The organism is Pseudomonas cichorii, assembly GCF_015471405.1.
Lineage (GTDB): Bacteria > Pseudomonadota > Gammaproteobacteria > Pseudomonadales > Pseudomonadaceae > Aquipseudomonas > Aquipseudomonas serbiensis.
In genome coordinates, this window is record NZ_BLVZ01000005.1 from 345,664 (window position 1) to 403,334 (window position 57,671).

Consider the following 57,671-nt stretch of genomic DNA (forward strand, 5'->3'; position numbering starts at 1 on the left):
CCAGCCGCCTGAAGCACCGGTGCTACTCGATGCCGGTTGCGGGCAAGGCAAGTCATTCCAGTACCTGCGTCAGGTATTCGCACCTTCACGCTTGCTGGGCGTGGACGCCGACCCTCACAGTCTGGACATGAGCCATGCAGAGGCTCGCCGCCAGGGCATCGATATCGAGTTGATCGGCAGTGATTGCGCCGCTCTGCAACTGCCGGATGCCAGCGTCGACATGCTGTTCTGCCACCAGACCTTTCATCATCTGGTCGAGCAGGAAAAATCCATTGCCGAGTTCTATCGCGTGCTGAAGCCGGGCGGTTATCTACTGTTCGCCGAGTCCACCGAGGCCTATATCGATACCTGGGTGATCCGCTGGCTGTTTCGCCACCCGATGCATGTGCAGAAAAGCGCTGAGCAGTATCTGGAGATGATTCGCGGCCAGGGTTTCGAGTTTGAAGCGAAAAATGTCTCGTATCCCTATCTGTGGTGGAGCCGCTCCAGGGATTTCGGCTTGCTGGAGCGCTTGAAGCTGCGCAAACCCAAACCGTTCGGGCAGCGCGAAGAAACCCTGGTCAATGTCGTGGCCCGCAAGCCGCTGAACGGCGAGACGTCATGATCCGCGTATGGTTTTTCGTGCTTCTGCTGCTCGGCGGCTGCGCCAGCCAGGCACCGCTGCCCGCAGTCATGCCGGAGTTGCAGTTGCCGATGCAACTGCACATTCAGCGTGAACAGGCCGATCAGCGCCAGGACTGGCTGCTGATCATCCAGCGTGAACAGGCAGGGCTGCGCTGGTCCCTGATGGACCCGCTGGGCATTCCACAAGCGCGCCAGCTGTTGATTGAGGGCAAGTGGCAGGCCGATGGTCTGCTGCCCCCGAACCCTGAGGCGCGTGAGCTGTTCGCGGCACTGCTCTTTGCCATGACGCCGCACGAAAATCTGCCCATCAGTTATCCTGCTGCGCAAAGCCAACAGATGCAGCGCCGCCTCGATGACCGCTGGCGGGTCGACTATCGCTCTGCCAATGTCTTTACGCTGAAGCTCAAGGAAGGGCTGAGTTATGAAATCACCCCCTTGAATGTCGAGACGCCACAATGACTGCCTACCTCAATGCCATGGGGCTGATCTGTGCCTTGGGCAATGGTCCTGAAGAGGTATCGCGCAAGCTGTTTGCCGCCGACAGCTGCGGGATGGTTGCAGAAAGCGGTTGGGTGCCTGATCGGGTATTGCCCGTCGGTGCGATCAAAGATGCACTGGCTCCCATCCCGGCGTCATTAAGCTCACAGGGCAGCCGCAACAATCAGTTGCTGCTGACTGCCGCGCTGCAGATCGAAGACGATATTCGCCAGGCCATCGAACGCTATGGTGCCGAGCGTATCGGGGTAATTCTGGGCACCAGCACTTCAGGCATCGACGAAGCCAGTAGCAGCATGGCAACCTGGTTACGCGACCAGAGCTTTCCCGAGCATTACGACTATCAGCAGCAGGAACTGGGGGCGCCAGCGACCTTTCTGGCGTCCTGGTTACAATTGCGCGGCCCGGCCTACGTGATTTCCACCGCCTGTACATCCAGCGCACGCGCCTTGCTCAGCGCACGGCGGGCTTTGGACATGGGTCTGTGCGATGCCGTTCTGTGTGGTGGCGTGGACAGCCTCTGCAAGCTGACGCTCAACGGCTTTTCGGCACTGGAAGCCGTATCACAACGACGCTGCAATCCCTTTTCCATCAACCGCGACGGCATCAATATCGGCGAAGCGGCAGTCCTGTTTCTCATGACCCGTGAAGCCAGCGGCACACACTCGATTGCCCTGCTTGGTGCCGGCGCCAGTTGCGACGCTCACCACATCTCCGCGCCCGAACCCAGCGGTCGTGGGGCCCGGGAAGCCATGCAACAGGCACTGGACAATGCACAACTCGTTGCGCAGCAAATCGGTTATCTGAACCTGCACGGCACAGCGACCCAGCACAATGACGCCATGGAAAGCCTGGCCGTGCATGCGGTATTCCCCGACGGCGTTCCCTGCTCCTCGACCAAACCGCTCAGCGGCCATACCCTCGGTGCCGCCGGAGCCCTGGAAATAGCGTTCTGCTGGCTCACACTGGCACCGCAGAACAGCGAACACGCCTTGCCTCCGCATCTGTGGGACGGCCAGGCCGATCCATTGTTGCCTGCGTTGCAATGGACATTGCCCGGAGCGCATCTGTCGCCCACTGACTCTCGCTACCTGATGAGCAATTCCTTTGCCTTCGGCGGTAACAACATCAGCCTGATTATCGGAGATGCCCCATGATCGATTGGCCGCTCGCCGAGTTGATCCCCCATGCTGCCGACATGATCCTTATCGATCAGGTCTTGAGCTTTGACGAAGAACAGATCCAGACACGAGTAACCGTGCGCCCCGATGGCTTGTTCAGCCAGCCGGACGGCAGCCTTCCTGCCTGGGTCGGCGTAGAGCTGATGGCCCAGAGTGTTGCGGCCTATGCCGGTTGTCAGGCCCGTCTGCAGGGCGAACCCGTCCAGTTGGGCTTCCTGCTCGGCAGCCGGAAGTTCGAATGCAATGTCGGGCATTTCCCGGCAGGCAGCGAACTGGAGATCCATGCAACACGCTCATTGCAGGACGAAAGCGGCATGGGTGTCTTTGAATGCAACCTGACCGGCCCGGACATCCAGGCCTTTGCCCGCCTTAGCGTCTATTGCCCACCCAATGCTGCCCAATACCTGACCGAAGGAGCCCTGGCATGACTGAATCGATACTGGTCACCGGCTCCAGCCGTGGAATAGGCCGCGCCATTGCATTGCGTCTGGCCCAGGCCGGATATGACCTGGTCCTGCATTGCCGCAGCGGTCGCAGTGAAGCCGAAGCCGTACAGGCAGAAATCATCGCGCTGGGTCGTCAGGCCCGCGTTCTGCAATTCGATGTTTCCGATCGTGCCGCCTGCAAGGCAATTCTCGAACAGGATGTTGAAACCCATGGCGCCTATTATGGCGTGGTGCTCAACGCTGGCCTGACTCGCGATGGCGCCTTTCCGGCTCTCAGCGAAGAAGACTGGGATCAGGTACTGCGCACCAACCTCGACGGTTTCTACAACGTGCTGCACCCGGTCATGATGCCGATGATTCGCCGTCGTGCCGCAGGCCGGATTGTGTGCATCACTTCGGTTTCCGGCCTGATCGGCAATCGCGGACAAGTCAATTACAGCGCATCCAAGGCAGGCCTGATCGGCGCAGCCAAGGCTCTGGCCATCGAGCTTGGCAAACGCAAGATCACCGTCAACTGCGTCGCGCCGGGCCTGATCGATACAGCCATGCTGGACGAAAACGTTCCGGTGGACGAACTGATGAAAATGATCCCGGCCCAGCGCATGGGCACGCCTGAAGAGGTTGCAGGCGCGGTGAACTTCCTGATGTCCGCAGAGGCCGCTTACATCACTCGCCAGGTCCTGGCCGTCAACGGAGGCTTGTGCTGATGAAGCGCGTTGTCGTTACCGGCATGTCCGGCATTACTTCACTGGGCAGCGACTGGGCCAGCATCGAAGCCAACTTTACTGCCAATCGCAGTGGCATCCGGCGCATGGGCGAGTGGGATCGTTTCCCCGAACTCAATACCCGACTGGCCGGGCCTGTCGATGACTTCGCGGTCCCCGAACACTGGACACGCAAGCAGTTGCGCAGCATGGGGCGGGTATCGCGTCTGGCGGTGAGCGCATCGGAAAAAGCCCTGATCGATGCAGGATTACTGAACGACCCGATCATTCGCGACGGGCGCATGGGCACCGCATGTGGCTCATCCACGGGCAGCACCGACGATATAAAAGCGTTCGGCAACATGCTGCTCAACTCCGTGGCAGAGGGGCTGAACGCCAACTCCTATGTGCGGATGATGCCCCACACCACAGCCGCCAATATAAGCATCTTCTTCGGCCTGACCGGACGTTTGATCCCGACATCCAGTGCCTGCACCAGCGGCAGCCAGGGCATCGGCTATGCCTATGAGGCGATCAAGTTCGGGCGCTTGCCGCTGATGCTGGCGGGTGGCGCGGAGGAACTGTGCCCCACCGAAGCTATGGTCTTTGATGCGCTGTACGCCACCAGCCTGAAAAACGACGCACCACACACCAGTCCAAGGCCTTACGACAGCGGCCGCGACGGGCTGGTGATTGGTGAAGGCGCCGGCATGATGGTGCTCGAAGAGCTTGAGCATGCGCTGGCCCGAGGCGCACATATCCATGCCGAAATCGTCGGTTTCGGCAGCAATGCCGATGGTGCCCACAGCACACGCCCGGAGCAGATCACCATGCGTCGCGCCATGGAGTTGGCTCTGGAGGACGCCAACCTGCCACCCGAGGCTGTCGGCTACGTCAACGGCCATGGCACTGCGACCGAACAGGGCGATATCGCCGAAACCCTGGCGACCAGCAGCCTCTTTGGCCCGCGCATGCCGATCAGCTCGCAGAAGAGCTTTTTCGGTCACACGCTCGGAGCCTGTGGGGCTCTGGAATCATGGTTCAGCATCGAAATGCTCAAACGCGACCGTTACATCCACACGCTCAACCTCGACAGCATCGACCCTCAATGTGGCGAACTGGATTACCTGATCGGCGAACCCCGGCAGATGAGCAACGAGTATGTGATGAACAACAACTTTGCGTTTGGCGGGGTCAATACTTCGCTGATCTTCCGCCGCTGGCACTAAACCGATCTACCTACGGAGTAAAGGGAATGAATCTGATCCACCGCATCGTCGCCTTGATGGCCTTGGCCTTGCTGCTCGGGGGCTGTACCAGCAAGCCGGTGTACAACGCCAAGGAAAACTTCGCCAGCGAGATGGGTTTCAGCAACGAGCAGATGAGCCGTGCAATCGTTACTGCACTCAATGACCGCCAATGGGTCGTGCAATCGGTCAAACCGGGGATGATCAAGGCCGCTATCACCGTGCGGGGCCGTCATCATGCCGAAGTCGATATTCCGTACACCCCGACCTCGTTTGAAATCGACTACCGCAGCAGTACCGGCCTGGATTACAAGGACGGCCAGATCCACCGTAACTACAACCGCTGGATCAACCTGCTGCGTGAAAGAATCCTCAAGGAGCTGTCGATCAATCCAGGCATCCAGGACTTCAATGCGGGGCATCGTCAATGACGACGTGATGATCTGGCGCAGGATGAACGCAAATCCTTGTGGGAGGGGGCTTGCCCGCGACGGGGCAAGACGGTATCTACCGGCCAGTCACCAGCTCAAAGAACGCCTTGGCCATTGGTGACTGTTCATCCTTTCTCTGTACCAGCCACACCGCGCTGGTTGCCGCCGGGTCCAGCAAGGTTCTATAGACCACGCCTTCGATGCGCATTCGCTGATAGGGAGCGGGCAGAACCGTCACGCCAAGGCCTGCCGCCACCAGCCCGATGATGGTCATTACCTCTCCAGCCTCCTGGGTAATCAAGGGGCTGAAACCGGCTTCTCGCGCCAACTCCAGTATCTGAGCGTACAAACCGCTGCCGTAAGTACGAGGGAAAAACACGAACGGCTCGGCAGCCAGCTCCGACATATAAAGCCCCTGCTCGCTGCCCGCGGCCAAAGGATGGTCAGAACGCATGATCGCTACCAGCGGTTCACGCAGCAGCTCGAAAGACACCAATGAATCCGGCAAGGCAAGCGGACGCATGATGCCGACCTGTATCGACTTGTCCTCCAGTTGCTCGGACACATCCTTGCTGGTCATTTCCTTCAAGGCCAGGTGTACAGCCGGGTAGGTCTGGCGAAAGGCGAAGATCGCCTGCGGGATGCTGGACGTAAAAGGTGCAGAGGCCGTGAAACCGATTTTCAACTCCCCAAGCTCACCCAGTTGCGCCCGGCGCGCCACATCGGCGGCCTTGTCGACCTGCGCCAGTACGCCACGAGCCTCTTCGAGAAACAGCCGCCCGGCCTCGCTCAGTTGCACCCGTCGGTTGGTGCGATCGAACAAGCGCGCGCCAAGCTCCTGCTCCAGCGTCTGAATCTGCTGGCTCAGCGGTGGCTGGGAAATACCCAGCACTTGAGCGGCACGTCCGAAATGCAGCTCTTCGGCAACCGCGATGAAGTAACGCAAATGGCGCAATTCCATGCGGCCTCCGATCAAGTCGTTTTACATATCAAACAGGTCGAACAATATATTGGATTGAATGATTTCAGCGCTATATGCTTTTTTCATTACATGCCTGCCGCACCCCCGAGGTCCATCGTGAACCCTGCCGCTGCCCCGCTCTCCACTGAACAACAGCCCACAGCTGCCGCAGGCGACAGCTATATCGAAAAGAACACACCGGCGTTCACAAGAACGGTGCTGGCACTGTTCGCTGGTGGATTCGCAACCTTCGCCCTGTTGTATTGCGTGCAACCGATGATGCCGCTGTTGTCCCAGGAGTTCTCGATCAATGCAGCGCAAAGCAGCCTGATCCTGTCGGTTGCGACGGCGATGCTCGCCATTGGCCTGTTGATCACCGGACCGATTTCCGACCGGCTGGGACGCAAGCCAGTGATGGTGCTGGCGCTGTTCTGCGCAGCCATCTCGACCATTGCCAGCGCCCTGATGCCCAGTTGGGAAGGCGTACTCATCACCCGCGCTCTGGTCGGCCTGTCGCTCAGCGGGCTGGCGGCGGTGGCCATGACTTACCTCAGCGAGGAAATCCATCCGATGCACCTTGGCCTGGCCATGGGGCTTTATATCGGCGGTAGCGCCGTCGGCGGCATGAGCGGACGGCTGATTACCGGGGTGATGATCGATTACGTAAGCTGGCATACCGCGATGCTGGTGGTCGGCGGTATGGCACTGATTGCAGCAGCTGTGTTCTGGAGAATCCTGCCCGAGTCCCGCAACTTCCAGCCCCGCTCGCTGCATCCGCGCAGCCTGCTGGACGGCTTCGTCGTACAATTTCGCGATGCCGGGCTGCCGTTGCTGTTTCTGCTCGCCTTTCTGCTGATGGGCGCGTTCGTCACCCTCTTCAACTACATCGGCTATCGCCTGCTGACCGAACCCTACAACCTGAGCCAGGCGGTGGTGGGCGTGTTCTCGGTGGTTTACCTGTCGGGTATCTACAGCTCCGCACAGATCGGCGCACTGGGCGACAGACTGGGGCGGCGCAAAGTGCTGTGGGCAGTGATCGTCATGATGCTGATCGGCCTGGCCCTGACCCTGTTCACCCCGCTGGCAGTCATCATTGTCGGTGTCTTGATCTTCACCTTCGGCTTCTTCGGCGCTCATTCGCTCGCCAGCAGTTGGGTCGGGCGCAGAGCCGTCAAAGCCAGAGGCCAGGCCACTTCGCTGTATCTGTTCTGCTATTACGCCGGCTCAAGCGTGGCCGGAACCGGCGGTGGCGTGTTCTGGCATTACGCAGGCTGGAATGGCATCGGGCTGTTTATTGGCACACTGCTGCTGATCGCACTGGGCGTAGCCTTGCGGCTGTCGAGGTTGCAGCCGCTGGCGGCAAAGGTCTAGACACAGACTGAACGCTGGCAGACACGGCAAGCCAAGGTACACTGGCGCATCTGCCAGACTTGGTAAAGGAAACCAGCATGCGCCTCGACCATCTCCACCTACAGAATTTTCGTTGTTACGAAGATGCCCGCTTTGACTTCCAGCCGGGGTTCAACCTCGTGGTTGGGGTCAATGGGAGTGGGAAGACGTCGTTGTTGCAAGGGGTGGCGGTGTCTCTTGTGCCGTTTGGCAACTCGATGGGATGTGACGAAAATAACTTACCTGCCGAAGATGTTCGCTTCGCTATTGATAAATACGAAGGGCGAAGCCGGTTTGAACGCAAACTTCCTGTTTTCATAAAAGCCGAGGGTGATATTTTTGGCCTTCCGGACTGGGGAGCGATAAAGCTGGCTGATATCTGGGAAGCAGGTATCAACCCATCATTCCTCAAGCATATGGAAGAAGTACATTCCAAGTGGAATGCGGGTGAGCGTATCGATCTACCGGTACTGGCTTTTTATCGCGCCAATCGCCGGTGGAAAAGCGCCAACGTATCGGCAGAGTTTTCGGCACAACAGAAAATATCCCGTTTCGATGGCTACCTGAACTGGTTCGACGCCGTAGCCGATCTACGCGACTTTGAAAGCTGGTTGATTGCCAGAACCCTAGAACGTCTTCAGGACCGCTTGGACTCGCACTCTAACAGCGAGCCCGATGATGAACTCAAGTGGGTGAACAAGGCGATACGGCTTGCACTTCCAGATGCGCTCGACCTCAGATATGACTTGAGGCTGCAAAGTCTGGTAGTAGATATGGGGCCAGGCAAGACCGTCCCGTTCCAAGATCTGAGTGATGGGCAGCGCAGTTTGATTGCTCTGATAGCCGATATTGCGCGCCGGATGTGCATCCTTAATCCACAGATGGGTAAAGATGTTCTGGAGAACACCAATGGCATCGTGATTATCGATGAGTTGGACATACACCTTCACCCAGCCTGGCAACGCAATATTGCCCCTACGCTCAAAAAAGCGTTCCCGAAAGTACAATTCATTGCCACCAGCCATTCCCCCCAAGTCATCGGCAGCCTGCAACCAGAAGAAGTCATTCTGCTGCATAACGGCGACAGCTCTCATCCAAGAGTGACCTATGGGCTGGACTCCAGCAGCATCCTGGCGGAGGTCATGGGCGTAGAGCAGCGCCTGCCTGAGATCGAAGAGCTACTCAACGAGATGTTTACCTCTCTGGAAAACAACGAACTCGAAAAGGCCAGGCAACAACTCAAGGCACTAAAGAAAAAAGCACCCGACCTACCCGAGTATGCGGGTGCTGAAGCGTTGCTCAGGCGCAAGGAGATCATTGGTCGATGAAGCGTGTAGTCAAAGGAACTGAACCTGCTTCGTTTACCCAATGGAAGGCCAGCGCAAACGAGGATTGGACACCCACTTACCCAATCCTGCAAAACCCGCAAAAACGGGATTTGCATAACAGCTTGCTGGAAGAGCAAAACTTCTTTTGCTGTTACTGCGGCACAGAGATAGGCCTCGATAGCAGCCACATCGAACATTTCAGGCCACAAGAGGATTACGGCCCTCTGGCCCTGGAATATAAAAATCTCCATGCATCCTGCCTGCGAGAAACCAAGCCGGGAAACCCGCTGCACTGCGGCCATCACAAGAGCAACTGGTTCGATGAAAACCTGCACATCGCACCAACAGATAAAAACTGTGAGCAACGTTTCCGCTACCTGCTGACGGGCGTAATTCAGGAAGCACACGTCACAGACCTGGCAGCGGCAAAAATGATCGAGAAACTTGCCCTTGATATCGCTTACCTGAACCAACGACGGCAGGCAGCCATAAGAAAAGTCTTCGATGACCAGTTCCTGGATGATGTCAGCGATATGGAGCTACAGAAAATCGTTAGCGCACTACGCTCGGCAACCAATGACAAACAGATAGCCTTCGATCATGTGATTGCACGTTATGCAGAGCAATTGCTGCCGTAATAACGAACCGCATGCCTGCACATGAAAACGCCCGGCAAAAACCGGGCGTTTTCATGACCGCAATAACGAATTACTGGTGATACTGCGCCGAAAGCTCATGTACGGCTTCAATAAAGGCGCCCGCATTGGCCGGGTCGACTTCAGGGGTGATGCCGTGGCCGAGGTTGAAGACGTGGCCGGTGCCGCTGCCGTAACTAGCCAGAATGCGGGCCACTTCCTGACGGATGGCTTCAGGGCGTGCATAGAGGACGGTCGGGTCCATGTTGCCTTGCAGCGCAACCTTGTTACCGACGCGCTGACGGGCTTCGCCAAGGTCGCAGGTCCAGTCCAGGCCCAGTGCATCGGCGCCGGCATAGGCGATACTTTCCAGCCACAGACCGCCACCCTTGGTGAACAGAATGACCGGAACCTTGCGGCCGTCGTGCTCGCGAATCAGGCCACTGACGATCTTGCGCATATAGGCCAGCGAGAACTCCTGATAAGCCGCTGCGGACAGACTGCCACCCCAGCTATCGAAGATCTGCACTGCCTGAGCGCCCGCCAGGATCTGGCCATTGAGGTACGAAGTCACCGACTGCGCCAGCTTGTCGAGCAGCAGGTGCATGGCCTGCGGGTTCTCATAAAGCATGGCCTTGGATTTGCGGAAGTCTTTCGAGGAGCCGCCTTCGACCATATAAGTGGCCAGCGTCCATGGGCTGCCAGAGAAACCGATCAGCGGGACGCGACCATTAAGCTCGCGACGGATGGTGCTGACCGCATTCATCACATAACCCAGGTCTTGCTGTGCATCGGGAATCGGCAGGGCTTCGATGTCGGCCAGAGTGCTGACAGTTTTCTTGAAGCGTGGGCCTTCGCCCGTCTCGAAATACAGGCCCAGGCCCATTGCATCGGGAACGGTGAGGATATCGGAGAACAGGATCGCAGCATCCAGCGGGTAACGATCCAGAGGCTGCAACGTGACCTCACAAGCGAATTCGGCGTTCTTGCACAGGCTCATGAAATCCCCCGCCCTGGCGCGGCTGGCGCGGTATTCAGGCAAGTAGCGACCGGCCTGACGCATCATCCAGACAGGCGTGACGTCTACGGGTTGCTTGAGCAGGGCACGAAGGAAACGGTCGTTCTTCAGGGCAGTCATGTCGGCATCCGCAAAAAAAGTGCGGGCATTTTCTCAGAGCTCGACACAAAAGGCACGGCAAGAGCCGTTTCTTTTCTCTATTGGGGTGATCAGCTTTAAGCTGCAAGCTTTAAGCGGCAAGCTAGAAGCAGAAAAGCCTGCCTTTGCTTACCGCTTGTAGCTTGTAGCTTGTAGCTTGTAGCTTGTAGCTTGTAGCTTGTAGCTTGTAGCTTACAACTTGAAGCTGCCGCCATCAGACGCCCAGATAATCCAGAATCCCTTCAGCCGCATTACGGCCTTCAAAGATTGCGGTGACCACGAGGTCGGAGCCGCGCACCATGTCGCCGCCCGCGAAGATTTTCGGGTTGCTGGTCTGGTGCTTGAATTTCGCCTGTTCCGGGGCAATAACGCGGCCCTGGCTGTCGGTGTTGATGCCGAACTGCTCGAACCATGGCGCCGGGCTTGGACGGAAACCGAAAGCGATGACCACGGCATCTGCCGGGATGATTTCTTCGGAGCCCGGAATCGGCTCAGGGCTGCGGCGACCGCGGGCGTCAGGCTCGCCAAGGCGAGTCTCGACCACTTTCACACCTTCAACCTTGCCGTCACCAACGATGGCGATTGGCTGGCGGTTGTAGAGGAACTTCACGCCCTCTTCCTTGGCGTTCTTCACTTCCTTGCGCGAACCCGGCATGTTTTCTTCGTCGCGACGATAAGCGCAAGTCACCGATTTGGCGCCCTGACGGATCGACGTACGGTTGCAGTCCATCGCGGTGTCACCACCGCCCAGAACCACAACTTTCTTGCCTTTCATGTCGACGAAATCTTCCGGCGACTTCTCGAAGCCCAGATTGCGGTTGACGTTGGCAATCAGGAAGTCGAGCGCATCGTGTACGCCCGGCAGCTCTTCACCGGCAAAACCGCCCTTCATGTAGGTGTAGGTTCCCATACCCATGAACACGGCATCGAACTCTTCAAGCAGTTGATCGACGGTGACGTCCTTGCCGACTTCGGTATTGAGGCGGAACTCGATACCCATGCCGGTGAACACTTCACGGCGATTGCTCAATACGCTTTTCTCAAGCTTGAACTCGGGAATACCGAAGGTCAGCAGACCGCCGATTTCCGGGTTCTTGTCGAAGACCACCGGCGTCACGCCGCCACGTACCAGAACATCGGCACAACCCAGGCCAGCCGGGCCTGCGCCGATGATCGCGACGCGCTTGCCGGTCGGCACGACGCGGGACATGTCCGGACGCCAGCCCATGGCGAACGCCGTGTCGGTGATGTACTTCTCGACCGAACCGATGGTGACGGCACCAAAACCGTCATTGAGGGTGCAGGCACCCTCGCACAGACGGTCTTGCGGACATACGCGGCCGCAGACTTCCGGCAGGGTATTGGTCTGGTGCGACAGCTCGGCGGCCGCCAGGATATTGCCTTCGGACACCAGTTTCAGCCAGTTGGGGATGAAGTTGTGTACCGGGCACTTCCACTCGCAATACGGGTTACCGCAACCAAGGCAACGGTGAGCCTGATCGGCCGACTGCTGGGGCTTGAAAGGTTCGTAGATCTCCACGAACTCTTTCTTGCGCTGGCGCAGCAGCTTCTTCTTCGGATCTTTACGCCCGACATCGATGAACTGGAAGTCGTTACTGAGACGTTCAGCCATACTCTGGAACCTCTACACGGCAGCCTCAAGCTACAAGCCTGAAGCTGCAAGAATCATGATCGCAGGCAATTCGCGCACTGCTGTTAACTTGCGGCTTGAAACTTGCCGCTTGCAGCTACGTTTATTGCGGATTCGCCCGGGTGCTGGAGAGCAGCGATTTCAGGTTGGCAGCCTTGGGCTTGACCAGCCAGAAACGGCGCAGGTAGTCGTCCAGGTTTTCAGCCAGGTTACGACCCCACTCGCTGTCGGTTTCGGCGACATACTCGTTCAGCACGCTTTGCAGGTGAGTGCGATAAGCCTCCATCGCCTCGCCGCTGATGCGCTGAATCTCGACCAGCTCATGGTTGACCTGGTCAACGAAGGTGTTGTCCTGGTCGAGCACGTAAGCAAAACCGCCAGTCATGCCGGAACCGAAGTTGTAGCCGGTCTTGCCCAGCACACAAACGAAACCGCCGGTCATGTATTCGCAGCAGTGGTCGCCAGTGCCTTCCACGACTGCATGAGCACCCGAGTTACGCACAGCGAAACGCTCACCCGCAGTACCAGCGGCGAACAGCTTGCCGCCGGTCGCGCCGTACAGGCAGGTATTGCCCACGATGGCGCTTTCGTTGGTCTTGAACGGGCTGCCTTTAGGCGGAACGATCACCAGCTTGCCAGCGGTCATGCCCTTGCCGACGTAGTCGTTGGCATCGCCTTCCAGGTACATGTTCAGGCCACCGGCGTTCCACACACCGAAACTCTGCCCGGCAGTGCCTTTGAAACGGAAAGTGATCGGTGCCTTGTTCATGCCCTGGTTGCCGTGCAGCTTGGCGATTTCACCGGAAATCCGCGCGCCAATGGAACGGTCGCAGTTGCAGATATCCAGCTCGAACTCACCGCCACTCAGGGATTCGATAGCCGGCTTGGCCATCTCCACCATTTTCTCGGCCAGCAGGCCCTTGTCGAACGGCGGGTTGCGGTCCACAAGGCTGAACTGCGGCTTGTCGGCAGGCACGTGGTCGCTGCCCAGCAGAGGCGTCAGGTCCAGATGCTGCTGCTTCTCGGTTTCGCCCGGCAGGATGTCCAGCAGGTCGGTACGACCGATCAGTTCTTCCAGGGAACGCACGCCCAGCTTGGCGAGCCATTCACGGGTTTCTTCAGCCACGTACGTGAAGAAGTTGATCACCATATCGACGGTGCCGATGTAGTGGTCCTTGCGCAGTTTGTCGTTCTGGGTCGCTACGCCGGTGGCGCAGTTGTTCAGGTGGCAGATACGCAGGTATTTGCAGCCAAGAGCGATCATCGGCGCAGTACCGAAGCCGAAGCTTTCAGCACCGAGGATGGCGGCCTTGATCACGTCCAGACCGGTTTTCAGACCACCGTCGGTCTGTACCCGGACCTTACCGCGCAGGTCGTTGCCACGCAGGGTCTGGTGAGTCTCGGCCAGGCCAAGCTCCCACGGCGCACCGGCGTACTTGATCGAAGTCAGAGGCGAAGCGCCTGTGCCGCCGTCGTAGCCGGAAATGGTGATCAGGTCGGCATAGGCCTTGGCCACGCCAGCGGCGATAGTACCAACGCCTGCCTCTGCTACCAGCTTGACCGAAACCAGCGCCGACGGGTTGACCTGTTTCAGGTCGAAAATCAGCTGCGACAAGTCTTCGATGGAATAGATGTCGTGGTGCGGCGGAGGCGAGATCAGGGTCACGCCCGGTACGGCATAGCGCAGTTTGGCGATCAGGCCGTTGACCTTGCCGCCCGGCAGTTGCCCGCCTTCACCCGGCTTGGCGCCTTGAGCGACCTTGATCTGCAACACATCGGCATTGACCAGATATTCAGGCGTCACGCCGAAACGGCCAGTGGCGATCTGCTTGATCTTGGAGCTGCGGATGGTGCCGTAGCGCGACGGATCTTCGCCGCCCTCACCGGAGTTGGAGCGAGCGCCCAGGCGGTTCATCGCCTCGGCAAGTGCTTCGTGAGCTTCCGGCGACAGCGCGCCGAGGGAAATCCCGGCAGAGTCGAAACGCTTGAGGATATCGCTCAGCGGCTCGACTTCGTCGATGCTCAGCGGCTGGTCGAGGGTCTTGACCTGGAACAGGTCGCGAATCATCGACACCGGACGCTTGTCCACCAGCGTGGTGTATTCCTTGAACTTGCTGTAGTCGCCCTGCTGCACGGCAGCTTGCAGGGTACTGACCACGTCCGGGTTGTAGGCGTGGTACTCGCCACCGAATACGAACTTGAGCAGGCCACCTTGCTGAATCGGCTTGCGCGGACTCCAGGCTTCGGCAGCCAGAGCCTTCTGTTCGGCTTCGATATCGACAAAACGGGCGCCTTTCAGGCGGCTCGGTACGCCACGGAAACTGACGTCGCAGACTTCCTCGGACAGGCCGATGGCCTCGAACAGTTGCGCGCCACGGTAGGACGCAACGGTGGAGATACCCATCTTCGACAGAATCTTGAGCAGGCCCTTGGTGATGCCTTTGCGGTAGTTCTTGAAGACTTCGTAAAGGTCACCCAGCACTTCACCGGTACGGATCAGGTCGCCCAGCACTTCATAGGCCAGGAACGGATAGACCGCCGAAGCACCGAAACCGATCAGCACGGCGAAGTGGTGCGGGTCACGGGCCGTCGCGGTTTCGACCAGGATGTTACTGTCGCAACGCAGCCCTTTTTCGGTCAGACGGTGGTGAACCGCGCCGACCGCCAGGGAAGCGTGAGCAGGCAGTTTGCCTGGAGCGATATGACGGTCGCTCAGCACCAGCAGTGTGCGACCGGCACGTACGGCCTCTTCAGCCTGATCGGCGATGTTGCGAATCGCCGCTTCCAGACCGATGTTTTCGTCGTAGTTCAGGTCGATGATGTGACGCTCGAAGCCTGGACGCTCCAGGTTCATCAGCGAACGCCACTTGGCCGGGGAAATGACCGGCGAGCTGAGGATCACACGCGAGGCATGCTCAGGCGATTCCTGGAAGATGTTGCGCTCGGCACCGAGGCAGATTTCCAGCGACATGACGATGGCTTCACGCAGCGGGTCGATCGGCGGGTTGGTCACCTGCGCGAACTGCTGGCGGAAGTAGTCGAATGGCGAACGCACACGACGCGACAGCACTGCCATTGGCGTGTCGTCACCCATGGAGCCGACCGCTTCCTGGCCCTGCTCGCCCAGTGGGCGCAGTACCTGATCACGCTCTTCAAACGTGACCTGATACATCTTCATGTATTGCTTGAGCTGGTCACTGTTATAGAAAGCCGAACCGTGGTCGTTGTCTTCCATGGTCGCCTGAATGCGCAGAGCGTTCTTGCGCAGCCATTGCTTGTACGGATGACGCGACTTCAAGCGGTTGTCGATGGCGTCGGTGTTGAGGATCTGACCGGTTTCGGTATCCACCGCGAAAATCTGCCCTGGACCGACACGGCCCTTGGCAATGACGTCTTCAGGCTTGTAGTCCCATACGCCGATTTCCGACGCCAGGGTGATGTAGCCGTTCTTGGTCGTGACCCAGCGCGCCGGGCGCAGACCGTTACGGTCGAGCAGACAGACCGCATGGCGACCTTCGGTCATCACGACGCCGGCCGGACCATCCCACGGCTCCATGTGCATGGAGTTGTACTCATAGAACGCCCGCAGATCGGGGTCCATGGTTTCGACGTTCTGCCACGCTGGCGGAATGATCATCCGCACACCACGGAACAGGTCGATACCACCGGTGACCATCAGTTCAAGCATGTTGTCCATGCTCGACGAGTCGGAACCGACACGGTTGACCAGCGGGCCGAGTTCTTCCAGATCCATCAGATCGTTGGTGAACTTGGTGCGACGCGCCTGTGCCCAGTTACGGTTGCCGGTGATAGTGTTGATCTCGCCGTTGTGGGCGAGGAAGCGGAACGGCTGCGCCAGCGGCCATTTCGGCAGGGTGTTGGTCGAGAAGCGCTGGTGGAACACGCAGATCGCGGTTTGCAGGCGCTCGTCGCTCAGGTCCGGGAAGAATGCCGTCAGGTCGCGCGGCATCATCAGACCTTTATAGATGATGGTCTTGTGCGAAAAGCTGCAGACGTAATGGTCGGCATCAGCGGCGTTGGCCACCGACGAACGGCGACGCGCACTGAACAGCTTGATAGCGAATTCCTGATCGCTCAGGCCTTCACCACCGATGAATACCTGTTCGATCTTGGGCAGACGTTCGAGAGCGAGACGGCCCAATACGCTGGTATCGACCGGCACCTGGCGCCAGCCGACCAGAGTCAGGCCTTCGGCGAGGATTTCGCGATTCATGTTCTCGCGAGCGATATCGGCCTTGGCGTCGTCCTGATTGAGGAACACCATGCCCACGGCATATTGGCGGGGCAGATCGGCCCCAAAGTGATCCTTGGCGACAGCGCGCAGGAATGCATCGGGCTTCTGAATCAACAGACCACAACCGTCACCGGTCTTGCCGTCGGCGTTGATACCGCCACGGTGGGTCATGCAGGTCAGGGCCTGGATAGCCGTCTGCAACAGGTGATGACTGGGCTCGCCCTGCATATGAGCGATCAGGCCAAAGCCACAGTTATCCTTGAATTCATCTGGTTGGTATAGACCTGCTTTCATAGACACTTTCTCACCAGGCTGCCTCTATGCGAGGCATATTTCTTTTCAATTCAATCAATTACCTGTCACGTCGAACGTACGCCGACTTTGGAGAGGCAAAACGGAGGTCATTGTACACAGCGACACAAAGGCCCACAAATTTAACGGCGAAAAGCCGAAAATTAATGTCGCATTTATGAAGGTTTTATAGGCGGACACCGTGCTAGTCAAAGTATTTTTCAATATTCTGACCGAAGCGACCGAAACGTCATGGCGTTTGTAACGCAGACACCGCAAGGCGCGCCGCCCAAAAACGGCGCGTCCAGGCAGGTAAAATCAGGGTTGCCGGGTGAGCGGCCTGGATAAGGCCGCTGCGACTTCAGCGAGTGGCGCCCAGCTCCTGTTGGATGCTGGCGACAGTACGGGGCCAAGGTTTACCAGCCTGAACCTTGGCTGGCAAGACTTTGATGGCTGCAAGGGCAGCAGCGCGGTCTGCAAAATTACCGTATGTCACTACATACAGGGGCTTGCCCTGCAATGTTTTCTTGAAGTACCGGTACTCGCCACCTTGCTCGGCAACATAGGCCTGGGCTGTCGCTTCCGAGCTGGTGCCCAGGATCTGCACGACATAATGCCCCGGCGCCTGACCGCTGTACCAGTTGCCGCCAGCAGCCGGTTTGGCAGCGGCAGCGGCTGGTTTTTCAGCAGGCTTGGCAGCAGGAGCAGCCGGTGCCGGCTTGGCCGTTGCGACCTGAGTCGGCGCTGCGGCTGGCGCAGGAGCAGGCGTAGGCCTGGCTGCCGGTGCCACAGGCGTTGCAGCCGCAGGAGCCGGAATGGAAGAACGAGGCACCGCACCGGCCTGTGCGCCCGCAGGAGGCGCAGTAGTGGTGACAGTGGCAGGCTGGGCTGGCGAGCCCATTGGCACTGCATCCTCGTCGCTGTCACCGGCACCTGCCGCTTCGGCCAGAGGGCCGCGCATCACAGGCTGCGAATTACCCACCAACGGCAGAGGCATCGGCTGCGAGTTACCTGCGAACTCGATTGCCGGACCACCATTATTGGATTGTTGATTCGCTGGCGTGCCCTGTCCCAGCGGCAATTGCGCCTGGGCCGGAGCATTGGCTGGCGCGGCAGCCTTGTCGCCACGGCCAGGGATCAGCACTGCGGCTGCCACTGCGACCACGACAACTGCGCCCAGGGCCAGTACGTGTTTTTTCGGCATGTTGAACCCCACACTTGGGCGTTTGACCGCAGTACGACTAGCGATCATCGCCTCGATCATTGAATCGCGGGCAACCTGGTTGATATTCCCAGGCCAGCCATCGGACTGCTCATGGATATCGGTAATCTGCTCGGCAGTGAACAACGCGATTCCTTGCCCTGCACCTTCCAGACGTTGAGCCAGATATTCCCGGGTTTCTTCTTCGGTATAAGGTTGCAACTCAATGACATGAAAGCGCTCGCCTTCGACATCACCCTGCAGGTCGGCGCACAGTTGATCGAGACGGTCGATCAGCGACGACTCGCCAAACAGGAACACATGCGGACGCCCTTCCGGCGTACCTGCGGCCAGACCCAGCAACGCTTCGAGCGCCGAATCGCCAAGTTGTTCCGCATCGTCGACCAGCAAATAGACTTCCTGACCGGTCAGCGCGAGTTGCACGACCTGCGCCAGAATCGCCTGCATTTCGGCCTGGGCGACAATCAGCGCCTGCGCGACCTGCTGCAGTACGCCTGCCGCATCACTGGCGCCACGCGCCGAAATGACCACGCTCTGCACTGACTGCTTGTTGGTGCTGGCCACCAGAGCCTGACGCAGCAAGGTCTTGCCACTGCCCTGAGGGCCGGTCACTGCAAGCAGCAACTGGCTATAGCGGGCCAGATGATGGAGCTGACCCAGCACCGACTTGCGCTGGGCAGGGAAAAACTTGAAGCCAGGTACCCGCGCTGCAAAGGGGTCATGACTCAACTGATAATGGCCGAGGAAAGCCTCGTCGGCATGCAAACTAGTCATGGGTTTTCCGTTAACCTCTAAGCTGATCCACCAGGGCGCGGTAATCCGCAACCAAAGTGGCCTGTAGTACTTCTTTTGGATAATCGTCCGTGATAACCGCTTCACCCATCTGACGCAGAAGCACCAGACGCAGGCGACCATCGATCACTTTCTTGTCGATCGCCATGTGTTCAAGGAAATCGCTTTCCGTCATGTCCTGCGGCGGCACAACCGGCAAACCGGCACGCTGGAACAGGCGAATACCGCGATCGCGCTCCTGGGTAGTGATCCAGCCAAGACGCGAAGACATTTCCAGGGCCATGACCGTACCGGCGGCAACCGCCTCGCCATGCAGCCAGACACCATAGCCCATATGCGTTTCGATAGCGTGGCCGAAAGTGTGACCCAGGTTCAAGGTTGCCCTTACACCGGACTCGCGCTCATCGGCACCGACCACCAGCGCCTTGGCGGCGCACGAACGCTCGATGGCGATGGTAAGGGCTTTCTGGTCAAGACCACGCAACCGGTCGACATGATCTTCCAGCCAGGTCAGGAAGGGCTCGTCGCAGATCAGGCCGTACTTGATGACTTCAGCCAGCCCCGCGGACAGTTCACGCTCGGGCAGGGTGTTGAGGGTGGTGGTATCGATCAGCACGACGCCCGGCTGATAGAAAGCGCCCACCATGTTCTTGCCCAGCGGGTGGTTGATGCCGGTCTTGCCACCCACCGACGAATCCACCTGGGACAGCAGGGTGGTCGGGATCTGGATGAAGTTCACGCCACGTTGATAGCAGGCGGCAGCGAACCCGGCCATGTCGCCGATCACACCGCCACCGAGGGCGATCACTGTCGTGCGGCGATCATGCCGTGCCGTGAGCAGGCCATCGAAGATGGTTTGCAGGGTTTCCCAGTTCTTGAACGCCTCGCCATCGGGAAGCACCACCGACACAACGTTGTAGCCCACCAGGGTCCGCGTCAATCGCTCGAGATAAAGAGGAGCCACCGTGGTATTGGAGACGATAGCTACCTGCCGCCCGACGATATGCGGGATCAGAAGCTCCGGCTTGTCCAGAAGGCCTTCGCCAATATGAATCGGGTAGCTACGCTCACCAAGCTCGACCTTAAGTGTCTGCATGTGTCCCCACATTGATTACCGATTGGGCATTGCGCATGTTTTTTCGTGCGCCAGGACAGCAAATGGCTGTCGCTGTTTTGATGGTCGCCGAGGATAGCGCATTTTCGTCTGCGCTTTAACGGGGAGGAAGCTCTGCCAGGCGGGCAAGTATGTCAAGAACGACCATACGAGGTGGCCGTTCATCGGTTTCAACCACCAGATCGGCGATTTCCCGATACAGCGGGTCACGAATGGCCAGCAACTCGCCCAACACACGAGCAGGATCGGCGGTGCGCAACAATGGGCGATTACGGTCACGTGCGGTGCGTCCGACCTGCTGCTCGACCGATGCATGCAGATACACCACGCGCCCACCGGCATGCAGTGCCTGACGGTTTTCGCTGCGCATGACGGCTCCGCCGCCCGTCGCCAGAACGACGCCATCGGCTTCACACAACTCCGCAATCATCGCCTGCTCGCGGTCACGAAAACCCGGTTCGCCTTCCTTGTCGAAAATCCACGGAATATTTGCACCCGAGCGCAGCTCGATTTCCTTGTCGGAATCCTTGAACGGTAGACGCAGCTCTTTGGCAAGCAAACGGCCGATGGTGCTTTTACCAGCCCCCATCGGCCCTACAAGTATTAAATTTCGCACAGAATCAACGACTCACAGCAATCGCCTGGTTGTTCATGATACGCGGAGTCAGAAATACCAACAGCTCGGATTTCGCTTCTGACACCGTATCTCGACGGAAAAGGCGGCCAAGATACGGTACATCGCCAAGAAATGGCACTTTCTCTACAACTTTACTTTGCGTATTGGAGAACACGCCACCGATCACGATGGTCTCGCCATCGGAAACCAGCACCTTGGCGTTGACCTCGTTTTTCCTGATCGGAGGCACGCCGAGCACCGCATTGAGGTAATCCGGCTCATCCTTGGTGACCTTGACCTCCATGATGATGCGGTTATCCGGCGTGATCTGCGGTGTCACCTCCAGCGACAGGGACGCCTCCTTGAAACTCACGGTTGTCGCGCCGCTGGAGCTGGATTCCTGGTAAGGGATTTCCGTACCCTTGAGGATCTTGGCGGTTTCCTTGTCGGAAGTGACCACCTTCGGCTGAGAGACGATTTCACCGTTGCCGGTCTTCTCCATCGCGCTCAGTTCAAGATCGAGCAAGGTGTTGTTGGTGACGAAGGCGATCCCGATACCGGAGGTCGCATCGGCAGCGCCCAGGTCGACGAACGGCGTGTTGGCACTCAGGTCAGAGCCGGTATTGCCCGCTTCGTCGCCGTTATCGTCCAGGCCGTAGGTATTCCAGTTGCCGCTGCCGACCTTGGTTCCACCCCAACGCACACCCAGCGCCTTGTCATAATCGACGTTGGCCTCAACGATGCGTGCTTCGATCATTACCTGACGCACAGGAATATCCAGTTGAGACACGATACGGCGCAGTTCGTCGAGCCGGTCCTGGGTCTGGTAGGCAATGATGTTGTTGGTGCGCTCATCCACAGTGATCGAACCACGCTCGTCGGCTTTCGACTCGACGCTGGTCACTGACTGGAACAGCTTGGCGATATCCGCCGCCTTGGCGTAGTTGACCTGCAAAAGCTCGCGACGCAACGGCGCCAGCTCGGAAATCTGCTTGAGGGATTCCAGCTCCTGACGCTCACGGGCGGCAATCTCATCGGCTGGCGCAACCAGAAGAACACTGCCGACCTTGCGCTTGTCCAGCCCCTTGGTCTTGAGCACCAGATCCAGCGCCTGATCCCACGGCACGTTCTGCAAGCGCAGGGTAATACCGCCCTGAACCGTGTCGCTGGCCACCAGATTCAGGTTGGTGAAGTCGGCAATCAATTGCAGCACCGAGCGCACATCGATGTCCTGGAAGTTCAGCGACAGCTTTTCACCGGTGTAGACCGGTTTGTCGGCGGCACGGCGATCCAGGTCTTCATTGGTCAGAGGGCGCACGCTGATGGTCAGCTTGTTTTCGGTCTGGTAGGCCGAGTAATCGAAGGCTCCCGAAGGCTCGATGCTGATACTCGCCTTGTCGCCGGAAGTCGTGGCACTCACGAACTGCACAGGCGTGGCGAAATCCTTGACGTCCAGCCTGACCCGCAACGGCTCAGGCAACTGGGTCTTGGCGAAGTCGACACGAATCTTGCCGCCCTGCTCCTGGATATCAGGAGAAATGCCCGGGCTGCTCAGATCGATGACCACATTGCCTTCGCCCAGCTCACCACGCTGGAAGTCGATATTCTTGATGGCTTTCACGCCAGCCGGCACGTAAGGCCGGGCGGGTGCCGGAGCGGGTGCCGGGACCGCGACTCGCGGTGTTCCCATGGCCGTGCTCGGCTGGGAGGACTGCGCAGCGGCAGCGCCCTGGCCGACGACCACGAACAGGTTGTTGCCTTCGACACGCGAACTGTAGGGCGACAGCGTCGTCATGTTGATGATGACGCGCGTACGATCCTGGGCCTGAACCACCACGACACTGCGCGCATTGCCCGATCCCAGATCACGACTCTTGGTAGCCAACTGACTGGTCACACCCGGCAGATCCAGCGCGATGCGTGCTGGCTGCTCGGTGGTATAGCCGCGCGGCGCAGGAACCGGAGAATCGAAGGAAAGCTTCAGTTCGATCCGGTCACCCGGCAAGGCTGCGACATCCAGCGTTTTGAGATTGGCTGCCTGGAGAACCGGCGAAAGCATCGCTATCCCTAGCGAAACGCCGATAATCGAGAGAATCCTGATCATGATGAATTTCCGTTGTGCGGTGTTATGCATGCTTGGCCTTGCCCACTTCATGAGCGTTCTTTGAGGGAAATACTGCGTGGCCTTTCAAGCCAGGCCCCCTCTCCATCAGGAACTATTTCAATGACATCGACCTGCGCATCGCTGACCGACACAATCCGGCCGTTATTGCGGCCCAGATAATCGCCCACTTTCACGCGATGAACGCCTCCGGCGCCGCGCAACAAGGCGAATGTACCCGATTCGTTGCCAATGGTTCCGACCATCTCGAACGATTCGATATTGAACCCCTCAAGAAACTGTTTGACCCGCGTCTCATCAGGCTTGACCAGCCGCGAGCCTTTCTGGCGATTGAGCAGGTCGATCTTCACCGGAGGCTGGAACGGACTGCGCAGATTGGCCGCGTTATAAGTAAAGGTTTCATAGGGCCGGAACTTGGGCAATGGATCGATATTGCCTGAAGGACGCGCCTTGACCTCATTGACGAAGGTGCTGAGGTCCGCGAACTCCTGATCGTTATCACAGCCGGCGAGCCCCATCACAAGCATACTGACGCACAACAGTCGCGCCGCCCTCATTTCTTCAGCCCTTCATCGTTGTAGCGGTAAGTCTTGGCCAGAATGTTCATGCGCAGCTTGGTCTGGGATTTCGGATCGACCGGCTTTATCTCAAAATCATGCAGCGTCACGATACGCGGCAGGCTGGCAACGCCACTGACGAACGTCGCAAGGTCGTGATAGCCGCCCACGACAGTGATCTGAATCGGCAATTCGATGTAGAACTGCTGGACAACCTCGGGCAACAGCTTGATTTCCTCGAACTCCAGACCGCTTCCAAGACCTGTGCGCGTAATGTCTTCGAGCAGACCCGGCACTTCGGTATCGCTGGGCAATTGCCGCAACAACGCACCGAAGGTGTTCTCCATCTCCGTCATCTGCTTCTTGTAAGGTTCCAGATTCGCAGCCTGGAAGGCCTTGGTCGACACCTGTTCGCGCAGCATCAGCTCGTTGGCCTGAGCCACTTCGAGCCGGGTTTCCAGCTCCTGGATGAAAAAGAAATAACCCAGCGCAAACACCAGCAGCATCACCAATACACCGGAGATAGCCTTGACTGCGGCAGGCCAGGAGCCCAGGTTGTTGAGGTCCAGATCGTTGATGTCGACCTTGCGAAGCCCTTCCAGCCATTCGGAAAAATTCATGGCTTGGCTCCTTCAACAACGACAGCAGCAGGCTGGGTCTGACGCACGGTCAACTGAAAGACGTTGGCCTGATCCACCGCGCCGGCCGTGGTCGCCTTGACCTCGGTCAGGCTTGGCGACTCCAGCCAGTCGGAAGCGTCCAGGTTACGCATCAGGTCCGAAACCCGGTTGTTCGACTCGGCAGCTCCGCTGATCGAAATCAATTTGTCGGTCATTTTGACATCTGAAAAATAAACGCCATCCGGCAAGGTCCGCGCCAGTTGATCGAACATCCGGCCAATGATCGGGCGATTGCCCTGCAAGTCCTGAATGATCTTCATCCGCTCCAGCAACTGTTTGCGCCGGGCTTTCAGGTCGCTGATTTCCTTGATGCGGATATCGAGCTGGGCAATTTCCTTCTGGATGAATGCGTTACGCGACTCCTGATAGGTGATCGAATTACTGACGTAACGATCAATCAGAAACAGGGTACCTACCGAGAAAACCAGCACACCGACCAGCGCGGTCAGGAAGCGTTTCTTGCGCTCTTCGCGAAGCTCTTCACGCCACGGTAAAAGGTTGATCCGTGCCATTAGTCGAAGCTCCTCAAGGCCAGACCGCAGGCGATCATCAAGGCAGGAGCATCACTGGCCAGGGCACCGGCGTTGACCTTGGAACTCAGAGCCATGTCGGCAAAAGGGTTGGCGACCATGGTCGGTGTCCCAAGACGTTTCTGGATCAAATGTTCAAGCCCTGGAATGGAAGCCGTACCGCCTGCCAACATGATGTAATCCACGGTGTTGTACTGACCGGCAGCAAAGAAAAACTGCAGCGAGCGCGAAACCTGCTGCACCAGGGCATCCTTGAAAGGGTTCAACACTTCACTGACGTAATCGTCGGACAGCCCGCCCTGCTTCTTCGCAAGACCCGCCTCTTCCATGGACAGGCCATAGCGACGCTGGATTTCCTCAGTCAGTTGCCGACCGCCGAACAGTTGCTCGCGTGTATAGATGATACGCCCGTGATGCAGGACGCTGAGGGTGGTCATGGTCGCGCCGATGTCCACCACGGCCACCGTCAGTTGATCGTGACCATTGCCCAGTTGTGCAGACAGCAGACCGAAAGAACGCTCCAGCGCATAAGCCTCTACATCGACGACACGGGCCGTCAGCCCGGCCAGCGCCAATGCAGCCTCACGCACTTCCACGTTTTCCTTTCGGCAGGCAGCCAGAAGCACTTCGACACGCTCGGGGTTGCGCGCCGAATAGCCCTGGACTTCAAAATCGATGGCGACTTCTTCGAGGGGGTAAGGAATGTACTGGTCAGCTTCAAGCTTGAGCTGGTTTTCCATATCGTCATCGGACAGACCGGCGTCCATCTCGATGGTCTTGGTGATGACCGCCGATCCTGCAACGGCGACCGCCACTATTTTGGCGCTCGTCTTGGCCTTGACCAGCACACGAGACAACGCATGGCCGACACCTTCAAGTTCGGCAATGTTCTTTTCGACTACGGCATTGGCCGGCAGCGGTTCGACCGCATAAGACTCGACCTTGTAACGAGTGCCGGAACGACTCAACTCAAGGAGTTTTACCGAGGTAGAGCTAATATCGATCCCTAGAAGGGTGTTGGCCTTCTTACCGAAGAGTTCGAACACAACCTGATTCCTATGAGTTTTCCGCCACTTACGGAGTAATTTTTGGTCAACGTCACTGTCAACAGCCTTGACAGTAGCGCAAATCACGCTTGGAGACGAAAAATGCTTATAATGCCCAGCGGTTTTTTCGTTTAACAAAGCTTCAAGGCGTGTTCATTTGTAAATGCCTGTGCTTAACCCATTCTTTTTCGTGGAAATCCAAAAGCCTTGATACGCTTGTTGAAGTTTCTCTGGTGGTCTCTCGTTGCAGTGTTCTGCAGCCTGCTGCTCGGTCTGAGCGGCGCATTCCTTTATCTGAGCCCGAATCTGCCTTCTGTCGAAGCGCTGAGAAGCATTCAGCTGCAAATCCCCCTGCGCGTCTACAGCAGCGACGGCAAGCTGATCGCGGAGTTTGGCGAGATGCGCCGTACCCCAATCCGCTTTGCCGAAATCCCGCCCAACTTCATCAACGCCCTGCTGTCGGCCGAAGACGACAACTTCGCCAATCACTACGGCGTCGACCCAAGCAGCCTGATGCGTGCCGCTACCCAACTTGTAAAAAGCGGCCATATTCAATCAGGCGGCAGCACCATCACAATGCAGGTCGCGAAAAACTTTTTCCTGACCAGCGAAAGAAGCTTTTCACGTAAAACCACCGAAATTCTTCTTGCCTTGCAAATCGAGCGCCAACTGACCAAGGATGAAATCCTTGAGCTGTACGTCAACAAGATTTATCTGGGCAACCGCGCCTATGGCATCGAAGCAGCGGCGCAAGTCTACTATGGCAAATCGATTCGCGATGTAAGCCTTGCGCAAATGGCCATGATTGCCGGCTTGCCCAAGGCTCCGTCACGCTTTAACCCGCTGGCCAACCCGGCCCGCGCCAAGGAACGTCGCGACTGGATTCTCGGGCGCATGTACCGCCTGGGCAAAATTGACCAGAACGCTTACCAGACGGCCTTGAACGAGCCGATCAACGCCAGCTACCACGTTCCGACGCCGGAAGTTTACGCGCCTTACATCGCCGAAATGGCCCGCGCCGAGATGGTCGGCCGTTACGGCAGCGAAGCCTATACCGAAGGCTTCCGCGTCACCACTACTGTTCCAAGCGACCTTCAGGAACATGCCAACACAGCCGTGCAGCAAGGCCTGATCGAATACGACCAGCGCCATGGCTATCGCGGGCCGGAAAGCCGCTTCCCGGGCATGACACATGCCGGCTGGGCTCAGGAACTGACCAAGCAACGCACGATCAACGGCCTGGAGCCTGCAATCGTCACGCAGATCGACAAGAACGGCATCCGCGTCCTGACCCGCAATGGCGAGAAAGAAGAAAGCGTCGACTGGAGCAGCATGAAATGGGCTCGCCCTTACCTGAACACCAACAGCCTGGGGGCAAATCCGCGCCAACCTGCTGACGTTGCTCATGTGGGTGATCTGGTTCGCCTGCTGCGTCAGGCAGACGGCTCGCTGAAATTCAGTCAAATTCCCGCCGCACAGAGCGCGCTGGTTTCACTGGACCCGCAAAACGGTGCCATTCGCGCCCTGGTCGGTGGCTTCGCGTTCGAGCAAAGCAATTACAACCGTGCCATGCAGGCCAAGCGTCAGCCGGGCTCCAGCTTCAAGCCTTTCATCTACAGTGCAGCGCTGGACAACGGCTACACCGCCTCCAGCCTGGTGAACGATGCACCGATCGTGTTCGTCGACGAGTATCTGGACAAGGTCTGGCGCCCGAAGAACGATACCAACACCTTCCTTGGCCCGATCAGGCTGCGTGAAGCGCTCTACAAGTCGCGCAACCTGGTTTCGATCCGCCTGTTGCAGGCCTTGGGCATCGACAGCACGATCGACTACATCACCCGCTTCGGGTTCGCCAAGCAGGATCTGCCACGCAACCTGTCGCTGGCACTGGGCACGGCAACCCTGACGCCGATGGAGATCGCCACCGGCTGGAGCACATTTGCCAACGGCGGCTACAAGGTCAGCCCGTACCTGATCCAGAAGATCGAGAACCGTGACGGCCAGACACTGTTCGTGGCCAATCCGGCCAGCGTACCGGCCAACGATGCCAAGACAGCACCTGACACCTCGACATTCGCGGTACACGACAGCCCGATTGACACTGCCTCACCGACTTCACCTGCCGAACCTCAGGCGCCAGTCGTTGCAGAACGCATTGTCGACGGCCGCACCACTTACATCCTCAACAGCATGTTGCAGGACGTGATCAAACGCGGCACCGGGCGGCGCGCCCTGTCCATGAACCGGCCGGATATCGCGGGCAAGACCGGTACGACCAACGAATCCAAGGATGCGTGGTTCTCCGGCTATAACGCAGATTACGTGACGACAGTCTGGACAGGCTTCGACCAGCCGGAAAGCCTCGGGCGCCACGAGTTTGGCGGCACGGTCGCCTTGCCGATCTGGATGGATTACATGAGCGCCGCGCTCAAGGACAAGGCACCTCACCAACAGGCTGAACCGGATGGAATCCTGAGCCTGCGGGTTGATCCTGTAAGCGGCCGCGCAGCAACCCCAAGCACGCCCAATGCATTCTTCGAGCTGTTCAAGAGCGAAGACACGCCTCCAAGCGTGAACGAACTGGGCGGCAGCGTACCGGGCAGCCCGCTGCCAGCAGACGAATCGGCACCGATCGATTTGTTCTAAAGATAGCTGGAAGCGGCAAGCTTTAAGCGGCAAGCAAGAGCAGTTGCGCGCTCTTCTCTTGCAGCTTGCAGCTTGAATCTTCCCCATAAAAAAACCGGCCCAAAGGCCGGTTTTTTTATGGGCTGCTGTTAACCCTTAAACACATCATCCACGCTGGTCAGCGGGTAGTGCTTCGGATACGGCAGGGTAGCAACGCCGCTTTCGATAGCAGCCTTGGCCACTGCGTCGGAGATCAGGCCCAGCAGGCGAGCGTCCATTGGTTTCGGAATGATGTACTCACGACCGAATTCCAGCTTGATGCCGCCGTAGGCGTCGCTGACTTCCTGAGGGACAGGCAGCTTGGCCAGTTCGCGCAGGGCGTTGGCAGCAGCGATTTTCATTTCTTCGTTGATGCGCTTGGCGCGAACGTCCAGAGCACCACGGAAGATGAACGGGAAGCCCAGCACGTTGTTGACCTGGTTCGGGTAGTCGGAACGACCGGTCGCCATGATCACGTCGTCACGGGTAGCGTGAGCCAGCTCTGGGGAGATTTCCGGATCAGGGTTCGAGCAAGCGAACACGATCGGGTCTTTGGCCATCAGCTTCAGGTTTTCAGCGCTCAGCAGGTTAGGGCCGGACAAGCCAACGAAAACGTCAGCGCCGTCCAGAGCTTCGCTCAGGGTACGCTTCTCGGTTGCGTGAGCGAAAACAGCCTTGTACTGGTTCAGGTCGGTACGGCCGGAGTGAACCACGCCAGTACGGTCAACCATGAAGATGTTCTCGATCTTCGCGCCCATGCTCACCAGCAGCTTCATGCAGGAGATGGCCGCTGCACCAGCGCCCAGGCAGACGATCTTGGCGGTGTCGAGGCTTTTGCCGACGATTTCCAGAGCGTTGATCATGCCCGCGGCGGTCACGATAGCGGTGCCGTGCTGGTCATCGTGGAAAACCGGGATGTCGCATTGTTCGATCAGAGCCTTTTCGATTTCAAAGCACTCAGGTGCCTTGATGTCTTCCAGGTTGATGCCACCGAAGGTGATGGAGATGCGCTTTACGGTGTCGATGAAAGCTTGCGGGCTTTCGGAGTCGACTTCGATATCGAAAACGTCGATACCGGCGAAACGCTTGAACAGAACCCCTTTACCTTCCATGACCGGCTTGGAAGCCAATGGACCCAGATCGCCGAGGCCGAGAATCGCGGTGCCATCGGAAATAACTGCTACCAGGTTGCCTTTGCCGGTGTACTTGTAGGCAAGCTCGGGATCACGGGCAATTTCACGCACAGGTTCAGCAACACCAGGGCTGTAGGCCAGGGACAGGTCACGAGCAGTTGCGGTCGGCTTGGTGAGTTCGACGCTCAATTTACCAGGACGTGGATTGGCATGGTATTCGAGCGCGGCAGTTTTCAGATCTGACATTTAGGGATTCCGCTTTTTTTACTGTGGGACAGACGGACCGCCGAGGATACGCAAGATGCATAGTCCTAACAAGACTGACCAGTCACTGCTGTCAATAGGCGCGGGTATAGACTTTACGCTTAGAGCCTTGGAATACAAAACCCGGACCGCTCATCAGCAAGATGCCCGCGTCAGGGCTTTGATGACTAACGGTTCGACAGGCTCAGCATGGCAGGATGAGTAATCGGCATCATCCAGCGTGCCTGCCCTGACTCTAGACCACCGCGCCGGGAACGATCCACCACCCAGCCACGCGCCTCGACCTGCTTGCCTTGCAGGCGTTCGAGCATCGCGCTGTCGAATTGCGAAAGCAGGTCGGGGGCGATGCGCAGCACCAGCGAACCCTGCAACTCGAGCCAGACACCGCCGCGGTTGCTCTGTACGCTGCGAACCTGCCCGGAAATCAGGGCAAAGCCGCCTTTGTCGATCTGCCCGGGGGACTGGACCGGCGAACTGCGCCACACGCCCAACCCGGCCTGACGTGCCTTGAGTTCCGCGCCCTTCTGGCAGTCGACCAGCGCCACGTTGGGCGCAACTGCCACCAGATAACCCAGCCCTTCGCTCAGCATCTGCGCCTCAAGGTTGGCGCCATTGCGGCCATAGACATTGGCCAGCATACGGCCGTAATGATCTTCGGCCTGCTGACCGACCCGCAGACTGACCTGACCGCCGCTCTCATCCACCAGAACCTGCAAACGACGCTGTGCGGCCACGGCAAAAGGCTCGGCTGAGCGGCCGCTCTTGCCGGTTTCGGGGGTATTGAGGCCGATCATGCGTACATTGCGCCCATCGACAAGACGCAAGGTGTCGCCATCCACTACCCGTTGCACCTGGGCGACCGGCAACCCTTGAGGCGCCGGGCAGAAGGCCTGGGCAGCAGGTAGCCAGATCGCGGCCACAAAAAAGGCACCCACAAGGGGTGCCTTTTCAAGCTGCCTGGAGTAGCGCACACGCCAGCCCAGAGCGGCCAACATTACTTGGCTTTGGTTGCGCCGAACGCACCGAAACGCGACTTGAACTTGTCGACGCGGCCGCCAACGTCCAGAGTCTTTTGCTTACCGGTGTAGAACGGGTGGCACTCGTTGCAAACGTCCAGGCTCAGAGGCTGGGCGAGAGTCGAACGGGTTTTGATGACATTGCCGCAGCTGCAGGTTGCGTCAATGGCTTCGTAAACTGGATGGATATCTGCTTTCATGGGGTACTTCCTCGGTCTAGCGAGCCGCCACCCAACACTATTGTTGAATACCGCACGCAATTAGGCCGCGGATATTACCAGACAATCCATCTGACGCAAGCGAACCTTTAAACCGGTCGTCTGCTAAGATCGCGCATTCTTCGCCCTCCACCACAGGAAGCATCGCTTGCCAAACGCCATCCTGCGCCTGGCCCTGCCCTCGCCGCTTCGACGCCTGTTCGACTATCGCGCTCCGGCCGGAGTATCGCGTAGCGCCTTGCAGCCGGGCATGCGTTTGCGGGTGCCATTCGGGCGGCGGGAAATGATCGGCATTCTGGTGGAAGTGGTCGATCACAGCGAAGTCCCCGACGAAAAGCTCAAGCCCGCCATCGCCCTGCTCGACAGTCAGGTACCCTTGCCGCCATCACTGTTCAAGCTGTGCCTGTGGACAGCCCAGTATTACCAGCACAGCCTGGGCGATACCCTGAGTTGGGCGCTGCCGGTTCTGCTGCGTCAGGGCGAACTGGCCGAAACACGCCAGGAGCGCTTCTGGCACGTGACACCTGGCGCAAGCGTCGACGACCCGCGTATCGCCCGTGCGCCCAAGCAGCGGGAAGCCCTGACCACCCTGGCCCAGCATCCGCACGGTGTAGCGCATCAATTGCTCAGCAAGCTGATGCTTAATAAGGAAAGCCTCAATCTGCTGCTGGCCAAAGGGCTGGTAGAGGTTGAGGTCCGCAGTCATGCACCGGCAGCGCGCCATGAGCACTGGCTGGCGCAGCCGGAACTGCCGCTCAATACAGAACAGCGCGCCGCTTGCGAAGCCATTCGGGCCGGTTTCGGCAGCTTTCATGCTTTCTTGTTGGCAGGCGTTACGGGCAGCGGCAAGACCGAAGTCTATTTGCAGTTGATCCGCGAAACGCTGGAAGCAGGCAAGCAGGCTCTGGTGCTGATCCCGGAAATCAACCTCGGGCCGCAAACACTGGCGCGTTTCGAGCAGCGTTTCAATGCCCGGATCGCCTTGCTGCACTCGGCCGTCAATGACCGCGAACGGCTGGACGCCTGGCTGGCGGCACGGGATGGCGAGGCCGATATCATAATCGGTACACGTTCGGCGCTGTTCACCCCGATGAAGAATCCGGGACTGATCATCATCGACGAAGAGCACGACGGCTCCTATAAACAGCAGGAAGGCCTGCGCTATCACGCCCGCGATCTGGCGCTGGTCCGCGCTCGACAAGAAAACATCCCGATTGTGCTGGGCTCGGCCACACCGTCTCTGGAAAGCCTGCATAACGCCTATACCGGCCGCTACGGCCTGCTGCGCCTGAACCAGCGGGCTGGCGGCGCACAGCAACCACGCTTCCTGCGCCTGGATGTGAAAAGCCGGCCGCTGGACAGCGGAATCTCAGGGCCGATGCAGCAAGCCATCGGCCAGACTCTCGCGGCCGGCCAGCAAGTACTGGTCTTCCTCAATCGTCGCGGTTTCGCGCCCACCTTGCTGTGCCACGACTGCGGCTGGCTGTCGGGATGCCAGCGCTGCGATGCGCGCATGACCGTGCATCAGCGCTCCGGCGAGTTGCGTTGCCATCATTGCGGGCATGTCGAGCGCGTGCCGCGCCAGTGCCCTTCATGCGGCAAGGTGGATTTGCGGCCAGTGGGCGCAGGCACCGAGCGGGCCGAGGAACGACTGGCGATTCTGTTCCCGGATTACCCGGTGCTACGGGTCGACCGTGACAGCACGTCGCGCAAGGACGCGATGAATCAGTTATTCGCCACCATTCAACGCGGGCAGCCGTGCATTCTGGTGGGCACGCAAATGCTCGCCAAAGGGCATCACTTCCCCCGCGTGACGCTGGTCTCGATCCTGGACGCCGATGGCGGGTTGTTCTCAGGTGATTTCCGCGCCAGCGAGCGTATGGCGCAGTTGATCGTGCAGGTGGCCGGGCGTGCTGGCCGCGCCGAAGAACCGGGCAAGGTGATTATCCAGACCCATCTGGCCGATCATCCGCTGCTGATCCAGTTGACCGAGCAAGGCTACTTCGCCTTTGCCGAACAGGCCCTGAGCGAGCGTCGTGCTGCCGGTCTGCCGCCCTTCTCGCATCTGGCCCTGCTGCGCGCCGAAGCCCACAAGCCGGGGCAGGCAGAAGAGTTTCTCGATCAGGCCTGCGCCGAGGCCGAGCAATTGCTGGCCCAAATGAATCTGGGCGGCGTTGAACTACTTGGCCCGGTCCCCGCTCCCATGGAACGGCGCGCCGGACGCTACCGGGCGCAATTGCTGGTCCAGGCCAACGCCAGAGCACCACTGCATCGCATGCTCAACAGTTGGCTGCTGATACTGGAGCAGATGCCCAGCGGCAGGCAGGTGCGCTGGTCGCTGGATGTGGACCCGGTGGATCTTTATTAAGCAGGTGGGTGTGCATTTTCGCGAATGAATTGGCTCCCACACCGTACGCAGCCGGATAGGAGCGAATTCATTCGCGAAGCCCACAGGCTAAGAAGGTTGGCAAGCTTGCCCCGGCAACGGATAATGCCCAGTTTTTCCACCCGCGCATCCCGGCGCCACCGCGCTTGCGGTTGAAGAGAGCATCATGAAAGACACCATTCGCCAGCTGATTCAACAAGCCCTGACCCGTCTCGTCACCGAGGGCGTCTTGCCAGAAGGGCTGACGCCGGCGATTCAGGTGGAAAACGCCCGAGACAAGACCCACGGCGATTTCGCCAGCAATATCGCGATGATGCTCGCCAAACCGGCCGGCATGAAACCCCGCGATCTGGCCGAAAAACTCATCGCCGCCCTGCCTGCCGACGAGCAGGTCAGCAAGGTCGAAATTGCAGGCCCGGGCTTTCTGAACTTCTTCCAGAACACTCAGGCACTGGCTGCGCGCCTGGATGCCGCACTGGCCGACGCGCAACTGTCGGTACGCAAGGCCAGCGCATCCCAGCGCGTGGTCGTTGACCTGTCGGCCCCGAACCTGGCCAAGGAAATGCACGTTGGCCACTTGCGCTCGACCATCATCGGCGACGGCGTGGCCAACGTTCTGGAGTTTCTGGGCGATACCGTGATTCGCCAGAACCACGTGGGCGACTGGGGAACCCAGTTCGGCATGCTGCTGGCCTACCTTCAGGAAAAACCCGCCACCAGCGACGAACTGTCCGACCTGGAAAACTTCTACCGCGCCGCCAAGCAGCGCTTCGACGAGTCCGAAGAGTTCGCAGAGCGCGCTCGCGGTCTGGTGGTCAAGTTGCAGGCGGGCGATGCCGATTGCCTTGCTCTGTGGAACCGCTTCAACGAGATCTCGCTGTCTCACTGCCAGAAGACCTACGAGCGCCTCAACGTCAAACTGACACCGGCTGACGTCAAGGGCGAAAGCGCCTACAACGACGATCTGGCCAATGTCGTCAGTGACCTGAAAGCTTCGGGCCTGCTGGTTGAAAGCAACGGCGCGCAGTGCGTCTTCCTCGAAGAATTCCGCACCGCCGAAGACACGCCACTGCCGGTCATCGTGCAAAAGGCCGGTGGCGGTTACCTGTATGCCACCACTGATCTGGCGGCCATCCGCTATCGCAGCAAGATCCTGAAAGCCGACCGCGTGTTGTACTTCGTCGACCAGCGTCAGGCTCTGCACTTCCAGCAAGTGTTTGAAGTCGCCCGCCGCGCCGGTTTCGTTCATGACGGCATGCAACTGGAGCACATGGGCTTCGGCACCATGAACGGCGCCGATGGCCGTCCGTTCAAGACCCGCGATGGCGGCACCGTCAAACTGATCGACCTGCTCGACGAAGCCGAAGAACGCGCCTACACGCTGGTGAAAGAGAAAAACCCGGAGGTCGCCGAAAGCGAGCTGCGCACCATCGCCAAGGCCGTGGGCATCAGCGCGGTGAAATACGCCGACCTGTCCAAGCATCGCACCAGCGATTACAGCTTCAACTTCGATCAGATGCTCAGTTTCGAGGGCAACACCGCGCCTTATCTGCTCTATGCGTACACCCGCGTTTCCGGCGTATTCCGCAAACTGGGTACGCCGTTCGATGCCACTCAAGGCCAGATCGTTCTGCAAGCACCGCAGGAGCAGGAACTGGCTGCACGCCTGGCTCAGTTCACGGAAACCCTGAATAACGTTGCAGAAAAAGGCACGCCTCACGTTCTTTGTGCTTACCTGTATGACCTTGCGGGTCTGTTTTCCAGCTTCTATGAAAACTGCCCGATCCTTGGTGCGGAAAATCCCGATCAACAACAGAGCCGTCTGCGTCTGGCGGCCCTGACCGGTCGCACTCTCAAGCAAGGCCTGGATCTATTGGGTCTGGAAACTCTGGAGCGTATGTAAGTTGGCAGTTGCGAAGAAGAAACCGGCTCCCAAGCGGGGCGCCAGCCGTTATCAGGCACCCGCGAAGAAGCCGATTCCAGGATGGTTATGGCTGGCGATTGGCTTGACCGTGGGTGCATTCATCGTCTTTCTGATGAAGCTCGAACCCGGCGGTGAAGACGTAAAACGTGCCAAGGCCGAGGCCAAGGCAGCCAAGATCGCCGAAGCGAACAAGACGCCACCGAGCCCGACGGCACCGGTCAAGCCGAAGTACGACTTCTACACGCTGCTGCCGGAATCGGAAGTGATCGTGCCGAACGAAGCGGTACCGGAAAAGACGCCACCGCCCGTGACCCCGATTGCACCCGTGTCGCCTGAGCAGGCGGCAAAGATCGACACCGCACGCGCCCAGGCGGCCCTCAGCGGCCTGACACCGCCACCGGCACCACCTGTAGCGACCGCAAAACCGGCGCCAGTGACCCAGTTCTTCCTGCAAGCGGGCTCGTTCCGCAAGAAGGAAGATGCTGACAAGGTGCGCGCGCAGATCATCCTGCTAGGCCAGACTTCGACAGTGGAGTCCGGCACGGTCAAGGAAGAAACCTGGTACCGGGTTCTGGTCGGCCCGTTCAGCAACCGCGAACAACTCACCACCGCCCAGAAGCAATTGGCGAGCGGCGGATTTAGTAACCTGTTGTTGCAACAGCGCAGCAAGCAGTAGCACAGGCTTCTGACCTCTTCGCGAATAAATTCGCTCCTACGGAAGCACACAGCAGCCCCGGTAGGAGCGAATTCATTCGCGAAAGCTTCATCACTGGCTTTTTCGCAAATGAATTCGCGGTTGAAATACCCAACCCCACCCCCATATGAGTCTGCATCAGGGCATTTTCGCCCCGCTGCGTGGAGACTCTCCCTTGACCACCATCGTTTCAGTGCGCCGCCACGGCAAAGTCGTCATGGCTGGCGACGGCCAGGTTTCCCTGGGCAACACCGTCATGAAAGGCAACGCGAAGAAAGTACGCCGCCTGTATCACGGTGAAGTTATCGCCGGTTTCGCCGGGGCCACGGCTGACGCTTTCACGCTGTTCGAGCGTTTTGAAGGCCAGCTGGAAAAGCATCAAGGCCATCTGGTACGTGCTGCCGTCGAACTGGCCAAGGACTGGCGTACCGATCGCTCCCTCAGCCGCCTGGAAGCCATGCTGGCCGTCGCCAACAAGGACGCCTCGCTGATCATCACCGGTAACGGCGATGTCGTGGAACCCGAAGATGGCCTGATCGCCATGGGCTCGGGTGGCGCATTCGCCCAGGCTGCTGCCCGTGCGCTGCTGCTCAAGACCGATCTGTCGGCCCGCGAGATCACCGAGACTGCATTGCACATCGCTGGCGATATTTGCGTGTTCACCAACCACAACATCACCATTGAGGAGCAGGACCTCGCTGAATAAGCCGTTGTCCGGCTGCGTAACCCGCACCCCTGCCGACTTCTTTATGCCTGAGGACCATCAATTACCATGTCCATGACTCCCCGTGAAATCGTCCACGAACTCAATCGCCACATCATTGGCCAGGACGATGCCAAGCGCGCCGTCGCCATTGCCTTGCGAAACCGCTGGCGCCGGATGCAGTTGCCAGAAGAACTGCGCGTCGAAGTAACGCCAAAGAACATTCTGATGATCGGCCCGACCGGCGTCGGTAAAACCGAAATCGCCCGTCGTCTGGCCAAGCTGGCCAATGCGCCGTTCCTGAAGGTTGAAGCCACCAAGTTCACTGAAGTGGGCTATGTGGGCCGTGACGTGGAGTCGATCATTCGTGATCTGGCCGACGCCGCCATCAAGCTGCTGCGCGAACAGGAAATCGTCAAGGTCCGTCACCGCGCAGAAGACGCTGCCGAAGACCGCATCCTTGATGCCTTGCTGCCACCTGCTCGCAACGGTTTCAGTGAAGAACCGGTTTCGACCAGCGATTCCAATACCCGTCAGCTGTTCCGCAAGCGTCTGCGCGAAGGCCAACTGGACGACAAGGAAATCGAGATCGAGGTCAACGACACCGTGGGCGTCGATATTTCCGCGCCGCCCGGCATGGAAGAAATGACCAACCAGCTGCAAAGCCTGTTTGCCAACATGGGCAAGGGCAAGAAGAAGAGCCGCAAGCTCAAGGTCAAGGAAGCGCTCAAGCTGGTGCGCGACGAAGAGGCCAGCCGCCTGGTCAACGATGAAGAGTTGAAGGTCAAGGCGCTGGAAGCCGTCGAACAACACGGCATCGTGTTCATCGACGAGATCGACAAAGTCGCCAAGCGCGGCAACTCCGGCGGTGTCGATGTTTCCCGTGAAGGCGTACAGCGCGACCTGCTGCCGCTGATCGAAGGCTGCACCGTGAATACCAAACTGGGCATGGTCAAGACCGACCACATCCTGTTCATCGCTTCGGGTGCGTTCCACCTGAGCAAGCCAAGCGATCTGGTGCCCGAGCTGCAAGGCCGTCTGCCGATTCGTGTCGAACTCAAGGCCCTCACGCCTCAGGACTTCGAGCGCATCCTCAGCGAACCGCATGCCTCGCTGACCGAGCAATATCGCGAACTGCTCAAGACCGAAGGCCTGGGCATCGAGTTCAAGCCTGACGGCATCAAGCGTCTGGCCGAGATTGCCTGGCAGGTCAACGAGAAAACCGAAAACATCGGTGCCCGCCGCCTGCACACCCTGCTGGAACGCCTGCTTGAAGAAGTGTCGTTCAGCGCAGGCGATCTGGCTGGCAGCCCGGATGCCTCGCCGATACTGATCGACGCCGACTACGTCAACAGCCACCTGGGCGAACTGGCCAACGACGAAGACCTGTCGCGGTATATTTTGTAAGTAGCTGCAAGTTGGGAGCTGTAAGCTGCAAGCTGATTGTGCTTGTAGCTTGCAGCTGCTTTCACTTGAAGCTTGTCACTGCTTCACTTGTAGCTTGTCACTTGTAGCTTGAGGCTCCCCACCGTGCCCCCCATCCCAACCGCCATCCAGCTCCACAAAGCCTCGAAAACCCTGACGCTCAAGTACGGGCCGGATGAGGCATATCATTTACCTGCGGAGTTTCTGCGGGTGCATTCGCCTTCCGCCGAGGTTCAGGGCCATGGCAAGCCGATCCTGCAATTCGGCAAGCTGGGGGTAGGTCTGACCAAGATCGAGCCTGCGGGCCAGTACGCGCTGAAACTGACCTTCGATGATGGCCATGACAGCGGCCTGTTCACCTGGGAATACCTCTACGAGCTGTCCAGACGCCAGGAGTCCTTGTGGGAGGATTATCTGCTGGAGTTGCAAAAGGCAGGTAAATCCCGCGACCCTTCCGAGCAAGTCATCAGGCTTATGCTCTAGTCATCAGAAAAAATGACGACACACGCTCGTCAGTTTTTCCAGCAGCCCCAGACAACGCATATATCTTCCAGAAAGCTCTAGCCTGCCGTTTGACGTATTAGGAAGCGCTTTCTAATCTGTTTTGTTTCAATGTCCCGCGCAGCGGTCAATGACTGACGCTGCTTGCGATTTTTTGAAATCTCGCGTAACCAATGACTTTGGTAAATTCCCTGCATCCCTTCGATGCGCGAATAACAAGCAGTATGCAAAGCAGTGGTCACATGAAGCGCAGCTGTTCAGGCGCCTTCGCGGTAGCTTGCATAAACCACGGGAATTGGCAGCCAAGCCATCATCGGTCACACGAGCAGTAGTACTGACGACTCGCCTGTGTCACTGGCTCACAGGGAAAGTCAGTACTCGTCTCAGGACAATGGAGCGTCGTAGATGAGTAGCAAGAACAACGATGACCTGCAGCAACAAGCCTCTGAACACACCTTGGGTTTGAACCCGGTGGTTGGCTTGCGCCGCAAGGATTTACTGACCACCGCTCGCATGGTTCTGCGCCAGGCAATCAAGCAGCCGTTCCACAGCCTCAAGCATGTCGCCCACTTGAGTGTTGAAATAAAGAACGTGATGTTCGGCAAGTCTGCCCTGCAGCCAGCCGCTGACGACAGACGCTTTGCGGACCCGGCATGGAGCCAGAACCCGCTGTATCGTCGTTATTTGCAGAGCTACCTGGCCTGGCGCAAGGAGCTGCATGACTGGATCGACGGCAGCAACCTCACCCCTCAGGACATCAGCCGTGGTCATTTTGTGATCAACCTGATGACCGAAGCCATGTCTCCGACCAATACGGCCGCCAACCCGGCTGCGGTAAAGCGTTTCTTCGAGACTGGCGGTAAAAGCATATTCGATGGCCTGGCGCACATGGCCAAGGATCTGGTGCATAACGGTGGCATGCCGAGCCAGGTCAACATGGACGCCTTTGAAGTCGGCAAGAACCTGGGGACCACCGAAGGTTCGGTGGTGTTTCGCAACGATGTGCTGGAGCTGATCCAGTACAAGCCCATCACCGAGCAGGTCCATGAACGGCCATTGCTGGTGGTGCCGCCGCAGATCAACAAGTTCTACGTCTTCGACCTGAGCCCGGAAAAAAGCCTGGCGCGCTTTTGTCTGCGCAGCAACGTACAGACCTTCATCGTCAGTTGGCGTAACCCGACCAAGGCGCAGCGTGAATGGGGCCTGTCCACTTACATCGAGGCCTTGAAGGAAGCGGTCGATGTGGTGACAGCCATCACCGGCAGCAAGGACATCAATATGCTCGGCGCCTGCTCGGGCGGCATCACCTGCACCGCATTGCTTGGGCATTACGCCGCGCTGGGCGAGCAGAAGGTTCATGCACTGACGCTACTGGTCAGCGTGCTGGATACCACGCTGGATACCGAAGTTGCCCTGTTCGTCGATGAACAGACCCTGGAAACGGCCAAGCGCCACTCCTATCAGGCTGGCGTGCTGGAAGGTCGCGACATGGCCAAGGTCTTCGCCTGGATGCGCCCCAACGACCTGATCTGGAACTACTGGGTCAACAACTACCTGCTGGGTAACGAACCGCCCGTGTTCGACATCCTGTTCTGGAACAACGACACCACTCGCCTGCCGGCTGCCTTTCACGGCGATCTGATCGAGATGTTCAAGAACAACCCTCTGACCCGCCCCAATGCCCTTGAGGTCTGTGGCACTCCGATCGATCTGAAGCAGGTCACCAGCGATGTGTTCTGTCTGGCGGGCACCAACGACCACATCACGCCTTGGGCGTCGTGCTACAAGTCGGCCCGTCTGTTCGGCGGCAAGACCGAGTTCGTGCTCTCCAGCAGCGGCCATATCCAGAGCATTCTCAACCCGCCGGGCAACCCCAAGGCCCGCTACATGACCAACACCGAACTGCCGGCCGAACCTTCGGCATGGCAAGAAAACGGCACCAAGCACACCGATTCATGGTGGCTACACTGGCAGGCCTGGAAGACCGAGCGCTCGGGCAAACTGAAAAAGGCCCCTGCGACACTGGGCAACAAGGCCTACCCTGCAAGCGAAGCTTCACCCGGTACCTACGTTCACGAACGCTAAGCGGATTGGATACGAGCGAATGCGCGCTGCCGGGTCCAGGATGGAAGTACCGGCGGCAAACGTTACGCAAACATGACCGGCGCACCTCGGTCGATCTGGTAAAAGCGCAGGACGGCTTTCCCAGCGGTTTAACCAACAGGGCTTAGCGTATGCCTCAACCGTTTGTTTTCCGTTCCATTGACCTGGACGGTCATACCATTCGCACAGCTGTGCGACCCGGCAAGAGTCATCTGACGCCCTTGCTGGTGTTCAACGGCATTGGTGCCAACCTTGAGTTGGTGTTTCCGTTTGTTGACGCCCTGGACCCGGATCTGGAAGTCATCGCCTTCGATGTGCCGGGCGTCGGTGGCTCCTCGACACCCAGTCGCCCCTATCGTTTTCCGGGGCTGGCGAAGCTGGCGGCGCGTATGCTCGACTATCTGGATTACGGCCAGGTCAATGCGATTGGTGTGTCATGGGGCGGAGCACTGGCTCAGCAGTTCGCCCACGATTACCCGGAGCGTTGCAGGAAACTGGTCCTGGCGGCCACTGCGGCAGGCATGGTCATGGTGCCGGGCAAGCCCCGTGTTTTGTGGTTGATGGCCAGCCCGCGGCGTTATATCCAGCCGTCACATGTGATCCGCATTGCGCCGGAGATCTATGGCGGGGCATTCCGGCGAGATCCGCATCTGGCCGCCAACCATGCAGCCAAGGTACGTTCGTCCGGCAAACTCGGCTACTACTGGCAACTGTTCGCAGGCATGGGCTGGACCAGCATCCACTGGCTGCACAAGATTCATCAGCCGACACTGGTTCTGGCCGGTGACGACGATCCGTTGATCCCTTTGGTAAATATGCGCCTTTTGGCTTGGCGTATACCCAATGCCCAGCTACACATAATCGATGACGGTCATTTGTTCCTGATTACCAGGGCCGAAGCCGTAGCCCCCATCATCATGAGTTTTCTGCAGCAGGAGCGCCAACGCGCTGTCATGCATCCACAGCCCACACCACCCAAAGGGCACTGATCAGACCTGTAGTACTCAAGGAAGCAGGAAAGCTTCGAGAACTATTCGCTTCACCGACTGCGCCGCGTACCGGAGTGTCGCACAGCGCAGAACGACGCACGCTGCCATGACAGGCACTGCGTCAGTCTATTGGTTGATGGCTTGACGAAGGAGTGTTGCCCTCATGCGAGACAAATCAACGAAGGTTGCCGCCACTACACCGGCGACCTTCATAAACGCACAAAGCGCCATTACCGGCCTGCGTGGTCGCGACCTGTTTCATACGCTGCGAAGCGTCGCCTCCCAAGGCTGGAAACACCCCCTTCGTAGCGCCCGACATGCCTTGGCGTTAGGTAGCCAGTTAGGCAAAGTCATGCTTCTGGGAGAAATGCCTCATACACCCAACCCGCGTGACAGCCGCTTTGCAGACCCGACCTGGAGCCTGAACCCGCTGTATCGCCGTGGCTTGCAGGCTTACCTGAGCTGGCAGCATCAGACCAGGCTCTGGATCGATGAAAGCGATCTGTCCAAGGATGACCGGGCACGGGCGCACTTTCTCTTCACGCTGATCAACGATGCGCTGTCGCCGTCCAATACCCTGCTCAACCCGCTGGCCATCAAAGAGCTTTTCAATTCAGGCGGCAGCAGCCTGTTCAAAGGCCTGGGCCACATGGCCGATGACCTGCTGCACAACAATGGCCTGCCTCGCCAGACCACCAAGGACGCCTTCGAGATCGGTCGCACTGTCGCCACCACGTCCGGAGCCGTGGTGTTTCGCAACGATATTCTGGAGCTGATCCAGTACAAGCCGATGAGTGAAAAGCAATACTCACGGCCATTGCTGATCGTGCCCCCGCAGATCAACAAGTTCTACATCTTCGACCTCAGCCCCAACAACAGCTTTGTGCAGTACGCCCTGAAGAACGGCCTGCAGACCTTCGCCATCAGTTGGCGCAACCCCGATGTGCGGCATCGCGAATGGGGGCTGTCCAGTTACGTCGAGGCGACCGAAGAAGCCATGAATGTCTGCCGGGCGATTACCGGCGCCCGCGAGGTCAATCTGTTGGGTGCCTGTGCAGGCGGCCTGACCATCGCCGCCCTGCAGGGGCATTTGCAGGCCAAGCGACAGATACGCCGGGTTGCCAGCGCTACCTATATGGTCAGTCTGCTGGACAGCCAGATCGAAAGCCCTGCCACCCTGTTCATCGACGAGGAATCGCTGGAAGCTGCCAAGCGGCGCTCCTACCAACGCGGCGTGCTGGAAGGCAGCGACATGAGCCGGATCTTTGCCTGGATGCGCCCCAACGATCTGATATGGAGCTACTGGATCAACAACTACCTGCTGGGCAAGGCACCGCCACCGTTCGACATCCTCTACTGGAACAACGACACCACTCGCCTGACGGCGGCCCTGCATGGCGACCTGCTGGACTTCTTCAAGCACAACCCGCTCAGCCATCCGGGCGGGCTGGAAGTGTGCGGCACGCCTATCGACCTGCAAAAAGTGACCGTAGACAGCTTCAGCATTGCCGGTATCAACGACCACATCACGCCATGGGATTCGGTCTATCGCTCTACGCTGCTGCTGGGCGGCGAGCGACGTTTCCTGCTCTCCAACAGCGGTCATGTGCAAAGCATTCTCAATCCACCGGGCAACCCGAAAGCCAACTTCGTCGAGAACGACAAGCTGAGCAGCGACCCGCGAGCCTGGTATTACGATGCCAAACACAACGATGGCAGTTGGTGGCCAACCTGGCTGAAATGGATTCACGAGCGCTCAGGCACCCAGCACGAAACCCGGATCGAGCTTGGCAACGCCAATTACCCTTCGATGGAAGCCGCGCCGGGAACCTATGTGCATATGCGTTGAAGGTATAAACAGGAAACCTGCGACCACATCGGCGCCACGCTGTTGCATAACAAACAGGTAGGAGCGCCTACATTGACGTTGCCATTCATGCTGTGGCGTTCGAGCCATAACCCAAACAAGAAGACTGGATGAAAACCCGCGACCGAATACTTGAATGCGCCCTGATACTGTTCAATCAGCAGGGCGAGCCTAATGTGTCCACCCTGGAAATCGCCAACGAACTGGGCATCAGCCCCGGTAATCTGTACTACCACTTCCATGGCAAAGAGCCGTTGGTGATGGAGTTGTTCGAGCGTTTCCAGAACGAACTGACTCCACTGCTCGATCCGCCCTCCGATGCGCGACTCAATGCCGAAGACTATTGGCTGTTCCTGCACCTGATCGTCGAGCGCCTTGCGCACTACAGATTCCTGTTTCAGGACCTGTCCAACCTGGCCGGGCGCCTGCCCAAGCTGGCACGCGGCATTCGCAACCTGCTCAACTCGCTCAAGCGCACCCTGGCTTCGCTGCTGGCACGACTCAAGGCTCAGGGACAATTGATCAGCGAAACACAGGCACTGGGCCAACTGGTGGAGCAGATCACCATGAACCTGCTGTTCTCACTGGACTATCAGCGCATTCTGGGCCGCGAAGGTGAAGTGCGGGTGGTGGTCTATCAGATCATGATGCTCGTTACACCGCATCTGGTGCCGACATCAAGGCAGGCGGCCGAGGAACTGGCCATGCAGTATTTGAGCAGGTAAACCCGGCCTGTGGAACAGGCCGGGCTGGATGTAGCAAGCTGTTATCAGGCCTGACCGGTTGTTGGCGCCGACGCAGCGGGGGTCGACGGCGCAGCAGCCGGAGCAGCAGCTGGTGCTGCCGAAGCCGCTGGCTTGGCAGCAGGTTTTGCAGCCGGCTTCCTGGCAGCAGGTTTTTTCGGCGCAGGCTTGGCCGCAGACTTGGCTTTGTCCGCAGTTGCAGCCGCAGCTTTGCTTACAGCATCAACCGGCTTGGCGGCCGCTTTCTTGACTGCCGGTTTGGCCGCTGCAGTTTTAGTCGCAACCTTGTTCGCGGTCTTCTCTACAGTTTTGGCTGCAGCCTTGACCAACGGTTTAGCGGTGCTTTTGGCAGGTGCAGTCGAGCGCGACGCAACCGGCCTGGCCTTGGTACCGGTCAGCAGCTCGATCTGGCGGGTCAATTCATCGACCTTGCTGTGCAACGCCTGCACTTCATTACGGCTTGGAACACCCAGGCGCGAAATGGCACTGTTCAGACGCTTGTCGAACGCGCCTTCGAGTTCATTCCATTTGCCCAGCGCAAGATCCTTGACGTCACCTACACGGGACTTGGCCGCCTTCGCGGTATCCTTGGCATTGTCGAGTTGCTTCCCGGCTTCCACCTTGGTCTGCTTCTCGGCCTTTTCGCCGTCTTTTACCAGTGTTTCAAATAACTTACTGCCGTCATTGCTGATCTTGGAGTAAGCGCCCAAACCAGCCAGCCAGATCTGGCGAGAGTACTTCTCAACCTCGCCAATCCAGGAGCTGCCTTCTTTTTCAACTTTTTTCTTGCCAGCCATCCTGCTCTCCTTAATGTTCAGGCTCGATACGTTCGAGCTTTTTGGGCTCGTTACGTTCGAGCTTTTTAGGCCCGACACGTTCAAGCAATGCCGTCAGCTCATCGAGCTTAGCAGAGAGTGTCTCAACATCATGTTTAGATGGAATGCCGATCCGGTTCAAGCCCTTGGCGACACGACGATCAAAGGCGCTTTCGATCTTGTCGAGCTGAGCCTCGACACGGCCCTTGACGCCTGAAACCTCGCCCTTGATCGAATCGATTTCGCTGTTGGCCGCTTCAAGCTTTTCATCGACAGCCTTCTTGGCGTCTTTCTCCACTTTTTCGCCAGTCTTGATCAGCTCTCTGACGTACTCGGTGCCTTCCTGATTGGCCTTGGCATAAGCGCCCAGGCCAGCCAGCCAGATTTTGCGGGCATACAGTTTCACTTCGGAAAACGCTGTTGCCTGCTCGTCTTCAATTTTTTTCTTCAGGGTAGCCTTGGCCATGGTGCACCTCACTCTCGAAAGTTCAAGGAACCGCCCTTGTCGGGGCATGACTCAAAAGTACGGAGAAAAATTAGAATGCACACCCTAGGTAACAGGTTATGAATGACTCGTGCAGCCTGCGCAGTCATTTCCCTTAACTTTTCAGGGTCTTATCTCTATAAAAATCAAAGGGTTAGTGCATGAAAGCAAGCGTTCCAAGGCATCAAGAAAGTATTGGACGTACCATGAAATTCAATAGCGCCACCCTGTTTCTCGCTCTCGTCCTGGCAGGATGCGACGAAGAGCCACAACCTGCGCAGATGCCTGCTTCAGAAGACGCACTGGCCCAGTATCAAACAATTCGCATCGGCAATGAGCGGTTGAGCCTGCCCACCATTGCATTGCTCTCCTCGACCACGAACAGCAACCTGATACTGAACGACGGCAAAGAGGTGCCTGCAAAAAAGGTGTTATCACACAGCACACATGGCACATATGTCTCGCTGATTCAGTTGGACCTTGATGCTTATAGTCAGTTACAAGACTTCGCCCTCGATACACATGCTTATGTTTCCAAGGCTTTTTGCGAGAAGTTGTTGACGCATTGGGAAAGGAGTCAATGCAAAACGGGCCTCTATGATGGAAAGCATGTGTTCAGCCCTCACACGTTCAGTGTTGTCGAACGCAGCTACCTCATCGACTCGAAAGAACAGCTATTTGCATTCGCTGGCAAGGGGCCGACCGGTGGCGATGCGGCCCGGAAAATGATCGCAGAGGGATCTGGGTCGCAAATTACGTGCGTCCCCACGCAACAGCCGCTGTGCACAGCGCTCATGCCCATTCGGGACGATCTTCTGGTCGTCTGGGCCACTCGACAGGAGTCGGTGGAAGAGGATCGAAAGAACGTCCGCTGGATCGTGGAAAAGTACCTGGGCAAGTAGCCTCACGGCAGCAGGAGTGAATTCATTCGCGAAGGGGCGGGACCTGCAGAGGAAATGCGTCGGTCGGAGTGACGTCATCGCGGATGAATCCGCTCCTACGGGCGACGTGTAGGAGCGAATTCATTCGCGAAAAACCAGAAACATCGAGTTCAGGCAACCAGCGCCTTGTCCAGCACACGCTCAACTTCTGACTTGATCGAACCGCTCATGGCCGACAGGATGAAGTTCAGTTCGATGCTGACCCGGATAAGCGCATCTTCAACTTCAACCTTGCCTTTGGCGCCCTTGCCTTCGAGCTTGACGGTATCGCCAGCCCATTCGTGAGCCAGTCCGTATTTCTCGGCCAGTTTCTCGACCAGTTGCTCAGCCCTCTCCCGCGCCTTGTCACGGCCCAGAGTGTGCGGGCGCTCAACAGTTATTTTCGCCATTGGAGAGTTCCTTTTCTGTCGGTTGAATCGCGGCGCAACTATAACAGTCGCTCGTCCCGAAGAAAGCCCTGACGATGAGCCTTGTCAAGACAAAGCCAGCCCTGGCGATTAGAATGATCGGCATTCTATTCCGGCGGCAGCGATATGAACGATCAGCGCAAAGGTAGCGATACCGAACCCACCACTCATTTCGGCTACAAAAACGTACCGGAAAGCCAGAAGGCCGAGAAAGTCGCTGAGGTTTTCCACTCCGTAGCGGCCAAATACGACCTGATGAACGACCTGCTGTCCGGTGGCATGCACCGACTGTGGAAGCGTTTCGCTATTGAGCTTTCCGGTGTTCGCACGGGCAACCGGGTCCTGGATATCGCGGGCGGCACGGGCGACCTGACCCGCAAGTTCTCGAATCTGGTCGGCCCGACCGGTCATGTGGTCCTGGCAGACATCAACGCTTCGATGCTCAAGGTCGGGCGCGATCGCCTGCTGGACCTGGGCGTTTCGGGCAATGTCGAATTCGTACAGGCCGACGCCGAGAAGCTGCCTTTTCCTGACAACCATTTCGATTGCGTGACCATCGCTTTCGGTCTGCGCAACGTGACGCACAAGGAGGACGCCCTGCGCTCCATGCTGCGTGTGCTCAAGCCCGGCGGTCGTCTGTTGGTGCTGGAATTTTCCAAACCGACCAACAAGCTGATGTCAAAAGCCTATGACGCCTACTCGTTCGCGTTCATGCCGTTCATGGGCAAGCTGGTGACCAATGATTCGGAAAGCTACCGCTATCTGGCAGAGTCGATCCGCATGCACCCGGATCAGGAAACCCTCAAGTCGATGATGGTAGACGCCGGCTTTGACCGCGTGACCTATCACAACATGACCTCGGGCATCGTCGCCCTGCATCGCGGTATCAAACCCTGATGCTCCTGCGCGGTCTGCTCGCCAGCGTCGAGCACGGCATCAATCGCGTGTTGCGTCTGGACAGCACGGCTGCGCCACGTCTCGCCGAACTGGCTGGCAAGGTGATAGCCATCGATTGCCGCGACCCGGCGCTGCAACTGTTCATCCTGCCCAGCGACGAAGGTCTGCTGCTGGCGGCTGACTGGGCAGCGGATGCCGATTGCATCCTGCGCGCTCCGGCAGCCAGCCTGCTGCGTCTGGCGCTGAGCCAGGACAAGACTGCCGTGCTCCACGGCCCGGAAGTCGAGCTGGACGGTGACAGCGCCGTCTTGCTGGAGCTGGTCGGCATCCTTCAAGACCTGGAGCTGGACTGGGAGCATGAACTCTCCCGCTGGCTCGGTCCGGTAGCCAGCCAGTTGCTCAGCGGTCACCTGCGCAGCCACGCACGCTGGACCCGCGATAACTTCGCCAGCCTCAGCCAGAATGTGGCCGACTACCTGAGTGAAGAATCGCGTACTCTGGTCGGCAAACACGAGGCCGAAGCCCGCTTTGCCGAACTCGATCAGATCAAAATGGATCTGGAACGTCTTGAGGCGCGCTTTGCACGTCTCACCCAATCCCTCAATTCCAGCGATAACGCATGAAGCTGCTTGCCGTCCGCCGTCTGTTTCGTATCCAACGTGTCGTGATCCGCTACCGCCTCGATGACCTGCTCTTCGCCCTGCCGCTTCCTTGGTGGATGCTGGCCGTGCGATTCGTCCTGCCCTGGCGCTGGTTGCCACGCAAGACTCTGGACCTGAGTCGTGGTGCCTGCCTGCGTCTGGCGCTTCAGGATCTGGGGCCGATCTTCATCAAGTTTGGGCAGTTGCTTTCGACCCGCCGCGACCTGCTGCCCGAAGACATCGCCGACGAATTGATGCTGCTGCAAGACCGCGTACCGCCGTTCGATCAGCAACTGGCCGTGAACCTGATCGAAGAGCAACTGGGTGCAAAAATCAGTGAGGTCTTCAGCCGCTTCGACGTGACGCCTCTGGCGTCGGCCTCCGTGGCGCAGGTCCATGCCGCACGCCTCAAGACCGGCGAAGAAGTGGTGGTCAAGGTCGTGCGCCCTGGCCTCAAGCCAGTCATCGGTCAGGATCTGGCATGGCTGTTCATTCTGGCCCGCACCGCCGAGCGGCTGTCGGCCGATGCCCGGCTGCTGCATCCGGTGCAGGTGGTCAGCGACTACGAAAAGACCATCTACGACGAGCTGGACCTGCTGCGTGAAGCCGCCAACTCCAGCCAGTTGCGCCGCAACTTCGAGGGCTCCGATCTGCTGTATGTGCCGCAGGTCTACTGGGACTGGTGCCGTCCGAAAGTGTTGGTCATGGAGCGGATCTACGGCGTTCAGGTCACCGATCTGGCCACCCTGGCCGATCAGCGCACCGACATGAAGCTGTTGGCAGAGCGCGGCGTGGAGATCTTTTTCACCCAGGTATTCCGCGACAGTTTCTTCCATGCCGACATGCACCCGGGCAACATTTTCGTCAGCACGGTCAATCCATGGCGTCCGCAGTACATCGCCATCGACTGCGGGATCGTCGGCAGCCTGACGCCGCAGGATCAGGATTACCTGGCCCGCAACCTGTTTGCCTTCTTCAAGCGCGATTATCGCCGGGTGGCGCAATTGCACATCGATTCAGGCTGGGTGCCCGCCGAAACCAAGCTCAACGAGTTTGAAGCCGCGATTCGTACCGTATGCGAACCGATCTTCGAGAAGCCGCTCAAGGACATTTCATTCGGTCAGGTGCTGATGCGCCTGTTCCAGACTGCACGCCGCTTCAATATGGAAGTCCAGCCACAACTGGTGCTGCTGCAAAAGACCCTGCTCAATATCGAAGGTCTGGGCCGTCAGCTCTATCCTGATCTGGACCTGTGGAGCACCGCTCAACCCTTCCTGGAGCGCTGGATGCGTGAGCGGGTCAGCCCCAAGACGCTGGTTCAGAACCTGCAAACCCAGGTCGAACAGTTACCACATATTGCAGGCATGACCCGCGACCTGCTGGAGCGCCTGTCCAGGCCCCATGCGAACGACCCGCCGCCGCCACGCTCTGGCCCCAGGGATAACTGGGCCTTGCGCCTGCTGGGCGCGGCGCTTTTGAGTGGCGGCGTGGTTCAGGTCTGGGCGCTGAGTGCAGCCGGCCTTCCGCTATTGACGCTGACCGCCTGGCCGGTTGGAATCATGCTGGTGTCAGGGCTGTATCTGATCGTTCGCCGATAGCCAGCGACGCATGTGACTGGCACACTGTTCAACCCGCCGGGATTATTGAGGCCCGGCTGCCGGAGTAGTTATGAAAGACTGGCTGGACGAGATTAAGTGGAACAGCGACGGTCTGGTGCCTGCAATCGCTCAGGATCACAAGACCGGCCGTGTATTGATGATGGCCTGGATGAATCGCGAATCCCTGAGCCTGACTGCAAAAGAGAACCGTGCAATATATTGGTCGCGTTCGCGTGGCAAACTCTGGCGCAAGGGAGAGGAATCCGGCCACGTTCAGCAATTGCATGAGCTGCGCCTGGATTGCGACGCCGACGTCATCATCCTGATGGTCGAGCAGATCGGCGGCATTGCCTGCCATACCGGACGCGAAAGCTGCTTCTACCGGGTTTATGAAAACTCGGGCTGGAAGACGGTCGACGCGGTGCTCAAAGACCCGGATGCCATTTATCACGCAGGACACTGAACATGACTGATACCTTGTCCCGTCTGGCCCAGGTGCTGGAATCGCGCAAGGATGCCGCTGCCGACAGCTCGTATGTCGCCAGTCTGTACCACAAGGGTTTGAACAAGATTCTGGAAAAGATCGGTGAAGAATCGGTCGAAACCATCATCGCTGCCAAGGATGCCGCCATCAGCGGCGATTGCAGCGATGTAATCTACGAAACCGCTGACCTCTGGTTTCACAGCATGGTAATGCTGGCTGCACTGGGTCAGCATCCACAAGCCGTGCTTGATGAACTGGACCGCCGCTTCGGGCTGTCCGGACACGCAGAAAAAGCTGCACGCACAGCGGATTAACTACCTGTCTTTCAGGTTCGAATTTTCTACGAGGAATGCTTCATGGGTATTTTTGACTGGAAACACTGGGTCGTCATCCTGATCGTTGTCGTGCTGGTTTTCGGCACCAAGAAACTCAAGGGCCTGGGTAGCGATATCGGCGAATCGATCAAGGGCTTTCGCAAGGCCATGAACGACGACGAAAAACCTGCCGAACAACCTGGCGCTCAACCGCAACAGGCGCAGGCGGCACCTCAGACTTCTCCGCTGAACCAGCCACACACCATCGACGGGCAGGCGCATAAAGTCGAAGAGCCGACCCGCAAAGACCAGGTTTAAGCCATGTTCGGTATCAGCTTCTCTGAACTGCTGCTCGTAGGGCTGGTGGCCTTGCTGGTGCTTGGCCCTGAGCGCTTGCCGGGTGCTGCGCGCACCGCCGGTCTGTGGATCGGCCGGTTGAAGCGCAGCTTCAATGCGATCAAACAGGAAGTTGAACGTGAAATCGGTGCCGACGAAATCCGTCGGCAACTGCACAACGAACACATTCTGTCGCTGGAAGAAGAGGCGAGAAAGATTTTCTCGCCTCATTCCGAGCCTGAGCCAGAACCTGTCGCCGAGTCGCAGAGCGAACCGCAAGCAGCAGCCACCCAGGAAATCGGTCCGGCAGAGCCGGCACCCAAGAGCCAACTGTCTCTGGAAAAGCGCCCTAAACAAACGGCGTCCCCGGTCCCCGTCACGCCGCCTTCCGCCCACGATTCGTCACTGCCCCCACGAGCCCCATGAGCGATATTCCGGAAAACGATCAGCAAATGCCGCTGGTCTCGCACCTCACAGAATTGCGTACACGCCTGCTGCGCTGTGTTGCGGCGGTGTTCCTGATTTTTGCCGGCCTGTTCTACTTCACCCAGAAGATCTACACGCTGGTTTCGGCTCCGCTACGGGTGTACCTGCCCGAAGGCGCGACGATGATCGCCACCGACGTGGCCTCACCGTTCATCACACCGTTCAAGCTGACCATGATGGTGGCGCTGTTCCTGTCCATGCCGGTCATCCTGCATCAGATCTGGGGCTTTATCGCGCCGGGCCTTTACAAGCATGAGAAGCGCGTTGCCGTTCCGCTGCTGGTATCGAGCATCATCCTGTTCTACGCAGGCATGGCATTCGCTTACTTTCTGGTCTTCCCGCTGATTTTCCACTTCTTCGCCAGCGTGACTCCCGAAGGCGTGTCGATGATGACCGACATCGCCAGCTACCTCGACTTCGTCATGACGCTGTTCTTTGCCTTCGGTGTGGCCTTCGAGATTCCGGTAGCCGTGGTGCTGCTGGTCTGGATCGGCATCGTCGACGTCAAATACCTGAAAAAGATTCGTCCCTACGTGATCATCGGCTGCTTCGTGGTCGGCATGATCCTCACTCCGCCGGACATCTTCTCCCAGACCTTGCTCGCCGTGCCCATGTGGCTGCTGTTCGAGCTGGGCATCCTGTGCAGTTCGATGATCAGGAAGCGTGGCGAACACCCGGACGACCAGCCCGACGACGCTGACAAGCAAGACCAGCCGCCCGCGACCCTGTCGTGAACCTGCTGCTACTTGAAGAGGCCGACTTCATTGCGGCCGACAGAGTCATCCTGCGCGACCGGCGCCTCACGCACATGCAAGAGGTGCATCGCGCAGAGGTCGGCGACAGCCTGCGCGTCGGTCGCGTAAACGGCTTGCTGGGCACTGCCGAGCTGATTCGTCTCGAAAGCCACGAAGCCGAGCTGCGCATCAGCCTCGACAGTGCGCCTCCCGCCAAGCTGCCATTGACCCTGTTACTGGCACTGCCACGCCCCAAGATGCTGCGCCGGGTTTTCCAGACGGTCGCGACCATGGGCGTGCCCAAGGTCATCCTGCTCAACAGTTACAGGGTTGAAAAAAGCTTCTGGCAGACGCCGTTTCTGGAGCCTGAAGCCATTCGTGAACAGTTGATCCTGGGGCTTGAACAGGCACGCGACAGCGTCCTGCCCGAGATCGTGATCGAAAAGCGTTTTAAACCGTTCGTCGAAGACCGTCTGCCGCAACTGGCCCAAAATACACTCGGGCTGGTGGGTCATCCCGGCGAATTCCCCGCCTGCCCACGCGCAGTCGAGCAACAGGTCACACTGGCAATCGGCCCGGAAGGTGGCTGGATCCCTTATGAAATCGACCTGCTGCGCAAGGCCGGCCTGCAACCGGTACAACTCGGCGAGCGAATACTGAGGGTCGAAACCGCTGTGACCGCCCTGCTGGCCCGTCTGTTCTAAGCCTTTCTTTTATCAGAGCAATGACTACAGTTTCTCAATCAGGAGCCGATGTAAAAGCGGATCTATAAAAATAGAGATTGAGGAGTTGTCATGTATCGCTGGTTCGCTCGAAGTCTCGCCAATGCGAGTGTAAGTTTGAAATTAGCGATCGGCTTCGGTCTGGTCCTGGCATTGACCCTGATGATTACGGCTACGGCCTGGTTAAGCACGCAGGGCCTTATCTCTCGCGGGGACAGGGTTGCGGCGATCACCGATGTCAACGTGCTGACGCTTGAGCTGCGTATCAATCGCATGCGCTACGAGACACTGTACAACGCCGAAACAGCGTCCGCTGTAGTAGCAAATCTGGACAAGCTCGATGCAGCCCTCAAGGCCGCCAGGGCTTTGCTGCGTTCCGCCGAGAACATCAAGCGCCTCGACTCCCAGATCCAGAGCGCCAACGAATATCGCCAGGCATTCGGCGAAATGACCAAGGCTATCGAAACCCGGGAAGGCACTCGCAGCCTGATGGGCGACAATGCCGACAAAGCCGTTGCCGAAGTCGGCAAGATCGAAGCCGAACTGCTGAAAGCCGACAACATTCTGGCCTTCAACAATATCGTCGGTGCCAGCAAACAGATCCAGCAGGCCCGCTTTCAAGTGCGCGGCTACACCTACAGTGGCCGTGCCGAGTTCGAGAAGAACGCCAATGCGGCCATCGATGAAGCGATGACCGGCATCAATACTCTGGCAGGTGATATCTCTTCCTCCTACCTGCCCATGCTGCAACAGGCCATTGCAGGCCTGAAAGGCTATCGCGCCGCCGTTGGGCAATATCGCGATGCCCAGGCAGCCAGTAAGGTAGCACTGGAAAAAATGACGGCGCTGGGCACCAAGATGCTGACCGTCAACGATGAAATGATCGATGCACAGACCGCCAGCCGCGATGCTGAAAGCGCAAAGTCGGTCATGATGATTGCCATCGCAACAGCCTTGGCACTGGTCTTTGGCATTCTGGCGGCCTGGGTCATCACTCGCCAGATCACCGTACCGCTGCAAAAGACACTCGACGTGGTAGAACGTGTTGCCTCCGGTGACCTGAGCCAGAATCTGGTCATTGATCGCAATGACGAACTGGGCAGGCTGCAAGGCAGTATCCAGCGCATGACGGTTTCCCTGCGCGAGCTGATTGGCGGCATTCGCGATGGCGTGACACAGATCGCCAGCGCGGCCGAAGAGCTGTCCGCCGTCACCGAGCAGACCAGCGCCGGGGTCAACAGCCAGAAGGTCGAGACCGATCAGGTCGCCACCGCCATGCACGAAATGACCGCAACGGTGCAGGAAGTCGCACGCAACGCCGAAGAGGCCTCGGAAGCGGCCGTAGCAGCCGATCAGCAGGCTCGCGAAGGTGAGCGCGTAGTGAAAGAAGCTATTTCCCAGATCGAGCGTCTGGCCTCGGCGGTCGGTAACTCCACCGAAGCCATGGGCGCGCTCAAGCTGGAAAGCGACAAGATCGGCAGCGTCCTGGACGTGATCAAGTCGGTTGCCGAACAGACCAACCTTCTGGCCCTCAACGCCGCTATCGAAGCGGCACGCGCAGGTGAAGCCGGTCGCGGGTTTGCGGTAGTGGCGGACGAAGTTCGCAGCCTGGCGCAGCGTACCCAGAAGTCCACCGAGGAAATCGAAGCGCTGATCGCCAGCCTGCAGAACGGCACACAGCAAGCCTCAAGCATCATGGACAGCAGCCGCGACCTGACTGCCAGCAGCGTGGACCTGACGCGCCGTGCCGGTACTTCGCTGGAAAACATCACCCAGACCGTTTCCGCGATCCAGTCGATGAACCAGCAGATCGCCGCTGCGGCCGAACAGCAAAGCGCTACCGCTGAAGAGATCAACCGCAGCGTACTCAACGTGCGTGACGTCTCCGAGCAAACCTCCGCAGCCAGTGAAGAAACAGCCGCCTCCAGCGTTGAGCTGGCGCGTCTGGGCAATCATCTTCAGGTGCTGGTAGGTCGCTTCAAAATCTGACGCGAGCAGGAAGCGGTGCAGGCCACCGCTTCCTTCCCGCCATTGGCCACGCGCATAAACGTGACCCGCTTCACCCGCCCACTCTCCCCGGAAATCTCCTACGACCTCTTCAGGTCGTGCAATACCCGCTTCCTGCCGATGCGCTCATGACGCATGCCCTGCAACGTTCAGGGCCTGCTTTTGTTCGCTTACAGCAGGAGAAGTCCGATGTTTCGATGGATCAATCACTCGCTCGATAACATGAGCGTCAAACTCAAACTGTCGCTGGGCTTCGGCCTGGTTCTATTACTGACTCTCGCCATCACGCTGACCGGCTGGCATGGCCTGGACGCGATGATCGAGCGCTCCGAGTCCATTTCCTCCATCGGCCAGCTCAGCAACCTGACCAAGGACCTTCGCACTGAACGCATTGTTTTCCGCTCAGAAAACACTCATGAAAACGCAACCAGAGTTGTAGAGCGGCTCAATGAACTGGAGGCCCAACTGGTGACGCTGCGCAGGGAAACCGACGATGCCAAAAGCCTTGCTCTGCTGACCGAGCAGAGTCAGGTCATCAGCCGCATGGAAAAGACCTTCACCGACCTTGGCCTTGATCGCAAAGCCCGCGACCAGTCGCGCATCGAGCTGGAACAGCAATCGGAACAGGCTGTGAAAGCCGTGGAGCAGGTCGAAAGCGAAGTGCTCAAGGCTGTGAGCCAGGAGCAGGACAATAGCGAGCGCCTGGATGAATTCACCAATATTTCCCAGCTCAAGCAACAGATCCAGATTGCCCGCTCTCAGGTCCAGGCTTACACCTTCACCAACAAGGAAGCCGATGAAGCCGCTGCGATTGCAGCCATCGACGAAGCGCTCAAGGAAGTGCAGCAGATATCCCTGGATCAGGCCGATGACAATATCCAGGGGCTCAAACCCGCCAGCGAGGCTTTGCGGCGCTATCGCGAACAACTGAACCGCTTCAAGGACATCCAGATCAAGGTCGAGGCCCTTCAGGAAACCATGGAGGAGCTGGGTGACAAGATGCTGGATCTGGTTGCCCGGCTGATAAACCTGCAAGGCACTCAGCGCGATGTCGAGGCCGCTGGCTCGCGAACCCTGTTGAGCGGTGTTGCCGGGCTGGCCTTGCTCATCGGCCTGTTGGCCGCCTGGGTCATGACGCAGCAGATCACACTGCCGCTGCAACAGACCTTGACCGCTGCCGGGCGTATCGCCCAAGGCAATCTGAGCAAGGATCTGGATATCCAGCGTCAGGATGAAATGGGCCAGCTTCAAGACAGCATGCAGGCCATGACCTTGAGCCTGCGCGATCTGGTCAGCGGCATTGGCGATGGTGTCACCCAGATCGCCAGTGCCGCCGAACAGCTCTCGGCGGTGACGGAGCAGACTTGCGTCGGGGTCAACAGCCAGAAGGACGAAACCGATCAGGTCGCCACCGCCATGAATCAGATGGCAGCCACCGTGCAGGAAATCGCCCGCAATGCACAGCAAGCCTCTCAGGCAGCGGTCGCTGCAGATCAACAAGCCCGCGACGGCGATCAGGTGGTCAGTCAGGCCATCAGTCAGATCGAGCAACTGGCCAGTGAAGTCGCCAATTCGACGCTGGCGATGAATCAGCTCAAGCTGGAAAGCGGCAAGATTGTCGGGGTGCTCGATGTGATCAAGTCCGTCTCCCAACAGACCAACCTGCTGGCTCTCAATGCAGCCATCGAAGCGGCACGTGCCGGCGAGGCCGGGCGCGGGTTTGCGGTAGTTGCCGATGAAGTGCGCGGCCTCGCGCAGCGCACTCAGGAGTCCACAGAGGAAATCGAGGAACTGATCGCCGCCTTGCAGAGCGGCACCCAGCAAGTCGCCACGACTCTGGACAGCAGCCGTAACCTGACCGACAACAGCGTAGAACTGAGTCGACGTGCAGGCTGTGCTCTGGAGCAGATCACCCGGACCGTGGCCACCATTCAGGACATGAACCAGCAGATCGCGACTGCCAGCGAGGAGCAGAGCGCAGTGGCCGAGCAGATAAACAGCAATGTGCTCAGGGTGCGGGATATTTCGGAACAGACCGCTGCGGCAAGCGACGAGACGGCAGCATCAAGTGTCGAGCTGGCCCGGTTGGGCACTCATCTGAGGGAATTGGTGGGGAAATTTCGGGTTAATTAAGAGCTTCGCGAATAAATTCGCTCCTACGGGGATTTACAACACCGTAGGAGCGAATTCATTCGCGAAAGGACAGTGCAGCTTTACGCCAACACTGGCTCCGCATCCTGCTTGACCGGCTGAAGCGGCAGCAGAGGTGCATGGGGATCGGCTTCGATGGAAGCACGCCACGCAGCCAGCCACTCAGGGTGGCCTGCATTCCAGACCTGATCGTGCAGACGCCCCAGGGCGACAGGGTCGCTCAGCAGCATCAGACGCTCATGGTTGCTGAGCTTCTCGGGACCGACCTTGAGTGCATGCTCGACGCGCTCATGACGAACCGTCTCGACAGGCTGGGCCAGACGGTGACGGGAAGTCGCCAGCGCACACGCCAGGGCGTTCTGCTGAGGATCGACCACGGCACGAATGAAGCCGTCCTTCAACGCATGCCAACGGTTCTCGTGGGTGTACTGATCGGTAGAAATCAGCTCCTGAGGCGTGTCGTACTCTTCCGGAATCAGGAAGAAGCTCTCGTCACGCGCCTTGAGACCCAGCTTGGTACGGCTGGAAATCACCGATACCGGAATCGACAG

The 57,671-nt window shown here is 58.6% G+C and carries 52 protein-coding genes and 2 pseudogenes (2 of these 54 only partly in view); 35 read left to right on the top strand and 19 right to left on the bottom strand.

Annotation, left to right across the window (positions count from 1 at the left end; genetic code table 11):
- The 7 genes in view from JL015_RS09630 to JL015_RS09660 are tightly spaced (at most 26 nt apart) and all read left to right on the top strand, a layout consistent with a single transcriptional unit that may run on beyond the window.
- Window positions 1-604: the 3' portion of a class I SAM-dependent methyltransferase gene (locus JL015_RS09630; RefSeq protein ID WP_201018303.1), read on the top strand. Its footprint begins 131 nt before the window's first position; the window shows 604 of its 735 coding nt (coding positions 132-735); the start codon falls outside the window, past its left edge; the stop codon is at window positions 602-604.
- Window positions 601-1,083, top strand: coding sequence for a hypothetical protein (locus JL015_RS09635; RefSeq protein ID WP_201018304.1), 483 nt, complete (start codon window positions 601-603; stop codon window positions 1,081-1,083). Before JL015_RS09630 ends, JL015_RS09635 begins: the two co-directional genes overlap by 4 nt.
- Window positions 1,080-2,276 carry a beta-ketoacyl-[acyl-carrier-protein] synthase family protein gene (locus tag JL015_RS09640; protein ID WP_201018305.1) on the top strand — a complete coding sequence of 399 codons (1,197 nt, stop codon included), beginning with the start codon at window positions 1,080-1,082 and terminating at the stop codon, window positions 2,274-2,276. Before JL015_RS09635 ends, JL015_RS09640 begins: the two co-directional genes overlap by 4 nt.
- Entirely contained in the window at window positions 2,273-2,728 is a 456-nt protein-coding gene (locus JL015_RS09645) for an ApeP family dehydratase (protein WP_201018306.1), read from the top strand. Before JL015_RS09640 ends, JL015_RS09645 begins: the two co-directional genes overlap by 4 nt.
- Window positions 2,725-3,453, top strand: a complete 729-nt coding sequence (gene fabG / locus JL015_RS09650; RefSeq protein WP_201018307.1) for a 3-oxoacyl-ACP reductase FabG — start codon at window positions 2,725-2,727, stop codon at window positions 3,451-3,453. The genes JL015_RS09645 and fabG overlap by 4 nt, the downstream gene beginning before the upstream one ends.
- Window positions 3,453-4,679, top strand: coding sequence for a beta-ketoacyl-ACP synthase (locus JL015_RS09655; protein ID WP_201018308.1), 1,227 nt, complete (start codon window positions 3,453-3,455; stop codon window positions 4,677-4,679). The genes fabG and JL015_RS09655 overlap by 1 nt, the downstream gene beginning before the upstream one ends.
- A gap of 26 nt (window positions 4,680-4,705) precedes the next feature.
- Window positions 4,706-5,128: a hypothetical protein gene (locus tag JL015_RS09660; RefSeq protein WP_201018309.1), complete on the top strand. Its 423-nt coding sequence runs from the start codon at window positions 4,706-4,708 to the stop codon at window positions 5,126-5,128.
- A gap of 76 nt (window positions 5,129-5,204) precedes the next feature.
- Here the strand turns inward: JL015_RS09660 and JL015_RS09665 are convergent, their stop codons facing one another.
- Entirely contained in the window at window positions 5,205-6,089 is an 885-nt protein-coding gene (locus tag JL015_RS09665) for a LysR family transcriptional regulator (RefSeq protein ID WP_201018310.1), read from the bottom strand.
- 117 nt (window positions 6,090-6,206) lie between these two features.
- On the opposite strand from JL015_RS09665, the gene JL015_RS09670 reads away from it, so the two are divergent.
- From JL015_RS09670 to JL015_RS09680, 3 genes are all read left to right on the top strand, one after another.
- On the top strand, window positions 6,207-7,460 hold the full coding sequence (locus JL015_RS09670; RefSeq protein ID WP_201018311.1) for an MFS transporter: 1,254 nt from the start codon (window positions 6,207-6,209) through the stop codon (window positions 7,458-7,460).
- Between the two features lie 77 nt (window positions 7,461-7,537).
- The gene (locus tag JL015_RS09675) at window positions 7,538-8,806 is read left to right on the top strand and encodes an AAA family ATPase (protein ID WP_201018312.1); all 1,269 of its coding nucleotides are present in this window, start codon (window positions 7,538-7,540) and stop codon (window positions 8,804-8,806) included.
- Entirely contained in the window at window positions 8,803-9,444 is a 642-nt protein-coding gene (locus JL015_RS09680) for a retron system putative HNH endonuclease (RefSeq protein ID WP_201018313.1), read from the top strand. Before JL015_RS09675 ends, JL015_RS09680 begins: the two co-directional genes overlap by 4 nt.
- Window positions 9,445-9,514: 70 nt before the next feature.
- Here the strand turns inward: JL015_RS09680 and hemE are convergent, their stop codons facing one another.
- The 11 genes from hemE to JL015_RS09735 all read right to left on the bottom strand — a co-directional run bounded on the left by hemE (window position 9,515) and on the right by JL015_RS09735 (window position 25,473).
- Window positions 9,515-10,579, bottom strand: coding sequence for a uroporphyrinogen decarboxylase (hemE, locus tag JL015_RS09685; RefSeq protein ID WP_201018314.1), 1,065 nt, complete (start codon window positions 10,577-10,579; stop codon window positions 9,515-9,517).
- 232 nt (window positions 10,580-10,811) lie between these two features.
- Window positions 10,812-12,230 (bottom strand): FAD-dependent oxidoreductase, encoded by a 1,419-nt coding sequence (locus tag JL015_RS09690; protein WP_201018315.1) that lies wholly within the window; start codon window positions 12,228-12,230, stop codon window positions 10,812-10,814.
- 121 nt (window positions 12,231-12,351) lie between these two features.
- Entirely contained in the window at window positions 12,352-16,797 is a 4,446-nt protein-coding gene (gltB, locus tag JL015_RS09695; protein ID WP_201018316.1) for a glutamate synthase large subunit, read from the bottom strand.
- 358 nt (window positions 16,798-17,155) lie between these two features.
- Window positions 17,156-18,790 carry an AAA family ATPase gene (locus JL015_RS09700; protein ID WP_201018317.1) on the bottom strand — a complete coding sequence of 545 codons (1,635 nt, stop codon included), beginning with the start codon at window positions 18,788-18,790 and terminating at the stop codon, window positions 17,156-17,158.
- A 10-nt stretch (window positions 18,791-18,800) separates the two neighbouring features.
- The gene (gene aroB, locus JL015_RS09705) at window positions 18,801-19,904 is read right to left on the bottom strand and encodes a 3-dehydroquinate synthase (protein WP_201001476.1); all 1,104 of its coding nucleotides are present in this window, start codon (window positions 19,902-19,904) and stop codon (window positions 18,801-18,803) included.
- A 115-nt stretch (window positions 19,905-20,019) separates the two neighbouring features.
- A complete protein-coding gene (gene aroK / locus JL015_RS09710; RefSeq protein ID WP_095067284.1) occupies window positions 20,020-20,538 on the bottom strand; it encodes a shikimate kinase AroK in 519 nt (172 codons plus the stop codon).
- Window positions 20,539-20,542: 4 nt separating this feature from the next.
- A complete protein-coding gene (gene pilQ / locus JL015_RS09715) occupies window positions 20,543-22,642 on the bottom strand; it encodes a type IV pilus secretin PilQ (protein WP_201018318.1) in 2,100 nt (699 codons plus the stop codon).
- A gap of 47 nt (window positions 22,643-22,689) precedes the next feature.
- Complete coding sequence (gene pilP, locus JL015_RS09720) at window positions 22,690-23,217, bottom strand: type 4a pilus biogenesis lipoprotein PilP (protein ID WP_201018319.1); 528 nt, start codon at window positions 23,215-23,217, stop codon at window positions 22,690-22,692.
- The gene (pilO, locus tag JL015_RS09725) at window positions 23,214-23,837 is read right to left on the bottom strand and encodes a type 4a pilus biogenesis protein PilO (protein WP_201001472.1); all 624 of its coding nucleotides are present in this window, start codon (window positions 23,835-23,837) and stop codon (window positions 23,214-23,216) included. Before pilO ends, pilP begins: the two co-directional genes overlap by 4 nt.
- On the bottom strand, window positions 23,834-24,409 hold the full coding sequence (locus JL015_RS09730; RefSeq protein WP_201001471.1) for a PilN domain-containing protein: 576 nt from the start codon (window positions 24,407-24,409) through the stop codon (window positions 23,834-23,836). The genes pilO and JL015_RS09730 overlap by 4 nt, the downstream gene beginning before the upstream one ends.
- A complete protein-coding gene (locus tag JL015_RS09735) occupies window positions 24,409-25,473 on the bottom strand; it encodes a pilus assembly protein PilM (protein WP_201001470.1) in 1,065 nt (354 codons plus the stop codon). Before JL015_RS09735 ends, JL015_RS09730 begins: the two co-directional genes overlap by 1 nt.
- 210 nt (window positions 25,474-25,683) lie before the next feature.
- Between JL015_RS09735 and JL015_RS09740 the strand changes: the two genes are divergently transcribed.
- Window positions 25,684-28,119 (top strand): penicillin-binding protein 1A, encoded by a 2,436-nt coding sequence (locus JL015_RS09740; protein WP_374063407.1) that lies wholly within the window; start codon window positions 25,684-25,686, stop codon window positions 28,117-28,119.
- Between the two features lie 128 nt (window positions 28,120-28,247).
- Here JL015_RS09740 and JL015_RS09745 read toward each other — a convergent pair whose 3' ends face one another.
- From JL015_RS09745 to rpmE, 3 genes are all read right to left on the bottom strand, one after another.
- On the bottom strand, window positions 28,248-29,516 hold the full coding sequence (locus JL015_RS09745; RefSeq protein ID WP_201001467.1) for a malic enzyme-like NAD(P)-binding protein: 1,269 nt from the start codon (window positions 29,514-29,516) through the stop codon (window positions 28,248-28,250).
- A 185-nt stretch (window positions 29,517-29,701) separates the two neighbouring features.
- On the bottom strand, window positions 29,702-30,505 hold the full coding sequence (locus JL015_RS09750; RefSeq protein ID WP_201018373.1) for a thermonuclease family protein: 804 nt from the start codon (window positions 30,503-30,505) through the stop codon (window positions 29,702-29,704).
- A gap of 23 nt (window positions 30,506-30,528) precedes the next feature.
- Complete coding sequence (rpmE, locus tag JL015_RS09755) at window positions 30,529-30,750, bottom strand: 50S ribosomal protein L31 (protein WP_025262296.1); 222 nt, start codon at window positions 30,748-30,750, stop codon at window positions 30,529-30,531.
- A 166-nt stretch (window positions 30,751-30,916) separates the two neighbouring features.
- Between rpmE and JL015_RS09760 the strand changes: the two genes are divergently transcribed.
- From JL015_RS09760 to JL015_RS09805, 10 genes are all read left to right on the top strand, one after another.
- Window positions 30,917-33,136, top strand: a complete 2,220-nt coding sequence (locus JL015_RS09760; protein WP_201018321.1) for a primosomal protein N' — start codon at window positions 30,917-30,919, stop codon at window positions 33,134-33,136.
- A gap of 184 nt (window positions 33,137-33,320) precedes the next feature.
- Window positions 33,321-35,057, top strand: coding sequence for an arginine--tRNA ligase (gene argS, locus JL015_RS09765; protein ID WP_201018322.1), 1,737 nt, complete (start codon window positions 33,321-33,323; stop codon window positions 35,055-35,057).
- A 1-nt stretch (window position 35,058) separates the two neighbouring features.
- Window positions 35,059-35,754, top strand: coding sequence for an SPOR domain-containing protein (locus JL015_RS09770; protein WP_025262299.1), 696 nt, complete (start codon window positions 35,059-35,061; stop codon window positions 35,752-35,754).
- 193 nt (window positions 35,755-35,947) lie between these two features.
- Entirely contained in the window at window positions 35,948-36,478 is a 531-nt protein-coding gene (hslV, locus tag JL015_RS09775; protein ID WP_025262300.1) for an ATP-dependent protease subunit HslV, read from the top strand.
- Between the two features lie 66 nt (window positions 36,479-36,544).
- Entirely contained in the window at window positions 36,545-37,882 is a 1,338-nt protein-coding gene (gene hslU, locus JL015_RS09780) for an ATP-dependent protease ATPase subunit HslU (protein ID WP_201018323.1), read from the top strand.
- 123 nt (window positions 37,883-38,005) lie between these two features.
- A complete protein-coding gene (locus JL015_RS09785) occupies window positions 38,006-38,383 on the top strand; it encodes a gamma-butyrobetaine hydroxylase-like domain-containing protein (RefSeq protein WP_201018324.1) in 378 nt (125 codons plus the stop codon).
- Between the two features lie 423 nt (window positions 38,384-38,806).
- Entirely contained in the window at window positions 38,807-40,486 is a 1,680-nt protein-coding gene (gene phaC, locus JL015_RS09790) for a class II poly(R)-hydroxyalkanoic acid synthase (RefSeq protein ID WP_201001461.1), read from the top strand.
- Between the two features lie 149 nt (window positions 40,487-40,635).
- Window positions 40,636-41,493: a poly(3-hydroxyalkanoate) depolymerase gene (gene phaZ / locus JL015_RS09795; protein WP_122315867.1), complete on the top strand. Its 858-nt coding sequence runs from the start codon at window positions 40,636-40,638 to the stop codon at window positions 41,491-41,493.
- 163 nt (window positions 41,494-41,656) lie between these two features.
- Window positions 41,657-43,342 (top strand): class II poly(R)-hydroxyalkanoic acid synthase, encoded by a 1,686-nt coding sequence (gene phaC, locus JL015_RS09800; protein WP_201018325.1) that lies wholly within the window; start codon window positions 41,657-41,659, stop codon window positions 43,340-43,342.
- 128 nt (window positions 43,343-43,470) lie between these two features.
- Window positions 43,471-44,085, top strand: coding sequence for a TetR/AcrR family transcriptional regulator (locus JL015_RS09805; protein WP_201018326.1), 615 nt, complete (start codon window positions 43,471-43,473; stop codon window positions 44,083-44,085).
- A 44-nt stretch (window positions 44,086-44,129) separates the two neighbouring features.
- On the opposite strand, the gene JL015_RS09810 is transcribed toward JL015_RS09805, so the two are convergent.
- Window positions 44,130-44,900 (bottom strand): phasin family protein, encoded by a 771-nt coding sequence (locus JL015_RS09810; RefSeq protein ID WP_201018327.1) that lies wholly within the window; start codon window positions 44,898-44,900, stop codon window positions 44,130-44,132.
- A 10-nt stretch (window positions 44,901-44,910) separates the two neighbouring features.
- Window positions 44,911-45,384 carry a phasin family protein gene (locus tag JL015_RS09815; protein ID WP_201001456.1) on the bottom strand — a complete coding sequence of 158 codons (474 nt, stop codon included), beginning with the start codon at window positions 45,382-45,384 and terminating at the stop codon, window positions 44,911-44,913.
- Window positions 45,385-45,608: 224 nt separating this feature from the next.
- Here JL015_RS09815 and JL015_RS09820 point away from each other — a divergent pair, with 224 nt between their 5' ends.
- A complete protein-coding gene (locus tag JL015_RS09820) occupies window positions 45,609-46,304 on the top strand; it encodes a hypothetical protein (RefSeq protein ID WP_201018328.1) in 696 nt (231 codons plus the stop codon).
- 149 nt (window positions 46,305-46,453) lie between these two features.
- Here JL015_RS09820 and JL015_RS09825 read toward each other — a convergent pair whose 3' ends face one another.
- Window positions 46,454-46,732, bottom strand: a complete 279-nt coding sequence (locus JL015_RS09825; protein ID WP_201001454.1) for a polyhydroxyalkanoic acid system family protein — start codon at window positions 46,730-46,732, stop codon at window positions 46,454-46,456.
- 144 nt (window positions 46,733-46,876) lie between these two features.
- On the opposite strand from JL015_RS09825, the gene ubiE reads away from it, so the two are divergent.
- The 13 genes and pseudogenes from ubiE to JL015_RS28255 all read left to right on the top strand — a co-directional run bounded on the left by ubiE (window position 46,877) and on the right by JL015_RS28255 (window position 57,102).
- Entirely contained in the window at window positions 46,877-47,647 is a 771-nt protein-coding gene (ubiE, locus tag JL015_RS09830; protein WP_025262310.1) for a bifunctional demethylmenaquinone methyltransferase/2-methoxy-6-polyprenyl-1,4-benzoquinol methylase UbiE, read from the top strand.
- Window positions 47,647-48,270, top strand: a complete 624-nt coding sequence (locus tag JL015_RS09835) for a ubiquinone biosynthesis accessory factor UbiJ (RefSeq protein ID WP_201018329.1) — start codon at window positions 47,647-47,649, stop codon at window positions 48,268-48,270. The genes ubiE and JL015_RS09835 overlap by 1 nt, the downstream gene beginning before the upstream one ends.
- The gene (ubiB, locus tag JL015_RS09840) at window positions 48,267-49,886 is read left to right on the top strand and encodes a ubiquinone biosynthesis regulatory protein kinase UbiB (protein ID WP_201018330.1); all 1,620 of its coding nucleotides are present in this window, start codon (window positions 48,267-48,269) and stop codon (window positions 49,884-49,886) included. Before JL015_RS09835 ends, ubiB begins: the two co-directional genes overlap by 4 nt.
- A gap of 70 nt (window positions 49,887-49,956) precedes the next feature.
- Window positions 49,957-50,349, top strand: coding sequence for a phosphoribosyl-AMP cyclohydrolase (gene hisI, locus JL015_RS09845; protein WP_025262313.1), 393 nt, complete (start codon window positions 49,957-49,959; stop codon window positions 50,347-50,349).
- Window positions 50,350-50,351: 2 nt separating this feature from the next.
- Window positions 50,352-50,684: a phosphoribosyl-ATP diphosphatase gene (locus JL015_RS09850; protein ID WP_025262314.1), complete on the top strand. Its 333-nt coding sequence runs from the start codon at window positions 50,352-50,354 to the stop codon at window positions 50,682-50,684.
- A gap of 42 nt (window positions 50,685-50,726) precedes the next feature.
- On the top strand, window positions 50,727-51,002 hold the full coding sequence (locus tag JL015_RS09855; RefSeq protein WP_201001448.1) for a twin-arginine translocase TatA/TatE family subunit: 276 nt from the start codon (window positions 50,727-50,729) through the stop codon (window positions 51,000-51,002).
- Between the two features lie 3 nt (window positions 51,003-51,005).
- Complete coding sequence (tatB, locus tag JL015_RS09860; protein ID WP_201018331.1) at window positions 51,006-51,446, top strand: Sec-independent protein translocase protein TatB; 441 nt, start codon at window positions 51,006-51,008, stop codon at window positions 51,444-51,446.
- Complete coding sequence (gene tatC / locus JL015_RS09865; protein ID WP_201001446.1) at window positions 51,443-52,240, top strand: twin-arginine translocase subunit TatC; 798 nt, start codon at window positions 51,443-51,445, stop codon at window positions 52,238-52,240. The genes tatB and tatC overlap by 4 nt, the downstream gene beginning before the upstream one ends.
- Window positions 52,237-52,944, top strand: coding sequence for a 16S rRNA (uracil(1498)-N(3))-methyltransferase (locus JL015_RS09870; protein ID WP_201018332.1), 708 nt, complete (start codon window positions 52,237-52,239; stop codon window positions 52,942-52,944). Before tatC ends, JL015_RS09870 begins: the two co-directional genes overlap by 4 nt.
- A gap of 180 nt (window positions 52,945-53,124) precedes the next feature.
- Window positions 53,125-54,096, top strand: a pseudogene (locus JL015_RS28240) (methyl-accepting chemotaxis protein); the annotation flags it as partial.
- Window positions 54,088-54,951 carry a methyl-accepting chemotaxis protein gene (locus JL015_RS28245; protein WP_445177095.1) on the top strand — a complete coding sequence of 288 codons (864 nt, stop codon included), beginning with the start codon at window positions 54,088-54,090 and terminating at the stop codon, window positions 54,949-54,951. The pseudogene JL015_RS28240 and the gene JL015_RS28245, both read left to right, overlap by 9 nt.
- Before the next feature lie 333 nt (window positions 54,952-55,284).
- Window positions 55,285-56,244, top strand: a pseudogene (locus JL015_RS28250) (methyl-accepting chemotaxis protein); the annotation flags it as partial.
- Between the two features lie 141 nt (window positions 56,245-56,385).
- Complete coding sequence (locus JL015_RS28255; protein WP_445177106.1) at window positions 56,386-57,102, top strand: methyl-accepting chemotaxis protein; 717 nt, start codon at window positions 56,386-56,388, stop codon at window positions 57,100-57,102.
- A gap of 80 nt (window positions 57,103-57,182) precedes the next feature.
- Here the strand turns inward: JL015_RS28255 and mdoH are convergent, their stop codons facing one another.
- Window positions 57,183-57,671, bottom strand: the end of a protein-coding gene (mdoH, locus tag JL015_RS09885; RefSeq protein ID WP_201018335.1) for a glucans biosynthesis glucosyltransferase MdoH. The gene runs 2,094 nt beyond the window's last position; the window shows 489 of its 2,583 coding nt (coding positions 2,095-2,583); its start codon lies off the right edge, out of view; it ends in the stop codon at window positions 57,183-57,185.

Excerpts from the sequence above, each read along its gene's own strand:
- JL015_RS09635 (WP_201018304.1), top strand. The coding sequence starts at position 601 with ATGATCCGCGTATGGTTTTTCGTGCTTCTGCTGCTCGGCGGCTGCGCC.
- JL015_RS09640 (WP_201018305.1), top strand. The coding sequence starts at position 1,080 with ATGACTGCCTACCTCAATGCCATGGGGCTGATCTGTGCCTTGGGCAAT.
- JL015_RS09645 (WP_201018306.1), top strand. The coding sequence starts at position 2,273 with ATGATCGATTGGCCGCTCGCCGAGTTGATCCCCCATGCTGCCGACATG.
- fabG (WP_201018307.1), top strand. The coding sequence starts at position 2,725 with ATGACTGAATCGATACTGGTCACCGGCTCCAGCCGTGGAATAGGCCGC.
- JL015_RS09655 (WP_201018308.1), top strand. The coding sequence starts at position 3,453 with ATGAAGCGCGTTGTCGTTACCGGCATGTCCGGCATTACTTCACTGGGC.
- JL015_RS09660 (WP_201018309.1), top strand. The coding sequence starts at position 4,706 with ATGAATCTGATCCACCGCATCGTCGCCTTGATGGCCTTGGCCTTGCTG.
- JL015_RS09665 (WP_201018310.1), bottom strand. The coding sequence starts at position 6,089 with ATGGAATTGCGCCATTTGCGTTACTTCATCGCGGTTGCCGAAGAGCTG.
- JL015_RS09675 (WP_201018312.1), top strand. The coding sequence starts at position 7,538 with ATGCGCCTCGACCATCTCCACCTACAGAATTTTCGTTGTTACGAAGAT.
- JL015_RS09680 (WP_201018313.1), top strand. The coding sequence starts at position 8,803 with ATGAAGCGTGTAGTCAAAGGAACTGAACCTGCTTCGTTTACCCAATGG.
- hemE (WP_201018314.1), bottom strand. The coding sequence starts at position 10,579 with ATGACTGCCCTGAAGAACGACCGTTTCCTTCGTGCCCTGCTCAAGCAA.
- JL015_RS09690 (WP_201018315.1), bottom strand. The coding sequence starts at position 12,230 with ATGGCTGAACGTCTCAGTAACGACTTCCAGTTCATCGATGTCGGGCGT.
- gltB (WP_201018316.1), bottom strand. The coding sequence starts at position 16,797 with ATGAAAGCAGGTCTATACCAACCAGATGAATTCAAGGATAACTGTGGC.
- JL015_RS09700 (WP_201018317.1), bottom strand. The coding sequence starts at position 18,790 with ATGACTAGTTTGCATGCCGACGAGGCTTTCCTCGGCCATTATCAGTTG.
- aroB (WP_201001476.1), bottom strand. The coding sequence starts at position 19,904 with ATGCAGACACTTAAGGTCGAGCTTGGTGAGCGTAGCTACCCGATTCAT.
- pilQ (WP_201018318.1), bottom strand. The coding sequence starts at position 22,642 with ATGATCAGGATTCTCTCGATTATCGGCGTTTCGCTAGGGATAGCGATG.
- pilP (WP_201018319.1), bottom strand. The coding sequence starts at position 23,217 with ATGAGGGCGGCGCGACTGTTGTGCGTCAGTATGCTTGTGATGGGGCTC.
- pilO (WP_201001472.1), bottom strand. The coding sequence starts at position 23,837 with ATGAATTTTTCCGAATGGCTGGAAGGGCTTCGCAAGGTCGACATCAAC.
- JL015_RS09730 (WP_201001471.1), bottom strand. The coding sequence starts at position 24,409 with ATGGCACGGATCAACCTTTTACCGTGGCGTGAAGAGCTTCGCGAAGAG.
- JL015_RS09745 (WP_201001467.1), bottom strand. The coding sequence starts at position 29,516 with ATGTCAGATCTGAAAACTGCCGCGCTCGAATACCATGCCAATCCACGT.
- rpmE (WP_025262296.1), bottom strand. The coding sequence starts at position 30,750 with ATGAAAGCAGATATCCATCCAGTTTACGAAGCCATTGACGCAACCTGC.
- argS (WP_201018322.1), top strand. The coding sequence starts at position 33,321 with ATGAAAGACACCATTCGCCAGCTGATTCAACAAGCCCTGACCCGTCTC.
- hslU (WP_201018323.1), top strand. The coding sequence starts at position 36,545 with ATGTCCATGACTCCCCGTGAAATCGTCCACGAACTCAATCGCCACATC.
- phaC (WP_201001461.1), top strand. The coding sequence starts at position 38,807 with ATGAGTAGCAAGAACAACGATGACCTGCAGCAACAAGCCTCTGAACAC.
- phaZ (WP_122315867.1), top strand. The coding sequence starts at position 40,636 with ATGCCTCAACCGTTTGTTTTCCGTTCCATTGACCTGGACGGTCATACC.
- phaC (WP_201018325.1), top strand. The coding sequence starts at position 41,657 with ATGCGAGACAAATCAACGAAGGTTGCCGCCACTACACCGGCGACCTTC.
- JL015_RS09805 (WP_201018326.1), top strand. The coding sequence starts at position 43,471 with ATGAAAACCCGCGACCGAATACTTGAATGCGCCCTGATACTGTTCAAT.
- JL015_RS09810 (WP_201018327.1), bottom strand. The coding sequence starts at position 44,900 with ATGGCTGGCAAGAAAAAAGTTGAAAAAGAAGGCAGCTCCTGGATTGGC.
- JL015_RS09815 (WP_201001456.1), bottom strand. The coding sequence starts at position 45,384 with ATGGCCAAGGCTACCCTGAAGAAAAAAATTGAAGACGAGCAGGCAACA.
- JL015_RS09820 (WP_201018328.1), top strand. The coding sequence starts at position 45,609 with ATGAAATTCAATAGCGCCACCCTGTTTCTCGCTCTCGTCCTGGCAGGA.
- JL015_RS09825 (WP_201001454.1), bottom strand. The coding sequence starts at position 46,732 with ATGGCGAAAATAACTGTTGAGCGCCCGCACACTCTGGGCCGTGACAAG.
- ubiE (WP_025262310.1), top strand. The coding sequence starts at position 46,877 with ATGAACGATCAGCGCAAAGGTAGCGATACCGAACCCACCACTCATTTC.
- JL015_RS09835 (WP_201018329.1), top strand. The coding sequence starts at position 47,647 with ATGCTCCTGCGCGGTCTGCTCGCCAGCGTCGAGCACGGCATCAATCGC.
- ubiB (WP_201018330.1), top strand. The coding sequence starts at position 48,267 with ATGAAGCTGCTTGCCGTCCGCCGTCTGTTTCGTATCCAACGTGTCGTG.
- hisI (WP_025262313.1), top strand. The coding sequence starts at position 49,957 with ATGAAAGACTGGCTGGACGAGATTAAGTGGAACAGCGACGGTCTGGTG.
- JL015_RS09850 (WP_025262314.1), top strand. The coding sequence starts at position 50,352 with ATGACTGATACCTTGTCCCGTCTGGCCCAGGTGCTGGAATCGCGCAAG.
- JL015_RS09855 (WP_201001448.1), top strand. The coding sequence starts at position 50,727 with ATGGGTATTTTTGACTGGAAACACTGGGTCGTCATCCTGATCGTTGTC.
- tatB (WP_201018331.1), top strand. The coding sequence starts at position 51,006 with ATGTTCGGTATCAGCTTCTCTGAACTGCTGCTCGTAGGGCTGGTGGCC.
- tatC (WP_201001446.1), top strand. The coding sequence starts at position 51,443 with ATGAGCGATATTCCGGAAAACGATCAGCAAATGCCGCTGGTCTCGCAC.
- JL015_RS28245 (WP_445177095.1), top strand. The coding sequence starts at position 54,088 with ATGACGGTTTCCCTGCGCGAGCTGATTGGCGGCATTCGCGATGGCGTG.
- JL015_RS28255 (WP_445177106.1), top strand. The coding sequence starts at position 56,386 with ATGAATCAGATGGCAGCCACCGTGCAGGAAATCGCCCGCAATGCACAG.